Annotated in this window: 36 protein-coding genes and 9 pseudogenes (1 of these 45 running past the window's edge); 22 read left to right on the top strand and 23 right to left on the bottom strand. The window is 46.5% G+C overall.

Annotated features, from left to right (window positions below; genetic code table 11):
• Positions 1–42: 42 nt before the first annotated feature.
• Complete coding sequence (locus tag UA76_RS01970) at positions 43–870, bottom strand: SPASM domain-containing protein (RefSeq protein ID WP_238322137.1); 828 nt, start codon at positions 868–870, stop codon at positions 43–45.
• Positions 855–1,238, bottom strand: coding sequence for a radical SAM protein (locus UA76_RS24280; RefSeq protein ID WP_238322136.1), 384 nt, complete (start codon positions 1,236–1,238; stop codon positions 855–857). The genes UA76_RS01970 and UA76_RS24280 overlap by 16 nt, the downstream gene beginning before the upstream one ends.
• Before the next feature lie 167 nt (positions 1,239–1,405).
• On the opposite strand from UA76_RS24280, the gene UA76_RS01965 reads away from it, so the two are divergent.
• The 3 genes and pseudogenes from UA76_RS01965 to UA76_RS25105 all read left to right on the top strand — a co-directional run bounded on the left by UA76_RS01965 (position 1,406) and on the right by UA76_RS25105 (position 4,346).
• Positions 1,406–2,869, top strand: coding sequence for a sulfatase family protein (locus UA76_RS01965; RefSeq protein WP_047042497.1), 1,464 nt, complete (start codon positions 1,406–1,408; stop codon positions 2,867–2,869).
• A 12-nt stretch (positions 2,870–2,881) separates the two neighbouring features.
• Positions 2,882–3,690 (top strand): annotated as a pseudogene (locus UA76_RS24270) (sulfatase-like hydrolase/transferase).
• Between the two features lie 8 nt (positions 3,691–3,698).
• Positions 3,699–4,346 (top strand): sulfatase-like hydrolase/transferase, encoded by a 648-nt coding sequence (locus tag UA76_RS25105; RefSeq protein WP_272945994.1) that lies wholly within the window; start codon positions 3,699–3,701, stop codon positions 4,344–4,346.
• An 87-nt stretch (positions 4,347–4,433) separates the two neighbouring features.
• On the opposite strand, the gene UA76_RS24260 is transcribed toward UA76_RS25105, so the two are convergent.
• The 17 genes and pseudogenes from UA76_RS24260 to UA76_RS01890 form a co-directional block, all read right to left on the bottom strand.
• Positions 4,434–4,910 carry a CBM96 family carbohydrate-binding protein gene (locus UA76_RS24260; RefSeq protein WP_238322134.1) on the bottom strand — a complete coding sequence of 159 codons (477 nt, stop codon included), beginning with the start codon at positions 4,908–4,910 and terminating at the stop codon, positions 4,434–4,436.
• Positions 4,793–5,347, bottom strand: a complete 555-nt coding sequence (locus tag UA76_RS24255; protein WP_238322138.1) for a polysaccharide lyase beta-sandwich domain-containing protein — start codon at positions 5,345–5,347, stop codon at positions 4,793–4,795. Before UA76_RS24255 ends, UA76_RS24260 begins: the two co-directional genes overlap by 118 nt.
• A gap of 3 nt (positions 5,348–5,350) precedes the next feature.
• Positions 5,351–7,008 (bottom strand): annotated as a pseudogene (locus tag UA76_RS24250) (polysaccharide lyase family 8 super-sandwich domain-containing protein); the annotation flags it as partial.
• Positions 7,009–7,113: 105 nt separating this feature from the next.
• Positions 7,114–7,377 carry a hypothetical protein gene (locus tag UA76_RS23275; protein ID WP_238322133.1) on the bottom strand — a complete coding sequence of 88 codons (264 nt, stop codon included), beginning with the start codon at positions 7,375–7,377 and terminating at the stop codon, positions 7,114–7,116.
• Positions 7,378–7,427: 50 nt separating this feature from the next.
• Positions 7,428–9,107 carry a polysaccharide lyase family 8 super-sandwich domain-containing protein gene (locus tag UA76_RS01950; protein ID WP_052771904.1) on the bottom strand — a complete coding sequence of 560 codons (1,680 nt, stop codon included), beginning with the start codon at positions 9,105–9,107 and terminating at the stop codon, positions 7,428–7,430.
• Positions 9,108–9,210: 103 nt separating this feature from the next.
• Positions 9,211–11,399: pseudogene (gene gnpA, locus UA76_RS01945) on the bottom strand (1,3-beta-galactosyl-N-acetylhexosamine phosphorylase).
• A gap of 70 nt (positions 11,400–11,469) precedes the next feature.
• Positions 11,470–12,639 carry a glycoside hydrolase family 88 protein gene (locus tag UA76_RS01940; RefSeq protein WP_047042495.1) on the bottom strand — a complete coding sequence of 390 codons (1,170 nt, stop codon included), beginning with the start codon at positions 12,637–12,639 and terminating at the stop codon, positions 11,470–11,472.
• Positions 12,640–12,875: 236 nt separating this feature from the next.
• Positions 12,876–13,636, bottom strand: a pseudogene (kduD, locus tag UA76_RS01935) (2-dehydro-3-deoxy-D-gluconate 5-dehydrogenase KduD).
• Positions 13,637–13,699: 63 nt separating this feature from the next.
• Positions 13,700–14,740 carry a UDP-glucose--hexose-1-phosphate uridylyltransferase gene (locus UA76_RS01930; RefSeq protein WP_047042493.1) on the bottom strand — a complete coding sequence of 347 codons (1,041 nt, stop codon included), beginning with the start codon at positions 14,738–14,740 and terminating at the stop codon, positions 13,700–13,702.
• A complete protein-coding gene (galE, locus tag UA76_RS01925; RefSeq protein ID WP_047042491.1) occupies positions 14,733–15,773 on the bottom strand; it encodes a UDP-glucose 4-epimerase GalE in 1,041 nt (346 codons plus the stop codon). Before galE ends, UA76_RS01930 begins: the two co-directional genes overlap by 8 nt.
• 4 nt (positions 15,774–15,777) lie before the next feature.
• The gene (locus tag UA76_RS01920; RefSeq protein ID WP_052771903.1) at positions 15,778–17,406 is read right to left on the bottom strand and encodes a SulP family inorganic anion transporter; all 1,629 of its coding nucleotides are present in this window, start codon (positions 17,404–17,406) and stop codon (positions 15,778–15,780) included.
• A gap of 583 nt (positions 17,407–17,989) precedes the next feature.
• Entirely contained in the window at positions 17,990–18,610 is a 621-nt protein-coding gene (locus UA76_RS01915) for a bifunctional 4-hydroxy-2-oxoglutarate aldolase/2-dehydro-3-deoxy-phosphogluconate aldolase (RefSeq protein ID WP_047042489.1), read from the bottom strand.
• Between the two features lie 13 nt (positions 18,611–18,623).
• Positions 18,624–19,577 carry a 2-dehydro-3-deoxygluconokinase gene (gene kdgK / locus UA76_RS01910; protein ID WP_047042488.1) on the bottom strand — a complete coding sequence of 318 codons (954 nt, stop codon included), beginning with the start codon at positions 19,575–19,577 and terminating at the stop codon, positions 18,624–18,626.
• Positions 19,578–19,644: 67 nt separating this feature from the next.
• The gene (locus UA76_RS01905; RefSeq protein ID WP_047042487.1) at positions 19,645–20,280 is read right to left on the bottom strand and encodes an RpiB/LacA/LacB family sugar-phosphate isomerase; all 636 of its coding nucleotides are present in this window, start codon (positions 20,278–20,280) and stop codon (positions 19,645–19,647) included.
• A 136-nt stretch (positions 20,281–20,416) separates the two neighbouring features.
• Positions 20,417–20,928 (bottom strand): annotated as a pseudogene (locus UA76_RS01900) (YgjV family protein).
• Between the two features lie 44 nt (positions 20,929–20,972).
• Positions 20,973–21,733: pseudogene (gene kduD, locus UA76_RS01895) on the bottom strand (2-dehydro-3-deoxy-D-gluconate 5-dehydrogenase KduD).
• 308 nt (positions 21,734–22,041) lie between these two features.
• The gene (locus UA76_RS01890; RefSeq protein WP_238322132.1) at positions 22,042–23,460 is read right to left on the bottom strand and encodes an OprD family outer membrane porin; all 1,419 of its coding nucleotides are present in this window, start codon (positions 23,458–23,460) and stop codon (positions 22,042–22,044) included.
• 627 nt (positions 23,461–24,087) lie between these two features.
• On the opposite strand from UA76_RS01890, the gene UA76_RS01885 reads away from it, so the two are divergent.
• From UA76_RS01885 to UA76_RS01875, 4 genes are all read left to right on the top strand, one after another.
• Positions 24,088–25,179 (top strand): PTS transporter subunit EIIC, encoded by a 1,092-nt coding sequence (locus UA76_RS01885; protein ID WP_272945993.1) that lies wholly within the window; start codon positions 24,088–24,090, stop codon positions 25,177–25,179.
• The gene (locus tag UA76_RS25100; RefSeq protein ID WP_272945992.1) at positions 25,161–25,613 is read left to right on the top strand and encodes a PTS transporter subunit EIIC; all 453 of its coding nucleotides are present in this window, start codon (positions 25,161–25,163) and stop codon (positions 25,611–25,613) included. The genes UA76_RS01885 and UA76_RS25100 overlap by 19 nt, the downstream gene beginning before the upstream one ends.
• A 66-nt stretch (positions 25,614–25,679) precedes the next feature.
• Positions 25,680–27,110, top strand: a complete 1,431-nt coding sequence (gene ascB / locus UA76_RS01880; RefSeq protein WP_047042485.1) for a 6-phospho-beta-glucosidase — start codon at positions 25,680–25,682, stop codon at positions 27,108–27,110.
• A gap of 225 nt (positions 27,111–27,335) precedes the next feature.
• Entirely contained in the window at positions 27,336–28,016 is a 681-nt protein-coding gene (locus UA76_RS01875; protein ID WP_047042483.1) for a hypothetical protein, read from the top strand.
• 317 nt (positions 28,017–28,333) lie between these two features.
• Here UA76_RS01875 and UA76_RS01870 read toward each other — a convergent pair whose 3' ends face one another.
• The 3 genes from UA76_RS01870 to UA76_RS01860 form a co-directional block, all read right to left on the bottom strand.
• On the bottom strand, positions 28,334–29,050 hold the full coding sequence (locus UA76_RS01870; protein ID WP_047042481.1) for a YebC/PmpR family DNA-binding transcriptional regulator: 717 nt from the start codon (positions 29,048–29,050) through the stop codon (positions 28,334–28,336).
• Positions 29,051–29,141: 91 nt separating this feature from the next.
• Positions 29,142–29,351 carry a DUF3283 family protein gene (locus tag UA76_RS01865; protein WP_047042480.1) on the bottom strand — a complete coding sequence of 70 codons (210 nt, stop codon included), beginning with the start codon at positions 29,349–29,351 and terminating at the stop codon, positions 29,142–29,144.
• A 150-nt stretch (positions 29,352–29,501) separates the two neighbouring features.
• On the bottom strand, positions 29,502–29,702 hold the full coding sequence (locus tag UA76_RS01860) for a PA3496 family putative envelope integrity protein (protein WP_047042477.1): 201 nt from the start codon (positions 29,700–29,702) through the stop codon (positions 29,502–29,504).
• A 700-nt stretch (positions 29,703–30,402) separates the two neighbouring features.
• On the opposite strand from UA76_RS01860, the gene UA76_RS01855 reads away from it, so the two are divergent.
• The 3 genes from UA76_RS01855 to UA76_RS01845 are packed head-to-tail and all read left to right on the top strand — an operon-like array spanning position 30,403 to position 32,656.
• Complete coding sequence (locus tag UA76_RS01855; protein WP_047042475.1) at positions 30,403–31,251, top strand: ABC transporter ATP-binding protein; 849 nt, start codon at positions 30,403–30,405, stop codon at positions 31,249–31,251.
• A complete protein-coding gene (locus tag UA76_RS01850) occupies positions 31,248–32,180 on the top strand; it encodes an ABC transporter ATP-binding protein (RefSeq protein WP_047042474.1) in 933 nt (310 codons plus the stop codon). Before UA76_RS01855 ends, UA76_RS01850 begins: the two co-directional genes overlap by 4 nt.
• Positions 32,177–32,656: a hypothetical protein gene (locus tag UA76_RS01845; RefSeq protein ID WP_047042471.1), complete on the top strand. Its 480-nt coding sequence runs from the start codon at positions 32,177–32,179 to the stop codon at positions 32,654–32,656. The genes UA76_RS01850 and UA76_RS01845 overlap by 4 nt, the downstream gene beginning before the upstream one ends.
• A gap of 319 nt (positions 32,657–32,975) precedes the next feature.
• Here the strand turns inward: UA76_RS01845 and UA76_RS01840 are convergent.
• A pseudogene (locus UA76_RS01840) lies at positions 32,976–34,945 on the bottom strand (replication initiator protein RctB domain-containing protein).
• A gap of 1,264 nt (positions 34,946–36,209) precedes the next feature.
• Here UA76_RS01840 and UA76_RS01835 point away from each other — a divergent pair.
• From UA76_RS01835 to UA76_RS01785, 12 genes and pseudogenes are all read left to right on the top strand, one after another.
• Entirely contained in the window at positions 36,210–37,427 is a 1,218-nt protein-coding gene (locus tag UA76_RS01835) for a ParA family protein (protein ID WP_047042469.1), read from the top strand.
• A gap of 7 nt (positions 37,428–37,434) precedes the next feature.
• Entirely contained in the window at positions 37,435–38,406 is a 972-nt protein-coding gene (locus UA76_RS01830; RefSeq protein ID WP_047042467.1) for a ParB/RepB/Spo0J family partition protein, read from the top strand.
• 156 nt (positions 38,407–38,562) lie between these two features.
• Entirely contained in the window at positions 38,563–40,602 is a 2,040-nt protein-coding gene (locus tag UA76_RS01825; protein WP_047042464.1) for a tRNA(Met) cytidine acetyltransferase TmcA, read from the top strand.
• 327 nt (positions 40,603–40,929) lie between these two features.
• Complete coding sequence (locus UA76_RS01820) at positions 40,930–41,193, top strand: STAS domain-containing protein (RefSeq protein WP_047042462.1); 264 nt, start codon at positions 40,930–40,932, stop codon at positions 41,191–41,193.
• A 27-nt stretch (positions 41,194–41,220) separates the two neighbouring features.
• On the top strand, positions 41,221–41,580 hold the full coding sequence (locus UA76_RS01815; RefSeq protein ID WP_047042509.1) for a response regulator: 360 nt from the start codon (positions 41,221–41,223) through the stop codon (positions 41,578–41,580).
• Between the two features lie 55 nt (positions 41,581–41,635).
• Entirely contained in the window at positions 41,636–43,249 is a 1,614-nt protein-coding gene (locus tag UA76_RS01810; protein ID WP_420340882.1) for a chemotaxis protein CheA, read from the top strand.
• Positions 43,237–43,791, top strand: coding sequence for a chemotaxis protein CheW (locus UA76_RS25520; RefSeq protein ID WP_420340881.1), 555 nt, complete (start codon positions 43,237–43,239; stop codon positions 43,789–43,791). The genes UA76_RS01810 and UA76_RS25520 overlap by 13 nt, the downstream gene beginning before the upstream one ends.
• 15 nt (positions 43,792–43,806) lie before the next feature.
• Positions 43,807–44,324 (top strand): annotated as a pseudogene (locus UA76_RS01805) (chemotaxis protein CheW).
• Positions 44,325–44,327: 3 nt separating this feature from the next.
• Positions 44,328–44,792, top strand: a complete 465-nt coding sequence (locus tag UA76_RS01800; protein ID WP_047042461.1) for a chemotaxis protein CheW — start codon at positions 44,328–44,330, stop codon at positions 44,790–44,792.
• 9 nt (positions 44,793–44,801) lie between these two features.
• Positions 44,802–47,255, top strand: coding sequence for an aerotaxis transducer Aer2 (gene aer2 / locus UA76_RS01795; protein WP_047042459.1), 2,454 nt, complete (start codon positions 44,802–44,804; stop codon positions 47,253–47,255).
• Positions 47,240–48,100: a CheR family methyltransferase gene (locus tag UA76_RS01790; protein WP_047042457.1), complete on the top strand. Its 861-nt coding sequence runs from the start codon at positions 47,240–47,242 to the stop codon at positions 48,098–48,100. Before aer2 ends, UA76_RS01790 begins: the two co-directional genes overlap by 16 nt.
• 9 nt (positions 48,101–48,109) lie before the next feature.
• A pseudogene (locus UA76_RS01785) lies at positions 48,110–48,694 on the top strand (chemotaxis protein CheD) (it continues 59 nt past the right edge of the window).

Genomic DNA, 48,694 nt, shown 5'->3' with positions numbered 1-48,694 from the left:
GGTATTAGCTGGCTTTTGTTGTAACAATCAGAGTAACCACGATCACAGGAACTTCTGATAATAGGTCGCAGGAATATTTCGCCTCACGCATTCCCCCATGGCACGAAGGTATGGTCGCAGATGGGAAAAGAAGGCGTAGTAGCCGGCACAAAGTACGTGTTTGGCATCAATGGCAAGCTCTCCCTCATCATTGATTCGTTGAGCGGGACAAGCACCATTGCACAGATCTCTTTGGTCACATCGCATGCAGTGAAGCTGGCTGCCAATCGGTTTGCGGGTGGAAAACTGCTGCTGGATCGGCGTCTCTATTAAGTCGGGATAATCTTTCTGCTTCAAGTTACCCAGTTTGAACTCAGGATAGACAAAATGATCGCAACTGTAGACGTCGCCATTATGTTCCATCACGATATTGTCACCACATTGAGGCGAGTGGACACAGATGTTCGACGGCATACCTAAGCTCATGCCTAACGCATTATCAAAATGGCTAATGAAGATTTTGCCAATATCCGCTTCACGCCACGCCTCGAATACGTCAATCATAAACTGACCAAACTGAATGTCCGACACGCTGCGACTCGAAACGCCTTTACCCTTTTCAGGCTCAACAATGGGAATAAACTGGATAAACTGAACGCCTAAGCTTTTGAGATGTTGGTAGACACGTCGCCCATGTCCACCATTGTGGTTCTGAATCACCGTCAACACATTAGTTTCCACTTGATGACGTTGCAGTACTCTCAAACCCTCAATCACTTGACGATAGCTGCCTCTGCCCGCTTTGGTTTTTCGGTAGTAGTCGTGCAGCTCTTCATCACCATCAATACTGATCCCAACTAAGAAGTGGTTTTGCTTTAAAAAAGCCCCCACTCGTCATTAAGCAAAACACCGTTGGTTTGCAGGGTATTGAGGATGCGCATTCCAGGCCGTGCATGTTTACGTTGCAGCTTGACCACCAGTTTAAAGAAGTCGATACCACGTAATGTTGGCTCGCCACCTTGCCAACCGAACGTCACTTCTTGGCAACCTCTCGGTTGGCTTTCAATGTAGTTCTTGATGTGTGCTTCTAACGCTTCATCGGGCATGTCGAAGCGACGCGTTTCTGGATAATACTCGGTTTTATCCAAATAAAAGCAGTAGTCGCAGTCCAAATTGCAGATCGGGCCAATAGGTTTGCTCAACACATGGAATGGTCGTTTCGCCCTCACTTTACTTGTGGCAATGAGTGTCGATTGCATCTGTTACTTCCTAACTGCTGTTTTTAAGTATCATACAACTGTTTTTGAATATCTCATCATAATATTTAAAACACCTTTTCATATTTGTATTAATTGTGATCTGTTTTGCAAATTAAAACATCGTTTCAATATATCATCTAGCCATCAAAATTCCCGAGAAAGCTGAGATGAAACGCCCAAACCTCTTGTATGTGTTTCCCGACCAGTTTCGTCTGATGTCATTAGGTATTTGGCAAAATCCTACTTACTCAGCGCACTTGTCGGGCAGGCCAGATCCTGTCACCACGCCAAATTTAGATACCTTTGCCCTCACCGCCACTAGCTACACCAATGCAGTGAGTAATTGCCCTGTGTGCAGCCCGCACCGAGGCAGCCTGATGACGGGCCTATACCCCAACAAAAGCGGTGTGCCTTTAAACTGCAACTCCGATCGTCTCTGCTCAGACTTACCGCAAAGCCAAACATGCTTTACCGATATTTTGTCCCAAGCTGGCTATCACATAGGCTATATCGGCAAATGGCATCTCGATTTACCAACGGCTAATGACCCAGAAAGTCCGGGGCGTTTTGTTGATGCTTATTTTGTCGAAGGGGAGCAACCCGCTTGGGATTCGTACACCGAGCCGAAACGTCGTCACGGCATTGATTACTGGTATGGCTACGGCACTTTCGATCAGCACACCAATCCACACTATTACGACTCGCATGGTAAACGGTATGAGCCGAAGGTTTGGTCGGCCGAACATGAAGCGGACAAAGCGATTGAATACATCACCAACCAATCTGGTGTCAGAGACGATAGCCACCCTTTTGCGCTGTTTGTCTCTATGAACCCACCCCATAGCCCTTACAACAGCTTGAAAGACTGCCGAGAAGCAGACCTTGCCCTATACCAAGATAAAGGTACGAATTCGCTGCTGGTGAGAGAAAACGCTGATTTGGAGTTGGAAAAAGCCAAGTCGGCACCCTATTACTTTGCCAACGTGTCCGGTGTGGATAAAGAGTTCGGCCGCATTGTTGATGCGTTAAAGCAGACTGGTGAATGGGAAAACACTTTGGTGGTGTTCACCAGTGATCATGGTGAAACCCTGTGCAGCCATGGGTTAGAAGACGCGAAAAACTGCATCTACAACGAGTCGTTCCAAGTGCCCTTCCTCGTAAAATCGCCGCAGCAAAATGAAGCCGATATCGCTACGCAGTTCATCTCTAGCCCCGATATTATGCCAAGCATTCTTTCAAAATTGGGACTCTCTGACCAAGTGCCAAATACGGTGCAAGGCGAGGCGCGCTTTGAAGCGAGTAAAAATGGCTATGCACTCTATTTCCGCAATCTGGACGGAGAAAAAGATCATCTTGGTAAAGTCATTGATTACTTCCCGCAAAGCCGCGGTATTAAGACCGAGCGTTACACCTTGGCATTGGAAGTCAGCCCAGAGTATCAACTAACCAAAACACGACTGTTTGATGATCAATCCGACCCTTATCAGCGCCACCCGCTAGAGCTAGATGTTCAAAACCCCGCGTTTCAGTCACTACTGCGTCAATTGGCACAAGGGCTGACTCGAATAGAAGACCCTTGGTATCAACACCAAGTGCTGTCACACCTTATTCCTTACAATGAAGTTAAATAGACAGGTATTGTTATGAACGACACTCAACAACCGAATGTCATTATTATCTACGCCGATGACCTAGGTTTTGGCGACGTCTCTTGCTACGGCGCCAACGATATTCCCACTCCCAATCTCGATAAATTGGCCGATCAAGGCATTAAGTTTCACCAAGCTATGCCACCGCAGCCACCTGTACCCCATCGCGCTACAGCCTACTAACGGGTAGCTACCCTTGGAGAAATCCCGATGCAGCCGTTCTGCCCGGCGACGCACCTCAAATCATCGGCATTCACGACCACACACTGCCAAAAATGCTGCAAAAGGTCGGCTACACCACAGCGATTGTGGGTAAATGGCATTTAGGGCTTGGCGATGGCAACCTCGACTTCAACGAGGAAATCCAAGGTACACCCAATGATGTGGGTTTTGATCAGTCCTACATTATGGCTGCTACCAATGACCGTGTGCCATGTGTCTACATCGACAATCGACAGGTAGATAACCTCGACCCGAATGATCCTATCGAGGTGACTTACGATTGGAATCAAGCCTACCCAGATGTGCCGAATGGCCGCTTCCACCCAGAACTCCTCGATGTCATGTACGACCATGGCCATGACGGTACTATCATCAATGGCGTCAGTCGCATTGGCCACATGCGCGGAGGCAAGCAAGCGATTTGGAACGATGAAACCATGGGCGAAGTGTTCGCCGAAAAAGCCATCGAGTTTATTGAAGAGAACCATAACCAGCCTTTCTTCCTTTACTACGCAATGCATCAGCCGCACGTACCAAGGATCCCGAACCCGAAGTTTAGAGGAGCAACCCCCACGGCGTGAGAGGCGATGTGATTGTTGAGATGGATTGGTGCATTGGACAGGTATTAGACAAGCTGGAAAGCTTAGGTATTGCCGATAACACCATTGTGATCTTCTCAAGTGATAACGGGCCAGTACTTAACGATGGGTATAAAGATGACGCCATCGAACTCAACGGCACACACAAAATGGCAGGGCCACTGAGAGGCGGTAAATACAGCTTATTTGAAGGCGGCACTCGCGTCCCATTTATCGTCCGCTGGCCTGCGCAAATCCAACCCGGTGAATCCGAAGCCCTAGTGAGCCAAGTGGATTTCTACCACACGTTCGCCAAGCTGACAGGTTATCAGCTGAGTGAAGAAGAAGCGCCTGATAGCCAAGATATGCTAGATGCCCTAACGGGCCAAGATCCTCTTGGACGCGAATCGATGGTGTTGGAAGGTATGCAGTACAAGAAGGTGTTTCGCAATCGCGATTTCGCCTACATTCCACCCCATGACGATGATTTTATCTGCCAATATACCGGCAATGAAAAAGGCTGCATGAGCGCACCGCAACTGTTTGACCTTCACGATGACGAGGGCCAGCTCAATAACATCGCCGAGGACAAGCCCGAGCTAGTTCGGTCTTTGTCGGCGGAAATGATGAATGAGATAGAGAAAGACAAAACGCGCTAAACTCCCAGAAAATAAATATAAAAAACGCCCATAACGGGCGTTTTTATCGGAGTGAACACTCGCTTTGTTACAAGAGAGGCACTCTAGCTAAGGAGTAATGACTAGCTCAGGCGCTAATCCAGACTCTCGACTGGAGAAACTGACATCGCCTTTGCCATCGGCCACGCCCGGATTTTCGATCAAGAAGCTGTTCACACCTTCAGTCACAAGATCCGTCACATCTACTTCAATCCAACTGCCCTTATCTTGAGGGGTTATCGTCAATTGGCTACCCACCGTTTGAACCACAGGCAGAGAGTTCCAGCTGATGTTACTTTCCGTCCAATTTGCCTGTGCTAGACGAGAAAATTGTACTTGTCGCTGCACCGCTGTGTTGACGTTCTTAACATGTAATCTCAGAACTGCTTTAGTCGTTGCAGTCAAGGTTTGCCCACTCAGTTCGAAACTCAATACCACTTTACGGTTGTAACCTGTGCCATCTTTCTTGACCACCAAGAAGCTGTTTTTGCCAAAGCTCTGGTTTGCATAACTGCCGTCACGAACAAATGCATCAGCGCCGACCATAATCGTAGCTGCTGCGGTTCGATCACCGGATTGGAAAAGTCCACACTGTGGCTTTTACCTAACTCTGCTTTCAATGCTGAAGTCACCACGCTGGTTACAAGGTCCAAACCTCCGCCACTGTAGCTCACCTTCACTTGCGTGCCATAGCCCGGTGTTGAGAGCGTGATTTGAGGTTGAACCTGTGAGCTATCGACCACCAGCACGCTTGGTTTGTCGACCGTCACAACCGCACCGTTAGCCAGTGTAAGACTGCCAGCTTGGTAGAAAACAATGCCTGTTGTGTTCAGCCCAGTATGATAGACAGCCTGCACTTTATCGGTATTGGTTAAGATTTGAACTGGATTACTTTGCGCGTAACTTGCTGTCTCAGTTGCTGTTTTCTCAGGCACAATCTGATACGCATAAGACGCCGATGTTGGCTGCCAGCTGTGTCCCATTCTTAACATGAATACACCGTCTGTGATTTGCGCGTCCGACCCACCATTGTTGATCGCTTTCCAACTGCCAGTGTTCTGGCGATTGTCCATATGCCCATACCAGTAGTTCGGGAAAACATAACCCACGCCGTCATGGTGTACCCAATTGGCATTAACGATTGCTCGGCTGCTTGAGTGAACACTTGATCATCCACAGTCACATCACCGTTCAATCGAGTTTGGTTGACTGTGGTGCTAACATATTCTGAGCGTGTCGAGCGTATCCCTGCCCCTAACGCGACCAGCTCATCATCAAAGCTAAACCATGCTTTTTTCGCTTGAGTCGACCATACATCCATATCCATGACCGCTACACCATGACGCCCATTTGAGGCACTCCCCACAAACGTAGTTTGCATTTCGATTTGCCCCCAGTCCTTCGGTTTTTGAGCAAAGTGTGGCGCGGTCACACCTGGGATTAGCTTCCAGTCCCAAACCGGGAATAGGTTATGGTACTCATCGCCCCTTTGCATGATGAAAGTGCTACCAAAGCCTAACCAGTTACCAAGTAGGTTTTCACCGTTACCCGCCTCGGTCGGCTTGATGCGCGCCGAGTTCATTTTGATACCGACAAAATGGCCACTGCCAACTTTGCTCGCGTAGTCGCTGCGCCAGAAAGATTTGAAACCTTGCAAGCCAGATGGGCCACCATGCAGGTGCATATTAAGCGCTTGCGTCTCTTGCGCTCTTTGCGGTGCCAGTGCCTCAATGTACTGAGTTTGCTTAATAAGAGGCGCGTTGTCTAAAGTGGCTTCACGGCTGATCCCTCGCCCCATAACGTTGTAATCCAATGTTCCGTGAGATTGCATCCAACGAACGCCATCGAGTAGGTAACTCCCCAGTAACGCTTCTCGTTCAGGTGCAAAGCGCCACGGCGTGTCTTTCACGTGGTAAGCCCAAAAGGATGCGGTATCGAAAAACACTTCTCCATAGCCGCCCGTATAGAGTTGCGGACCATGTTGCTGGAAGGAAAAGTCGGCTTGAATGCCTTCGTCTTCCGTCACGACAATAGTCTCTTCAATCCCAGTCAGACCGCTTTGCAGCCTCACTTCATCATTACCAAGCAAGCCACCAAAAATGACCCCTTTTGAAATATCGGTGCGATTGGCGCCGGTTTTATAAGGCGCACTTGGCATGTCACTCACGATGTTTTGCTTAAGATCCGCATCCAGAGTGGCGCCAAGCATAATCGCCGACGGGCCAAGGAAAAGCTGTTTACCAATTTCGTTCCACCACCAATTACTGTTGGAACGTGCAGAGCTATACCAAAAGCGAATTGCCTTGTTGGCCGCGGTTGCCGCAGCTGCATTGCTGTTTAGATGGTAGTCGGCAGCAAGAATACGAATTCGCGCAATATGCTTGCGAAACTCACTGCCGGTAGTGGAAATGATCGAGTAATCAATGTCTGCCCAACTGCCGTCTAGGCCTTGATCATTGATGTATGTCGTTGATAGTTGGATTAAGTCTTGCCCTTTCGATGCCACAGCAGTTTGCTCACTTTGAGCAAACTCTGGAGCGACTTGATTGGAAAGTTGCGAAATTGAGCCAGCATTTACAGATGCGCAAACACTACTTAAAACGGCTATCGCTAAGGTTGATTTCACGTATTGAACTGTTTTCATAGTTTCTCATTATTGGTTATTTACTGGGTTAATCAGCGCTTCGGACAGTAACCAATATTTTTTTGAAAAGTAATTCCAATTTTATGAGAATGTTATTTTGATCGGCTATTTTTTCGCCTTTTTTGTGAAAGGTGCGAGGGTAAGCACAACGGATTCACCTAAATGATGAATACCAGATGGCGTGATAATTTTTGCTGAATACTCAATTAATTGCTCACTAAATGTCAATTTTACCGGCACACCCGCTCCCGGAGTTGAAAGTACCACCTTGACTAAATCATTTGAGTACTTCCATTGCATGACACAAGGCTTATCCACTTCAACCCAAGCATTATCATTCAAGTTGAAACGGCCTGCTTGATAGAACACTGCACAGTAGGTTTTTCCATACTTAACGAGCTGCAAAGTGGCACTATTGGCTAGGATCTCGACATTTGGGTTGCTCGCATAACGCTTTGTTCTGTTAGCAGTGGTTGCCGGTAAGATGGCATAGGCGTATCCATCATTATTAGGCAAAGGCCATGATCAATGGTTAATCTCAGCACCTCTTTGAGATTATCTCTATTTTCCAAGTGCCGATTGATGCTATGCCATTTTTCGCTTCGTAATGAACGCTCAACGTTGATTGGGCGATGATCAAGGCTAATGTAGCCACACTGATTGTGATAAACCCATTCCGCTGAGTTGGGTAATTGGCCGCCCACTTCCACTTCTCCTTCTAGCCAACACTGATTGAGCGTTGTGGCTAATGGGAGTTCAGAGTTAGCGCTTATTCCTGCACCCAACGCAACCACTAAGCCATCAAAGAAGAACCATGACTTCAAACCGTGGCAACCATCCTTTTCCAATTCAAAGGTCATCACGCCAGATCGCCCATCACTGACACCACCCGCCCAATGCGTCACCTGTTCAACTGATCCCCACACTTTGGGAGCTCGTTCAACCGCAGGGGTGGTGACGCCTGGAATAAAACGCCAATCCCAACAGGGAAAAATATCGTGGTACTCCTTACCAGTCACAGTGATATTCATGCTGCCAAAGCCGAGCCAGCCGCCTTTGAGGTTTTCTTGGTTGCCTTGCTCAATAGGTTCTGTGCGACATGAGTTTGCCTTTACCGTTACGCTATAGTGAGCGCTCACTTGAGAGCAATAATCGGATCGCCAAAACACTTTAAAACCTTGGTACGGATAGGCCTCAAACCCTTCATAGAAGCGTCGAATGGACTCTAGCTGATTTCGGGTATGCGGAGCCAATGATTGAAGTCGCTGAGCTTGAAATGCCAAGTTACGATGATAATCGCGTTTTTCCAGATAGGGCTTCGCCACAGAGCGACCACACACGTTGAAATCAAACTGCCTACTGTAGGTCATCCACAACGTCCCTTGCTCAAAATAGTTGAGCAGTTGCTGCTTATCGGCATCGATAAACTGGAATGAACTCCCTTCACAAGCATACGCCCAAACCAGCGCCACATTAAAAAACGACTCACCATAACCACCATTGTAGATTTGCGCGCCATGCTGCTGATAAGAGTAATCACGCTGAATCCCTTCATCAGAGGTCGTCTGCAACGTAGTTGCCAGTTGACGCATCGCCTTCGCAAGCCGAGCCTGATTTCCTTCAAGCAGAGCGCCTATCGCCACACCATGACAAAGGTCGGCCAAATTAGCACCTGTCATGGTTGCCTTTTTGGGCATGTCTAGGGCAATTCTCTTTAACCAATTCGCATCCAGATCATCATCAAGCAGCAGCGCAATATTTCCTAGAAGCCTTTGCTTTCCAATTTGATTCCACCACCAGTTCCAGTTGTTCGGATTCACTTGATACCAATGGTAGAGAGCACAACTTAGAACGCTTTTGACATAAGGCTCGCGCGCGTGATTTACCCGATAGGCAATCGCCAGAACCCGCTCTAGATACGTCCGTATTACCTCACCAGACTCTCGACCTTTTTTCAGATCAACATCAGGCCAGCCCTGGCCTCCAATGAAAGTCTCAACCCAATGCTGGCAAGACTGTGGACAATAATTCAAACGGTATTGGTCGATAAAGGTGCGAGTCAGTCGCTCGCGGATGGTAAGCAAGTGTTGAGATGTCATAACGTTATCTAGCTGAACAGGTTTACTGGGTATGGGGCTGTAAATGCGCGGTATTGGTTTTTGCTTTGGAGAAAAGAAAAGGTGCCGAAGCACCTTCCTTTTATTACTCAGCGGACAACCAACGCCACTCATAAGGCTCAAGTGACAAACTCACTTCATGCCCTTTGTGATCAATCACCGTCACTTTCTGCGGCTCTGACGAGAAGTTCACAGCGGTCGCCATCAATGTGTCTGGATAGAAAGCGACGTCCACTTCAGGGTTTGATGATAGCCAGCTCTGAGATTGGCCGTCATTGGCTCCCAGCCAAATCAGAATGTTCTGCAACAAACGAGCATTCTCTGTGGTGAAGGGTAAGTTACCTAAATATACAGAGCGGCCTTCGCCATACTCTTTCGCCGTTAACGCCAAGTGTTGCCCCTGAGCAACAATCACATTGAGGTCATCAGCTTGCGGATAGACGTAGCTTAAGTTTCCAAAGTCCTCTTTGCCGGATAGACATTGGCTGAGGTAGTGCTCTTCATTCACCGAAACCGGCATAGCCACACGGCCCATGGTCAGCGATGTTTCTTTCTCTAAACCGAACACATCACCAAGTTGGAAGTAACGGCCATTCTTTTGCAGCGCAGAGGGATCAGACACACCTAGAAGGCCACCGCCTTGCGCGACAAACTGACGAATGGCGACTAACACATCTGGATTGTCCCAACATTCGCCACCACTCCACGCAGAGTTTGCATCGCCGGTGTTAATGATGATTTTGATGTCTTCATCAATGCCGTTTTCAACGATGTCATCGAAACTGATGAACTCAACATCGAACGGCAAGCCCGACAAACACTCAAGCAAATTGTTGCCCACGAGTTCCATGACATCTGGGCGCGGTGGCACGTAGAATCTTTGGTCGCGAGCTTGATTTTGTAGCCAGCTTCGCGCCTTACCCCAAGCGCTTAGTACCGCAACTTTACCCGCCACTTTCTGCGACTGCGTTCGTTGAGTGTGCTGCAGGTAATCACCAAACTGCTGCGAAACTTCAGTCACATGATCAATGAAGTGTGGGAATTTGTTGGCTAGTGACAAGTAACCACCGTAACCGATGCGATCAAGAGGTTTTTGCAACATAGCGCGGCGAATCTTAGTCCAGTTAGACATAGACTCGACCACAGGATCGTTGCCTTCACGGAATACATCTGGGAAGAAATAAGGATAGAATCGCGCTTCGCGGATTTGGTCACCGCCAGAGTCTGTCAGTCGACGCAAGGCCACACCATCTTCAACTGCGCCAATATTGATGTCCAAACCAATCTGCTGATAGCTCTCTAGGAAAGGTTCGGTGCCAATCCAGTGATCGCCTTGGAACATCGCAGTGCGCTTACCCGCCTTGTGCGCCATAGAAACCAGCTCGGCTGCAAAGCTCACCACAAACTCTTGAACGAATGTCATCCAGTCTTTGTAGCGCTGAGAAGGGACTTTATAAGTGCCGTTGTAATAACCCGCGTCAACAAAATCTTCTGGCGTTAAACGGTAACCAAAGCGCTTTTCAAAGTCGTCTAGGGCGCGAGGCTTACCGTTTCGCCATATCCCGTCCAATCTCGATAAATGTCTTGGTTCTTCTCTCCAGTGTCGATCACGAACAGGAAAGCAAAGGTGGTAAATCGCACCACGGTCGTGTTCGGGTGCTCATCCAGCCACGTCTGAAAGTGGTTCAGAAGATGCGAGCGACACTCTGGATGATAAGGATCTAAACTGCGAATGCGCGGCCCTTCCCAGTCGTTGGTTAGGGCGTTATACATGGAAACGCTATCCCATACCTGCCTTGCAAGGAAGGTCACCGTGTACTCATGGTAAGGGACAGCTTGATAAACTTGCACCGTGTTGGTGTCTGCGCACACATCCCAGTGCTGAACATCTATCACTTGGTTAGTGGTGCGATTACGTACTTCCCACCACTGTTTCGGATCGCTGTCATCATCCAGCTCGTATTTGTCTTTGCTGTAGCCATCAAGCGGTGAGATAGACACCGTTTCACTCATCGCCGTGACAGGAAAAGACATCAGATACTTACGATGCAGATATTGTGGATTGTCGTAGGCATATTTCTGATCGGCACGCACCAAACACATCACCGAATAGATATCGCTGTCTTGCTCTGCCAGTGAATCAGGCATGCTGGTTCCGTCACTATCACGCAGCGCATCCGCTTGCCATTTTTTGTAGAGATCCAGCACCACTTCTTCTTGTCCGACTTCAACGGGCAGAGTCATATGGCCTTTCGGTTGGTCTATTTTAGACATAAAAGCTCCCTAAGGCAGGGAGCCTATTAAACTCTCTGCCCTATTAAAATCAATAAATTGGATTAGTGAATTACCAGAAGAACTTCTGATAACCATTGGCACGCATCAGTGCCTCTAAATAGTAGTAGTCGCCGTATGGCAGCATGTTGTCGCAAAGGCCAACTTTGACAAAAGACGCGCCGTGCGCCAATAAGCCAAGTGCATTATCGTCTTGAGTAAGATCGCAGCTGTCCATCAAACCTTGCAGTAAGTACAAGCCCCATTTTCGGTACTGCTCGGCCTCTTGCTCATCGTCAATGCACTGAGCGATCAGTAACAGTCCCGCAGCGGTAATCGCGCCCGCCGAGCTGTCTTTGTACTGAATCTCGTTAGCAGGAAGTGAGTAATCCCAAACAGGCACACCGTCATCGGTGATCTGCTCAACGGCGTATCGAGCCAACTGCTTAGCCAGCGTTAAGAACTTCTCGTCCTTTGTGTAAAGATAGGTTTGGGCAAAGCCATGCACCGCCCAAGACTGGCCGCGCGCCCAACAAGAGTCGTCGGCATAACCTTGGAAGGTTTCGCCCTTGATTGGCTGCTGAGTCACCGGATGGAAGTTAAACGAGTGATAGGTTGAGAAATCATCGCGAACAATGTGCTTAGCCAGTGTTTCACTGTGGCGCGTCGCCGCCTCTGCGTAGACCTTTGAACCTGTCACTTCTGATGCCCAAAACAGCAATGCGGTGTTTTGCAATGAATCGATGATCGATTTACCTTGGGTGATTTCAGGCCCAAGTGGATGTGTGTCGTTCCAAGCAACAATGTATCCGCCAATTTTTCTGAAACGATGGATCAGATGATCCGCAGCGCGAATCGCCATCATTTTTGACTCTTCATCGCCTGTCAGCTTGTAATCTGCTACGCAGCTTAAGCTGTATTGGAAACCAAGATCGTGATCTAACCAAAACGGATCCAACAGCATATCGGCAAAGTACTGTTTGCGAAGCTTCGCGCTGTTTTTGAAGGTCTGCTCTGCGGTCATTTGGTAGCAAAGCCACAGCTCACCGGTCCAGAATGACGAAACCCAATCAAACTGACCACAGTACTGCCATTGATGCGTGTCTGTGCCGATTTTAGGGTTGCGTTCACCAATTTTGGCAATGTTCTTTTTGATGGCTGCCACCACAGTAGGGAGGTGGTCGATCACTCTTTGCTCGTTCAGCTCAGCGGGGATCGGGCGCAGCGTAATGGAATCCGTCATGTAACAATACTCTCTTTACAACATTTATGGATATAACCAAGCAAGCGAGCCAATAAAGGGGCGATATTTCTTACGATTTAACGCAAGCTTGGATATCAAAAATAAGTTCTATCAATACTATGACGCCATCATATCGGACGCTCGAATCTTAAACGCAAAGGTTGCTCACATTTTTTGAAACGACTTTTCATTTTATTGATTGGGTACAAAAAAAAAGGCTGTCGAGCAGCCCACCATTAACGTGCTAACCAGCCACCATCAACAGCCACGGTATATCCGTTCACATAGTCTGACGCTTTTGAAGCCAAGAACACGGTTGGGCCCGCAAGATCGTTCGGCTCTCCCCAGCGCTGGGCAGGAATACGCTCAAGAATGGCTTGGTTACGTGCTTCGTCTTCTCGTAGCGCAGCCGTGTTATTGGTGGCCATGTATCCCGGAGCAATCGCATTCACGTTGATGCCTTTTGCTGCCCATTCGTTTGCTAGCAAACGAGTAATACCCATTACGCCACTTTTTGATGCGGTGTAAGAAGGCACGCGAATCCCCCTTGGAAAGAGAGCATAGAGGCGATATTAATGATCTTGCCGCCGGTCTGCTGCTTTTCGAACTCACGCGCAACGAGCTGCGACAGGAAGAACACACTCTTGAGGTTGATGTCCATGACGTCGTCCCAATCTTGCTCACTGAACTCAATCGCATCAGCGCGGCGAATAATGCCGGCATTGTTGACCAGTACATCGATTTTACCCGCGAGCGTCACCGCCTGTTCAACCACGCTGCTTAATGCATCGTGCTGACTCAGATCAGCAGTGATGGCGTAAAACTTTCGACCCGCTTGGGCAATCATTTCCGGTGTTTCGCCAGCATCGTTGTGATTCACGCCGACGATATCGCACCCCGCTTCTGCGAGTGCAATGGCCATGGCCTGACCCAGGCCTGTATTACAGCCCGTCACCATTGCCACTTTATCGTCTAAACTAAATAACTCTTTATTCATCGTTGATTCCTTGATTACTGCTTTTACCCCTTGCATAGAGCAAGGGGCCTCATTCGCTGAGGTTTATTGTTGTTTGTAGTGGGTGGTGCTCACGTTTCTTAGACGCTCCGCCGCCTGTTCTGGGGTTAAATCACGCTGACTTTCGGCCAACATTTCATACCCGACCATAAACTTGCGCACAGACGCACTGCGCAATAGTGGTGGATAAAAACAGGCGTGGACTGTCCAATGTTCGTTGGCACTGTCGTTGAACGGCGCGCCATGCCAGCCCATCGAATAAGGGAAGGAGCACTGGAACAGGTTGTCGTAGCGGGTGGTGAGCTCTTTGATCGCAACGGCCAAGTCTTGTTTTTGCGCTGAGCTTAAAGATGTCAATCGATTAGCCGACTGCTTAGGTAGCAATAGCGTCTCAAAAGGCCAAGCCGCCCAATAGGGCAAAACCGCAAGCCAATGCTCGGTTTCAACCACAATACGCTCTTGCTCGCTGAGTTCACGAGCAACGTAATCGTCCAGTAACGCAGAGCCATTCTGTTGGTAGTAGGCTGAGAGGTTATGGTCTTTGCGCGCGATTTCGCTTGGGACAAAACTGTTGGCCCAGATCTGGCCGTGAGGGTGCGGCTGAGAACAGCCCATGGTTTCACCTTTGTTCTCAAATACTTGAATCCACGGGTAATCCTGTCCTAGTTCTCCAGTCTGCTCGACCCAAGTGTCCACCACCTTCTCGATCGCTTGCACAGGAAGTTCAGGCAGTGTTTTGCTGTGATCAGGAGAGAAACAGATCACACGGCTTTCGCCACGTGCACTTTCCATTTTCAACAAAGGATCCGCCAAGCTATCTGCAAGCGGCGTATCTTGCTTGAGCGCTGCAAAATCGTTTTTAAAAACGTAAGTTCCTTGATAATCCGGATTCACATCGCCGCTGATGCGCTCATTGGTCGGACACAGGAAACAATGTTTGTCGTAACTCGGCAGCGTATCATTCGAAACACTCTCTTGCTGGCCTTGCCAAGGTCGTTTCGCTCTGTGTGGCGACACCAATACCCACTCTCCGGTTAACGGGTTAAAGCGGCGATGTGGGTGATCCGTCATTTCAAAATCAGACATGTTTTTCCTTCCTACAACTACTGTCCATACCCATTCGGTTCTTCACTTGCCAATTCCAACTGTGTGCGGTCATGTCATCCAGACCGTATCGAGCTCGCCAACCCAAATCGCTAGCCGCTTTTCTTGCGTCGGCATAACATTCAGCAATGTCGCCTGCTCGCCTTGGCATTAATTGAGTGGGGATGCTGTTCCCTACGGCCTTTTCCATCGCAGCCACCATTTGCAGCACGCTCGTCCCTTGGCCTGTTCCCAAGTTGTAGACATGCAGTCCGCTTCGACCAGAGAGTTTTTCAAGTGCCGCCACGTGGCCGTCGACTAAATCTTCAACGTGGATATAATCGCGAACCCCGGTACCATCGGAGGTTGGGTAATCATTGCCAAAAATAGAAAGCTGCTCACGACGGCCGATCGCCACTTGAGTAATAAATGGCATGAGGTTATTGGGAATACCGCTTGGGTCTTCGCCAATCAGGCCAGAAGGGTGGGCACCGACTGGATTGAAGTAACGCAGTAGGCAGATGCTCATATCGTCGCGCGCATTAGCGATATCAGCTAAACACCGCTCGACCATATGTTTGCTGGTGCCATAAGGGTTGGTGGTTGCCCCCGTTGGCATAGACTCATCGATCGGCACGCTAGTAGGATCGCCATACACCGTCGCGGATGAACTAAAAATCAGTTGGCGAACGTTAGCTCGGCGCATCGCAGCCACCAGAATCAAAGTGCCATTGACGTTATTGTCATAGTACTCCAGAGGCTTAACCGTTGATTCACCTACTGCTTTTAATCCCGCAAAGTGCATCACGGCTTGAATATCATGTTCGGTAAAGATGCTGTCTAGTATCTGTGGGTCTCGAACATCCCCGATATAACATTTCGGCGCTTGTCCGCACAGTTGCGACAACGGCGTTAATATCGCTTCATTCGCGTTGCTCAAATTATCGAGAATAATTGGGGTATATCCGGCTTGGCTTAGAGCGACACAAGCGTGACTTCCTATATAGCCGCACCCACCAGTAACTAGAACTTTCATGCACTTACCTTTTAACTATGGAATCAAGCAGAGGAGTCAAACGATCTGAGAAGTGCTCAGGTCGAATGTGATGGCTTGATTTAAGAAGCGCCGATTTAGGACCATGTTTAAATCGGCAAAAATGGATCTCTTTATTGCTGCTGGCAATAAAGTCATCGAGCATTTGCACGCCAAGATGATCGATGAAGTTGATGCCACGCCCCAGAATAATCAGGCGCTTGGCATCCAAGCTTTCTAGCTCTTGATGAAGGTGTTGAACGCAGCCATAGAAAATAGAGCCGTTCACACGCACCACTTGTGTCTCGATCTCGCCTGACTCTTCCAGCATTGAATGCTCAATATGTTCAACGCCAGGCTTCGAGGTTTTGCGTAGATAAAAGAAAAGGGACAGTAAAATACCGACGTAAATCGAGAGCTCTAAGTGCAACATCAAGGCAGAGATAAATGTCGCCGATAGAACCAACGCTTCTTTACTGTCTTGCCTAAACAGCTCAGCAATATGATGAAAATCGATGAGGTTCCATGCCACGATTAGCAGTAGGCCCGCCATCCCTGCTACCGGAATGTAAGCGGCATACTCGCCCCAGAATGTCATGATCAGAAACAGTAATACGGCTGCGAATACCGCCGCTAGTGGGCTTCGAGCGCCACTGGTGTAATTGACGCCGCTGCGCGTGAACGACCCAGAAGACATGTAACAGTTAAAAAAGGCACCTGCGACATTGGACAGGCCCTGGCCAATAAACTCTTGATTACTGTCGAGTCGTTGTCTCGATTTAAGCGCAACAGAGCGGCTAATTGAGATCGCCTCAACCAATCCCAGCATCGCCACAGCAATAATACCGGGCAGCATGGCTTCAATATGATGTAAACCCAAGTTAGGAGACGAAAGAGATAAGGCGACAGAACCAACCTCGCCGACCAAAGCGACCTCTTGTTGCCAGAACACTCCACCCAAATAGGCGCACAACATGGCAAACAGCATCGCAATCAGCATATTCGGCGCTTTAGGCGAAGCCATTTTTACAACCACACAGGTAGTGACCGTAATCGCACCAATAATAAGCTCGTGAGGTTGCCAACCTTCAATGTAAACAAGCAGCTGCTTTAGGCTCTCCCAAGCTGTATCTGCAGATTCATATTGCAGCCCAAGAACATGCTTGAGTTGACTAATCGCAATCACGAGCGCCGCTCCAGCCGTGAAACCCAGCACAACAGAATGCGAAACAAAGTTAACGAGAGCGCCAAACCTGAGTAAGCCAAACAGCAATTGCACAAGGCCGGCGCAAAACGTCAGCGTTAGACAAAGCTGGATGTACAGAGGCGATCCCGGCAGAGCAAACTGGCTGATAGTGGTAAATACAATGACCGACAACGCGGCGGTTGGGCCGGAGATTAAATGGTGGGATGAGCCAAACAGTGCGGCCACGATGGCCGGAATGATTGCAGTGTAGAGACCATATTGTGGCGGTAAACCCGCGATCATCGCGTACGCAATGCCTTGGGGAAGAACAATAATCGCCCCTGTTAGGCCCGCCCAAAAATCCGCAGTGATGGATTCACGATTGCTTTGAGGCAGCCACGCAAGAAAGGGCAAATAAGATCGAAGACTGGCTTTCCCTTTCATTGACATGTGACGACTCCAAAACAATCAAAATACGTAATGATTAGCCACCAACAAACAAAGCCAACCATATTGATAGCCGTACTATATTAAATTTATTTAATTTTTAAAACGCCATTTCATGTTTACAGGTTAAATATTTCAATTTGTGTGACAGAGATTATAAAACACCATTTCAAAAATAGATTCTTTGTTGAAATAAGCGGAAACAAGAGACAGAATTGATGACAGATAAGTCAATATGACGGTCCAAACGATTGGCACCTTGACTCATCTCATTTCATCCAACCATGGAAAAACCTTACAACGCATTAGATTTGGCCACTGCATTCTGCAGTTATCTATGTGCAGAGTAAGACACTGAATAATAAGAAATAGCTGTTGCTAAGAGTATTTAACTCAACGAGATGTGAATCTCTCCCTACTCGGGTCTTGCCATCGCGCTAGACCCTTTTTTTTGCCCAATTTTCATGTTGACGGTTAAGAGCGCCCTCAGACATAGAGAGTTCAGATGCTCCAACAGGCAAAAAAAAGCGCTGCCATATTGGCAGCGCTCCCAAATGGGGATTTACAACAAGGTAGGAAACTATTTTTAAATGCTGCTAGCCGCCGTTTTCACTAACGCAGCGAGCTCATCCCAACGATCTTCATCAATTAGATTATTTGGCACCATCCAAGTGCCACCGCATGCAACAACCGCTGGAATATCTAAATAGTCTTTTACGTTGTCAGGGCTAACGCCCCCAGTCGGCATGAATTTCACAGGGTATACTGCGGTCAAAGCCTTAAGCATGGCAACGCCACCCGATGGATCTGCTGGGAAGAATTTCAGCGTTCTTAACCCCATCTCCATCGCTTGCTCAACCAAACTTGGATTGTTCACACCGGGTACAATCGCCACGTTACGTTGCTGACAATAGCGTACTGTGGTCGGGTTGAAGCCAGGGCTCACAATGAAGTCCACCCCTGCGTCTATCGCTTGATCAACTTGCTCTGTTGTTAGAACCGTACCGGCACCAATCAACATGTCAGGGTAAGCTTGCCTCATCTGTTTAATCGCTTGCGCCGCCTGCTTGGTGCGAAATGTCACCTCTGCACAAGGTAAACCGTTTTCTATCAGAATCTGCGCAAGCTTGGCCGCTTTATCTGCATCTTTAATCGCAATGACAGGGACAACCTTAATCTCTGCCAACTGTTGGTCTAAACTTTTCATTCAATCTCCTTTCTCAAGGCATAGCTGTTTTTGGAATGATCGCGCCACGATGTTGAATCACCGTTGCCGCCAACTGATGACCACTATGCCCCGCTTCGGTTGGACTTTCCCCCAGTACACGCTTAGCTAGATAGCCAGCACTGAATGAGTCTCCCGCCGCGGTCGTATCGACCACGTTGGCAACCTTTTGTGCTGCGACTTCGATCTGCTGGCCGTCATAAACAATCCAACACGCTTGTGCGCCGCGCTTAATAACAATTTCACCCACACCAGATTCCAGCGTACGCTGAATCGCTTGCTGTTCAGTTTCGTCTTCCCAAAGCAACTGCTCGTCTTCAAATGTCAGAAAAGCAATGTCGGTGAGCGCTAACATGTTCTGATACCAATGCTGCGCCACTTCAGGAGCCTCCCACAGCCGTGGGCGATAGTTATTGTCAAAGGCGATGACTGCGCCTTGATCTCGACACTCCGCAAGGAAGGTCATCAGGCGAGCGCGAGAATCCTCAGGCAAAATCGCCAAACTAATACCGCTCAAGTAAATCAGCTGGCAAGAAGACAAGGTGTTCATTACCGTTTCAGTGTCGATCGCCTCTAGCCAGAAGCGCGCCGCTGATTCGTTTCTCCAGTAATAAAACTGCCTCTCACCTGACTCGTCAGTTTCAATGGCATACATCCCCGGAACGCGGTCTGCCAATTGATATACCCCTTGTGTATCAATCCCCTCTTCACGCCAAGCTTCAAGCATTTGGCGGCTGAAAGGATCGACACCTAAACCGGTGATATAGCAGGTTTCCAATCCAGCACTTTGGGTCATACGCGACAAGTAGATCGCGGTGTTGAGCGTATCGCCACCAAAGCCTTGAGACAGGCTGCAATTTGGGGTCGCAGTCTCGCCTTCAGGCTGAGGTGGCTTCGACAGCTCAACCATACATTCGCCGATGATGGCGACTCGTTGAATGGTTTTCATCACGTTTGTCTGCTTACTCGCGATTTAATCGTTCAGTCATGCAACTGTGTACTCAATCTGCTCATCATTAAGCAATTAAAGAACGCACGTAGTCGGCCATGTCGTTATCTTGGCAATGCTCGAAGAAGCATGCTTGGAACTGCTTGCTGCCCACGGCCGTTTTTACTAACTCTTGATCAATCGCTTTTAGCGAAGCAATCACATCTTTCGCAACCGCAGATTTCACATCATTTAGGATAGAGGCGTTCTTTTGCTGAGGCTCAGCGCGCTCAATTGGGTAACCTTCGCCACGTGCACCGGTAAAGGCTTTTTCGAAGATGTAACGAACGTTAAGCTCACCTGCCCAACCAAAGCCTTTGGCAAACGCCAATGCAATCGCGTTGCCGTTATTGATTTGATTAAATAGGAAAGCGTCCGAAGGCTCTAAACAGTAACCACATACTACGCCCGGGTGTAGGTTAGACGACATCAATGCACCCTGACCGGTGCCACAGCCCGTTACAACGAAATCGACCGCTTTCGAGTTCAGTAGAATACTTGCCATGATTCCAAGATGAATGTACGTAAGATGATGGTCATTCTCGTCCGTCATCCCTACGTTAAACACATCATGACCCAAGACACCTGCGACTGTGTTAAGTTCATTTGCCACCATCGCGTTTTTACCCGCTTGGCTGTTTTCCATCATTAATGCAATTTTCATGTTTTCTCCTGCGGTACTGCCGCAATTTTGATTTCTACACGACCACGTATTTCGTGTAGAGAGTTAAATTTTGCAGAGCAATGCAGACATACCGCGACGCTGCACTACCCTTTCCTTGTCATTTTCGCCACGCCGATTAAGAGTGCGCGGCAACCGAATCTGAACACCGATTTAATCGATAAATCGTGGCGCTATTGGTTGCTATGATTGTGGCTTCGAGTAAGGTTCCGCCAATTGAACCGACGATCAGGTTGTTTGCTAGCCAACATATTGCACCGAGTAAAAAGCCCACTCTCATCTTGATGCCGGATAAACAGAAAATGGAATAAGTGCCAATAATGGTTCCGATAAGAGGGAGCATATCCACCCAGGCATCGACCACAAACCAACCCGCTACCAGAGTGAGGGCGATGAAGAACACGGCCACCCACCTGGTGTTGGTAACGATCGCCGTTCCTGTTCTAAGCGTTGACAGTAAAGCGCCCAAAGCTGCTGGAACCGCCCCCAATAACACGTAGTGGAGCAAATGATTGAGGTTAAAAACCAACATAAGGCTTTTAGCCGCGCATCATCTTTTTGATAAAAAACCGCGATACCGAGAGCGAAACTCACCAAACCAACAGCTTGGGCTAAAACAGACTCAGTCATCATGGTGAAACCCCATTTGTCTTGCTGACTATCTCGCTAACCTACTATCTAGCTAACCAACCGCCGTCAACGGCAATGGTGTACCCGTTGACATAGTCTGAAGCGCAAGAGGCCAAAAACACGCAAGGCCCCGCGAGATCCTGCGGCTCACCCCAGCGACCTGCAGGTATGCGATCAAGAATGTCTTGGTTTCTTTGAGCATCGGCGCGCAGCGCCTGAGTATTGTTGGTGGCCATATATCCCGGAGCAATAGCATTAACATTAATGCCCTTGGAAGCCCACTCATTGGCCATTAAACGCGTCACGCCCATCACTGCACTTTTCGATGCTGTATAAGAAGGTACGCGAATCCCCCTTGGAAAGAGAGCATTGAAGCGACATTAATGATCTTCCCTTTGGTTTTCTGGGCAATAAACTGTTTGGCTACGGATTGAGACAAAAAGAACAGCGACTTAATGTTGATGTTCATAACGTCATCCCAATCTTTCTCGCTGAAGTTAATCGCATCGTCGCGGCGAATAATGCCTGCGTTATTAACCAGTACGTCTATCTTTCCAAACGCTTCAAGCGCTTGTTCAATAATTGATGGAATGGCTTGCGTCGACTGTAAATCAGCACGAATGTCTAAGAAACGTCTTCCCGTTTCACGAATACGCTGCGCTGTCTCCGTTGGTTCGACAATATTGACTCCAACAATGTCGCAGCCAGCTTGCGCCAATCCCAGAGCCATACCCTGCCCAAGACCAACGTCACAACCCGTTACCAGTGCAACCTTCCCTTCAAGACTGAATGAATTCAGTGCCATTCTTTGTTCCCTTAAAATACACACATATACATAGTCGTTATGTATAGAGGCATGTGGTTAGCAGCTTGTTTATGCTTCAATCACTTTTCGCTAAAGTATCAATACAAACTCAAATTAACAATTAAAAATAAAAAGGCGTTTCATATTTATTGATAGAGATCGTCTTTTTATATAGTGAGGATAAAAATCATAAGAGCTTGGCGACAACTGCTTGGTGATTACTTCAACCAACGTAGTGAAAAAGTGACGACAAAAATGCCCAGCAGTCTCCCGCCGGGCAACGTTTTTTATGCAATCCGTACTTTCGATTACTTCAACTTAAGGCTGTAAGAAATCAGGATCTTAGTGTCGTTACGATCTTTCTTGTGAACGATATCTTCGCCACGGAAAGTACCGCGGAATACGCGAGCATTCAGACCTTCAAGAGAGCCATCTAGGAACTTGTAGCCTACATTCCAATCAAAAGAGTGCATTGAACCATCGTAAACTTCATCAATTGCGCTAGAACGTACGTTCTCGCCAATAGCGCCACCTACACCAGCCGTTAGCTCAGGTAGACCCCAACTTTCGAAGTTGTAGTTCACCGCTAGTTTCGCTGCACGCGTACCATCGATGTTGTAGTCTTCTAGCTGAGTCGCTGTTTGTTGGAAGTGACGGTTGTCTGAGTTAGCCCAAGGCGTTAGACGGAAGTTGTAACCCACCGCTTGGCCTTGTGTATCTGTCGAACTAAGGCCTGCAATCCAAGTGAAGCCACCATGCTTAAGACGAGCACCCAATGCCAGGTAACTTTCGTTTTTCGCATCCGTTGCGTTTGTCAGCTCAGACTCTTCTGCACGTGAACCGTGGTAGAAAGCAGTAAGGTCTAGCTTCGCACCATCTAAGTCAAAGCCGTACTTACCCAGTGCTTGCCAGTTTGTACGGTAGTCTTTGCCTTCACCGTAACCCAAATCAATTTGACCGTCGCCAAACTTGTAGATTGCGCCTACAGTGTGAATGTAATCAATCTCTGTATTGGTCGTATCAACACCTGGCTTTTGGTTTTGGTGCCACTTAGTGGTCATTGGTAAGAATTCTTTGCGCCAGTCGTTTTTGAACTTGTCTGCAATCGCGTAACCAAAGATGAAGTTACCTACATGCGCTTTCGCTTCAATACCTTGGTATGCATGCGGGTTTAGACCCCAGCTAGAACGGATGGTACCGATGTTGATTCGAGTACGACCGCCGCGAACCGCAAGGCCTGCGTCGTCATCACCAAACTTAGCTTTCAGCGCCATGATTGGCACTGCTGCGTACGATTTTTCACACGCTTTACCATCGTAAGATGGGTTACCTTCACAAGAGTGGTCGTAATAAAGGATCTCCGACATACCCGTTGTAGAACCAATCTGCAGGTTAGTGTTAGCCCAGATATCTAAGCCAACTACATCTCTAAAATAGCCAGACTTGTAGTCCATCGCCAATTGAAGAGTTTGGTTCTCGATATTTGGTGTCCAGTTACCTTCATCGTCTTTCTGCTCGCGGTCACGAAGGTATAGGAAAGAGTGAAGATTCACTGAAGAACTTTCATAAAACGCTTGCTTAGCTTCTGTTGCCAGATCGACCGCCGCCGCACTTTGGTTAAGTACATCGTTTGGATCGAGGTCATCAGCCACTGCTTGACCCGCTACAAGGGCAGTAAGAACAGATGCCGCCAGCAAAGACCTTTTGTTTCTATGTTTCATATCCATATATTCCATTTATTGATTTTATATCACCATTTGATTTGCGCTTTTAATATTATTTGATTTTTTTATAAAATAAATAGAAACGTTGTTTTAAAAATAGAAAACTAGATCTTCATCATAAATAAAATGTGGATTTTATTTGGCGATATGCAACTAATAACGCTTACATAAAGAGAGTTTTATTCGATTAAAGATAATTTTTTCAGTGAGTTATGACTAAATCGTCTTAGCATGTCTGGGAAGGTCGAATAATTAAGCGAGTGAATCAATGACTGGCTAACGGTGGAATGATCACTCAAAAGCGTTCAGGTTGACTGCATAATCTGACGTTTCCCTCCGTCAAGAAGGCGTCAAACGCATTCTGATAGCCGATAAAAACAACACAGGCTTTCTCTCAGCTCAGCATGACACCAACTGATCCTCCAGCCAGAACGCGCACCATGATTTACCCACTGATGAAATTGGATCCTGTTGAGATTCATGATTGATATGGTTAATTTGCGCGCGATCCCACTTTGGAAATAGCAATGATGACGAGGGTTTATCTCATCACTGTTATCGGTAACATTATGATAACTAAGGCATGCTTTCAGGATCGTTTGCCGAGGTTCATTTTCTCAGGAGAACAGCATGGCCACAGACCACCACACTCTTGCTAGCTCGGTGCTTAAACATTTAGGCGGCAAAAACAACATTGCCGACTTAACTCACTGCATGACTCGGCTTCGCATCACGTTGCACGATCAGCAGGCGATAAATGAGCGAGAGCTAAAGCGTGTGAATGGTGTCATTGGCGTGGTGGTGAAGGGGGACAAGGTTCAAGTCATTGTCGGTAATGACGTTTCCCAAGTGTATCGAGCAATGCAAAACTTGATAAACAACTCTAACTCTTCTGAAGATCAAACCTCGCCTGACCCTCAGTCACTTCAGCAATCTGCTGAGCAATCAAAGCCGAAGTCATCAGAGCCCCTATCTGTTCTCAAGAACGTCTGTTCTGCAAGTCTCGATCTGCTTATTGCTACCATGTCGCCACTGATACCGGCCATCATTGGCGGCTCTATGATCAAGATTCTTGCCATGCTGCTTCAAGCCACGGGCATACTGTCGGCCGACGATCCAACTCTGGCAGTCTTGACTATCTTGGGCGACGCGGTTTTCTTCTTCTTGCCAATTATGGTGGCAGCATCTGCATCGATAAAACTCAAAACCAATATGTCGTTAGCTATTGCGCTGGCGGGTGTCATGGTTCACCCATCTTTCATTTCGCTGATCGACCAAGCCGCCAATGGTGAGCTTGTCTCCTTGATCGGAATTCCTCTTTCTTCCACCAGCTATGCCTACTCTATTTTTCCAGCCCTGATGATGACTTGGGTACTCTCTCACATCGAAAAGTGGGCCGACAGAATCACCCCAAGCGTCACCAAAAGCTTTTTAAAACCCATGATCATTATGTTGCTTGCAACGCCGATCGCGTTACTTGTCATCGGGCCGCTCGGGCATGGAGTCAGTGAGTCACTTATTGGATTATTTACCGCGATTTATGAGCAGTTGGGCTGGTTCTCTTTAGCCATTGTGGGCGCTGTGTGGCCACTCATCATACTGACTGGGATGCACCGAATATTCACCCCTACAATCATTGAAACGATTGGCAAAAACGGCTACGAGCTCTATTTCTCCCAGCACAAATTGGCGCCAATATTGGGATGGGAGGCGCCTGTTTAGCCGTCGCTTACAAAACCAAGAATCTCTCTCTTAAGCAAAGTGCTAAAGCGGCTGCGGCCTCCGCCATTTTTGCTGGCGTCACCGAGCCTGCTTTATATGGCGTTTTGGTGCGATTGAAACGTCCATTGTTCGCAACCATGATCACGGGTTTTATCATCGGTGGGCTGGCCGGAATGCTGGGAGTTGTCAGCTACTCATTAGCCGCTCCAAGCCTACTCACCAGTGTGCAATTTTTTAATGTTGAACACACAATGACCGTAGTTTGGGTTCTTGGGCTAATTGCACTCACTATTCCACTGTCGTTCGTCATCACCCTAGTAATGGGGTTCGAAGACATTTCAGAGAATGCCAATGAAAACGACCAGCCTAGACCTGCATCTCTATCCAATGGCGATGCCGCTTCTCAATCACCAAAGCCTGCAAAGGTGAAGTGATGTTTTATAAGGTTCCTTACACTCGACTCTCTTTCCGTTTACTCAACCATCCACATGAGGTTCACCATGTCCGATACTGAATTTCCTAATGACTTCCTCTGGGGCGGCGCAATTGCGGCCAACCAGTCAGAAGGTGCACACCTCGCAGGCGGAAAGGGCCTCACCACCGTTGATATGATTCCGTATGGGGCTAATCGAATGCCGATCAAGCTCGGGCAGGTGCCTCATGTTGAGCTTGACCCAGATGAGTTCTACCCGAGCCATAACGCCATCGACTTCTACCATCGCTACAAAGAAGACATCGCCTTATTGGCAGAAATGGGCTTTAAAGTGTTTCGCCTCTCGATAGCTTGGAGCCGAATCTTTCCTAAGGGCGATGAGTTAGAGCCCAATCAACAGGGGCTGGATTTCTATCGAAGTGTATTTGAAGAGTGCAAAAAGTACGGCATTGAGCCTTTAGTCACGCTGTGCCACTTCGATGTGCCAATGCACTTAGTCAACGAGTACGGCTCTTGGCGTAATCGAAAGATGATTACCTTTTTTAGCCGCTATGCTCGAACCTGTTTTGAACACTACAAAGGATTGGTGAAAAACTGGCTGACTTTTAATGAAATCAACATCCTACTTGCGAGCCCTTTTTCTGGGGCCGGTTTGCTGTTTCAAGAAGGTGAGAACCACGATCAGGTGAAATACCAAGCCGCGCATCATGAACTGGTGGCCAGCGCCCTTGCGACCCAAATTGCTCACGAAGTGGATGAAAACAATCAAGTCGGCTGTATGTTGGCTGGAGGCAACTTCTACCCTTATTCGTGCAAACCAGAAGATGTATTTACTGCAATGGAGAAGGATCGGGAGAACTTGTTCTTCATTGATGTGCAAGCTCGGGGTTACTACCCGTCTTACGCGCAAAAAGTCTTTGCCGATAAAGGCGTTGAGCTCGTTACAGAGCCGCAAGACTTTGAAATTCTCAAGCACACGGTCGATTTCATCTCATTTAGCTATTACGCTTCTCGCTGTGCATCTGCCGGCATGAACGAGGGCAACACCAGCGCCGCTAATGTCGTCAAGTCCATCAAAAATCCGCATTTGCCAGCTAGCGACTGGGGCTGGGTTATCGACCCACTCGGGCTTCGTATCACAATGAATACGCTCTACGACCGCTATCAAAAACCGCTATTTTTGGTCGAGAATGGATTAGGAGCCAAAGATACACCAGATGAGAACGGCCACATTAACGACCAATACCGGATTGACTACTTACGTGAACACATTATTGCCATGCATCAAGCAATGGAAGATGGTGTCCCGTTGATGGGTTACACTCCGTGGGGCTGCATTGACTTGGTTGCTGCGTCTACAGGAGAAATGTCAAAGCGATATGGCTTTGTTTATGTTGACCGAGATGACAAAGGAAAAGGTTCACTTGCACGCACACCTAAGCAATCTTTCTATTGGTATAAGAAAGTCATTGCCAGTAATGGTAAGGATCTGAGTTAATCACCTAAACACATAATTAAACGGGTAACGGTTCAGTGCTTATCGCTGAACCGTTTTCAATTTACAGTGTGAATTACCCTAATCCTTTGACTTTCACTAACTCTCGTTGCACTTCCTACCTATTAACAATCTCGATAGCTCCTATTTTCGCCACCGAAGATCGCCTTGATATATTGCCTCCACTTCCGGGAGTACTCAAAAAATCAATCAAAAAGGTAGATCTGAATGAACAAAAAAATCTTATTAGTCGCTTTGCCAGCTGCACTCATGGCTTCTGCTAGCTACGCATCAGACTTCACTGGTGGCCTTGAAATCGACAATAAGTTTTCCGCAGATAAAGTTGAAGACCTAGGAACGGGCGCAAAATTATTCATGGGGTATAAAGGATTAACCCTATCTGCAAAACGCAACGACGTAAAAGCCAAAGAGTACAACTTCAACTACAAGCACGACTTCGACAGTTTCTTCCTAAAGGGTGAATACGAGTTTGTCGACAACCGCTCTCGTGTTACCCGAACTGGTGAAAACAGTACAGGTGCCGATGTCAACAAGTTCGGTATTACCGTGGGTACGAATGTCATGGACATGTTTGATACCTCTTTCCGCCTACGTAAAGACTTAGATGCAAAAGAGATGAACGGCACCAAAAGCGATATCACCCGCTTCGATCTGGCGGTTGGTAAGCAGTTTGAGAACGTTTACTTCAATACCAAGCTAGTTGGGCAACATCAGGCCGATGCTCGAATCGCTACAGTCAATGACACCATTTACAACGTGGAAGCTCGCTTAACCTTCAACAACATTTCCGACAACTTCACTCCTTACTTTGAAGCGGGTAACGAAGCGAAATTTGGCAGTAATGATAGAGATACCTACGGCAAAGTCGGCGTTATCTTTAACTTCTAACGCTAGTAGCCTCTATCGTAATCAACTGCCATAAAAAATAGTGTCTGCAAGTTATTGACTGTTGTTGAAAAGATCGGACTCCTCGCCACCCCGCGATAGTAGATATTCGTAGATTTACGGAACAATGATCAAGGATGCAGACACATTCATGTTGAATCAAGAGCAATGCACATTCGTTGTCATCCAGCCGCCGACTATGGTGGACTCGTGACAATGTCTCTTACGGAACAATGATCAAGGCAATTTCAACGCATAAAAAAAACCGAGCAGTAGCTCGGCTTTTTGTCACTCTTACCGCAGTGGGTAAGTGAGAAGAATTACAGCTCAGCGTTATGGTAAACCTGCTGAACGTCGTCACAGTCGTCTAGCATGTCTAGGAACTTCTGGAACTTCTCTGCATCTTCACCCGCAACTGGCGTGTGCGTTTGAGGTACAAACGTGATTTCTTCAACATCCAGAGTTAAGTCTGGGAACGCTGCAGTTAGCGCTGTCTTTGTTTTGAAGAACTCTGTCGTTGGCGCGAATACAGTGATAACACCGTCTTCTAGTTCAACGTCTGTTACGTCTACGTCTTCCATCATCAGCGTTTCTAGGATGATCTCATCATCGTCGCCTTTGAACTGGAATACCGCTTGGTGAGCGAACATGTGTGAAACGGAACCTTCAACACCGATTTTCGCACCGGTTTTAACAAAACACTGGCGAACGTCTTGGAAAGTACGGTTGCCGTTATCTGTTAGACAGTCAACGATAACGCTCGTGCCACCAGGGCCGAAACCTTCATAGCGTGCTGGTTGGTAATCTTCACCACCGCCACCATTCGCTTTATCTAGAGCTTTGTCGATAACGTGTGCTGGAACTTGGTCTTTCTTCGCTTTAGCGATCAGGTGCTTAAGTGACAAGTTCATGTCTGGGTCTGAACCGCCGTTCTTAGCACACATGTAAATTTCTTTACCGTATTTGGAATAAACTTTAATTTTTGCGCCTGCTGTTTTCGCCATTGAGGCTTTGCGCACTTCAAAACTTCTTCCCATCGGGATGTTCTCTCTAATTCAATTTATTGCGAAGGATTTTAGCAAAATGCGGCGGGTTTTCAATTTCTCGCCTTGCTGAGGAGTGAGCGACCTAAAAGACGCCCATTACTCGTTTGTATTTCTCGATGCACTGCGCAAACCAAATGCGTTCTTGCTCATCGGTAATTTTATTGAGTTGCTCGGTAATTTCTTCCGGGCCACCTTTCGCTTCCCGTAACTTCCAAACTAAGAACGAAGCCTGCTTATCAAGCTCTATTTTGTTCTTTTCATCAGCGGGTAACAGCGACAAGTTGATCGACATATCGGAACTCAAACAAATAATACATGGGCACGGAATATAGCATAGCACGGCTGAAATTTAAGTGATTTTGTCTCGGGTGAGATCAAGAAAAGGCAGAAAATAATAAGGGTGGCTCCTTGGCCACCCTAACAATCTAGTGTTGCTAATAATTTAGTGTATTAAACCTAACTCCCTTGCTTCTTCCATTGTTAAACCGCTTTCTCTGATTTCTCTCAACGCTTCAATACGGCGACGAGCTTCTGCGGACTTAACCTGGGTTTTAACTGGTTTTTGTGATTCAACTTCTTCCGTGAAGTCCCACTTATTAGCAATATTTGTCATTTCGTCATGGTCAATAGAATTAATGGACATAGTACCTCCGCACAAACCATGTAGGGACACCTAATCTGTAGCAAATGACTTTTTTGTTGTTAAGATTTTTCGCCTCAGAATGTGATAGGGCTAAACCTTCCGAAACACGGCTGACAAATTCGTTAATAATTCTTTGCGCACGGCAAAAAGTCGAAGTACATTTAGAGGATTCCCCCGCACAAAAGTACCGAGATCCAGATCCCACTATTTGGGCCTACTTTTACCGTGCTCAATTTCCTTCCAGCCCTTTACTCTTCTGACTTTAAGACGTTAATCACACAATTGTTCAATCGAGCTATTCACACTGTAAATTACTGATATTTAGACTCATTAGACGACAAATAAACGAACCAAAAATCTAACGTATTCTAGACGTTTAAAATCCTGATTTTACTAGGGCGTTGAAGTGTTATTTTGAAGTTGTTTGGGTTCGGCAGCGACACTAAGAGTGAGTCACAATATTCAAAGCTGGCTTCTAACAAAAAGCCATCAATTAAAGCTCGAAATTGTTTCGTTTTAGTTCCTTGACGACAAAGACTTATCCGATTGCAAACTCATCTGGCGTCTCTAATGCGAGAACGGAGCGTCTTTTCCATGTCCATTTTTCGACACACTTCACCTTTTGCTATTACTTCACTTTTAAAATGCCGATAAATGTAAATGATAACAATTATCTTTTGTATTTAATTGGAGCAACTCTATGGATGAGTTCTATCTTGAGCATGCGGAGCACCCTGATCCGATCATTCAAGTACGAGACTTGAAGGTGGATTATATCACCGACAACGGTGATTTCACGGCTGTAAAATCCGTTAGCTTTGATATTGGCAAGGGAGAAGTTTTCGGCCTTGCAGGTGAATCAGGCTGTGGTAAAAGCACTATTGCTTTTGCACTTAACCGTCTTCATAAGCCGCCTGCGTTCATTTCTGGAGGCGAGATTTGGTTTGAAGGCCAAAACCTACTTTCGTTGTCTGACAAAGAAATCACCGCGCTTCGCTGGAGCGAGATTGCGATGGTTTTCCAAAGTGCTATGAACTCCCTTAACCCCGTGATTTCGGTGGAAGAGCAATTTGCTGACGTGTTGCGTCATCACAGAGGTTATACCAACGCACAAGCCCGTGATCGCGCAGAAAAGTTGCTTGATTTGGTCAATATCCCTCGCGACCGTTTAGGTGAGTATCCGCACCAATTCAGTGGCGGTATGCGCCAACGCTTAGTGATTGCTATTGCCCTATCTTTGAACCCTAAGATGATCATCATGGATGAGCCGACAACCGCACTCGACGTGGTGGTTCAACGCGAAATTCTGCAGCAAATCTACGAGCTAAGAGAAGAGTTCGGGTTCTCGATTCTGTTCATCACCCATGACTTGGCGTTAATGAGCCAGTTGTGTGACCGCATTGCGATTATGAAAGATGGCCAGATTGTCGAAGTGAACCACGCAAGGCAGATCCGACAAAACCCGCAGCATCCATATACTCAAAAGCTTTGGGCTTCGTTCCCGAATATCCATGAAGCGAAACGTACCGTAGAAGGAGCTCTGGCATGAGCGAACCAATCATCCGCTTAAACAACGTTGTTAAAGAGTTCACTGTTGGTGGTGGCTTTGCCAAAGAAGAGCGATTCCGCGCGCTACAAGGCATTAGCTTTGATATCTACGCAGGTAAAACGCTGGCGCTGGTGGGCGAATCAGGCTGCGGTAAAAGTACTTGTGCTCGCTTGATGACCAAAGTGTACCCGTGTACCGAAGGAGAAATCCTGTTCAAGGGTAAAAACATCGATGACATCAAGAAGCGTAAAGAACTCCAAGAGTATCGAAGCCAAGTTCAGATGGTGTTTCAAGACCCGTTTGGCTCGCTAAACCCAACTCATACCATTGAACACCATCTGACGCGTCCTCTACTGATTCACAAGCAGGTAAAACACAAGTCTGAGATCCCAGCGAGGCTTGAAGAGCTGTTAGCGCTTGTTGAGCTTCCTAGCGACACATTAGCGAAGTTCCCACACCAGTTGAGTGGTGGTCAACGTCAGCGCGTCAACCTTGCTCGCGCCCTCGCTGTCGGTGCGGAAGTGATCTTAGCTGATGAGCCAACATCAATGCTCGACGTTTCAATTCGCTTAGGCGTACTGAACCTCATGCAGAAGATGAAAAACGAGTATGGCATCGGATTTTTGTACATTACCCATGATCTTGCCACGGCGCACTACATCGCCGAAGAGACAGCAGTAATGTACAAAGGCCAGATCGTTGAATGGGGTGATACCCACTCGATCTTAGCCAATCCGCAACACCCCTATACTAAGTTGTTGATCTCTGCGGTGCCGGATCCTGATCTTCCATTTGGCGAACTGGTCAAAACTCAGCCAAACTATTCTGTAGAAGCCGATGAAATTCGAAACCGAAGCATGGCGGTACAAACCGAGTTTGATCAAGTGGGTTCTAATCACTTCGTGAAAAGGTGGACAGACGCAGCATGAGTGAACTAAACCGTTGGGTAGACGCGATCAGTCAGTGGTATGAAGAACGAAAGCATGATCAAGTAGAAAAGCTTGAACCATTGATCCTAACGCCGCCAGATTCAATCTGGGGGCCAACCATTACTGATACACAAAGCAAAGCCATCGCTTGTTGGTTAGATGGGTGTTTACGACTCTATAAAGCCAATCAGTTTTGCGCTCAGCAGAAAGCGTTTCAGTTTCTACAACTGGCGCAAGCGCGCTTGCAAAGCGTTGTATCCGATCCAATGTCCGAGTTGGACTTGAAAGACTGGTGCATGAAGCGCTTGCAGCACTTAACGGTTTTATCTCTCGAGTTTTGCAATCAGCAAGATGGCAAACAGTGGCAATCAGAATCGAATCAACTGATCGAGGCACACGTGCATTTCATGGAATCGCATCAATGGAATGAAAATAAATGGAACGAAGAGAAGCCACATAGTCGCGTAATGCACTAACTCCAATCAACTCAAACAAGCGCGGAAACATGATCAAGTTAAACCTTGATCATGTTTCCGCTTTTTTGATCATATCGCTGAACTGAAGGCAAAAAAAAGCGAGTCCTAAAAGAACTCGCGAACATATTCAGAATGAATGTAACAATATGAGCCAATCTATTAATTCATCAGAAAGGACAAAAGGTTGTCTATTCGAGATAAATACTAGCCCTGATATTGACCACTTATGTCAGTTCAATGTCAGGGGATTGTCTTAGTACTGTGTAAATTCTATACAAAGATAAGTAACTGTTAGTACTGGTAACAAAATACTAATAGCTTAAACAGCAACCTCATCAAGAGCGCGGAAAACCGTTTCATCTAAGTGTCCGTCGAATACCTGTTTGCACACTTTTCGTCTTACAGCCAGCCCAGAAATTAGCCTCTCAATGGACAGATGTTTGTTTTCGCTCTGACTATTGTACAACTCAATCACCTTGCTCAGCGTTTCATACGGCAGTGCAGCCTCCCCTACTCTCAAGTAATCCAGCTTGTCGATGAGCTCTACACACTCTTCATTGATTGAGCTATACGAATGCCCTGTCATTGCCGCTAATGCGGTTATAGAGCGTTCTAGGGCCTCTGGTGAGGTGTATTTCGACAGAGTAATGGTAATTTCGTCGGCGTTGATCTCGACAAGGTGTTTACGCAGCTTCACGCGGCGACCTAATTTTCCTCTCGGAGAAGGCGATTTACGCTGAATTGGTTCAAATTCACCATCAATGATCTCCGACAGCTCTTCCAGTTTTTGCTTAGACACCATTTCGTTACGGAGTGGGTTTGGCAAGGTTGGAGCCATATTACGCTTGCCGGCATTGGTCGTACGGGCACGCGAATAACGCAGAACCTCTTCAACATCACATTTGATGTCCACTTCATAATCTTTCACCTTGCCTTTCTCGACAATGGTTTTGATCATCAAGTGATAACCCCAAAGATTCACCGCGAAAAGATCATCGGTCCCCTTCCCTTCCGAGAGTTTTTTCAGTTCGCGGATCAGATCCATCGAGAAGCGTCGCCACTCAATATTTCTTGCAAGCTTTTGATTAAGCTCACTGAGTAACATGGTATCCGTGTGTCTACGCGCCATACGGCTACGGAAGTATGAGTACAACTGGAATACCAGGGTGTGCTGCTTCAAGATCTCTGGTGGGAAAAGGAAAAAGTAGTCACGAGTCAGCAGTTCTTCGTAGAACGATGGCTCCCAAACTAGAATGTAAAGATTCGGCTTAATGCGAATTTCGCCGTCAGCGCCCTCTGTAGGGGCTTCTTCCGATGCGGTAATAGTACGGGCCAAAAATCTAAAACGATCGCTCTTGAAGCCTTCTGGCATGTTCTCAGACAGCCATCTACCAGTTAGCTCATGTAATTGGAAATCGGTAAACTCAATTCGGTCAATACTGTCGCGAATAGAATCGCGCGCGGGCCCACTATCCTTTTTGCCGCGCAGTGACAAAATATCAGTGATGTACAGCGGCGTTTTGTTTGGCGCTTGTTTGGCGTCAAGTTGATAATCTTCTTGATGATGATCGTGATACTGTACGGTAAGCGTAAACAGAGCAAACAGTGTCATCAGATCATCAACAGTCATGATGTTTTTCGAAGATCGTGTCTCGATCACAGCGCGTGTACCAGAGATCGAAACCATTGATTTCTGGTAATTCTTACGTGTTCTAGGGGGGCCAATGCTTGATCAATGATGCCAGCCCAGTTAGTTGGAGACACGACAAATTGATCCGCCTCATCTTTCATGGCTGGTGGCGTATTTAACCCATGTTCATTCAACAAGCGTTTATTTACTTGGGTTTGCGCTAAAGCTTTTGAGCGCTTTTTCTTTTCAGTCTGCTTCACAGACTCAGTCACTAAACTCGTAGAACCCAACACCGAAATCAGTTGGTTAGGGTTAACGAACTTATGCAGCATAGTTTTGCCGGCAAGACCTTCTTCGAAGCGGACGGGAATTTGAGAAAACAGGCCGATATTGACAGCCGCTCTGAGTCTTTGCTGAATAGCAGCTCGAGTAAGTTGGCCATCAGTGGCTTCGATTAATTCCGTTGTAGAGACGTATCCATCTTGACTGCGAAAGCCTCTTAGGGAAATTAAGTTCAGAAGTTCTACAATACTCTTAGTCACACCTTTAAAGTGCTGATATTGTTCTATCCAGTCTACTGCGGTTTCTGAGACTGCAAACAAATGTCCATCTTTGTGGCTTCTCGGTGCTTTGATTAGCACTTTTTCTTCTGAACTCATTATTAGATCCGTATCACACTTGCCGTAATATCGTTATAGTTCCAAGAGAATAAAGAAAAAAAGATCATAAATAAAGAAAAAATTGTTGGTTTTAAAAAACTGATCTTTTTGATTAATATGATCTAAATTGATTATATGATCTAATGATCTGGGCGAGAGATTGATTGTAAGCTTATGTTTTTAAACAAGTAAAAAAAATAGCCGTCAGAAGCATGATCATGAAGTTATCGAAAACATGATCATTGATAGTTAGAAAGCATGATCAATGTTATCAAGAACAATGATCATGAATTCATAGAACGCATGATCATCAATGATTAGAAAGCATGATCATGACTCATATACACGTTATCCACAGGCCACTTGGGTTATCAGCGATACTTCCGTTGCTTAAACGTGTTTACAGAGCTTATTTTCTACGTAAGCATGATCAAGGATGGACTGAATTTTAGGCATTATTGACATTTTGAGTACTTATTTCAATTGAAATAGCAAAGAAGTCCCCTCTTTCCTGCAAGTCTCCATTCTATTCAATATGACGAAAGCATGATCATGATATGACATTGTCATTGGAATGCTATTCCTCATGCCACCTTATTATCAATTAAACTACACTGATTGGCGCTAAGCTAAGCTATGATTGACATCGACCGTAACTAAGGCATTTTTTTTCATGCTTCCGGTGCTTTGATTCCACTTGATCATCGATCCGTCAAATGATCATTTTGATTGATATTCACGCGAGCCCTTTATACGCATAAATTACCTTGATCATTGTTCCTATTTGCTACTTATCCCATGAAAGCATGATCAAGAAGCCTCCCTTGATCATCGTTCCTAAACTGGGTGACAGCGAAGTAACTTTACATTGAGCTGAACTAGCGATGACAAAATTTTCATTTTGGATGATAGTTTTGATGAGGTAGGTTAGTTGTTATTGAAAAGTGATGGACTAGCCTGTTTTCCTTTATCAGAAATGCACTGGCCGTAATTTATCGGCTTTTGACAATCGTTCCGGAAGTTTTTCAATTTCCTTTCATATTTACAATGTAAATAAGTGATGCTGTAACACTTTAAATCTGAAGAATTATTTGGACTGAAACTAACGAGTTAAAACGGTTAATTGTTGACTATTTCATCAAATGGCATGTCATTTTTCTATTTATTGTGATTGGAATCAAAAAGTGTATGTTCACCTTTTTATTGTCTTGGTTGTTATTTGCTGTACAATGAGTTCAGTCATTAAATTGAATGGAATTTGGCAATGAAAAGAGAACAGACGATAGAGAACCTCTACCAGCTCGCCGAACAAACGCAACAAGTTCAAGCCGATCGTATTGAGATCGTATTAGAAGAAAGAAGTGATGAACATTTCCCGCCAATGTCTAAAGCATTGATGGAAACTCGCTCTGGTTTAACTCGCAGAAAGCTTGATGATGCCATTAGTAAGTTGGAAGAAGCAGGGCACCAGTTTACAAAAAACAATGCGAATCACTATTCTATTTCATTAACAGAAGCACACATGTTGATGGATGCAGCTGGCGTTCCCAAGTTCCACCAGCGTAAGAAAAATGGTGATAACAAGCCGTGGATTATCAATGTACAAAACCAAAAGGGTGGTACAGGTAAGTCGATGTCTGCGGTTCACCTTGCTGCCTGTTTAGCGCTTAACCTAGACAAGCGCTACCGCATTTGTCTTATCGATTTAGATCCTCAAGGTTCTTTACGCCTGTTTTTGAACCCGCAAATCAGTGTTTCTGAGCATGACAGCATATATTCTGCGGTTGATATTATGCTGGATAACGTTCCTGAAGGGACGGAGGTTGATAAAGAGTTCCTGCATAAGAACGTTATGCTTCCAACTCAATACCCGAACTTAAAAACAGTATCTGCATTCCCAGAAGATGCGATGTTTAACGCGGAAGCTTGGCAGCATTTATCTCAGAATCAATCTCTGGATATTGTAAAACTTCTGAAAGAGAAGTTGATTGATAAGATTGCTGATGACTTTGATGTCATCATGATTGATACTGGCCCACACGTCGATCCACTAGTATGGAATGCAATGTACGCATCAAACGCGTTACTGATTCCGTGTGCGGCTAAGCGCTTAGACTGGGCATCAACGGTTAACTTCTTCCAGCACTTGCCAACAGTGTATGAGATGTTCCCTGAAGACTGGAAGGGACTAGAGTTTGTTCGATTAATGCCAACCATGTTTGAAGATGACAACAAAAAGCAGGTATCGGTACTGACTGAAATGAACTACTTGCTAGGTGACCAAGTGATGATGGCCACGATTCCTCGTAGCCGAGCGTTTGAAACGTGCGCAGACACCTACAGTACTGTGTTTGATTTAACCACTGGCGACTTTGAAGGTGGCAAGAAAACGTTGGCAACCGCTCAAGATGCGGTTCAGAAAAGTGCGCTAGAGTTAGAACGTGTGCTGCACAGTAATTGGTCTTCACTTAATCAGGGGTAATCGATAAATGGCAATTAAAACATCTGATCTAAATGCCAAGCTATTTGGTAAAGCAAACAAGCGCCGTGCAACGACACCTCAAGAAGCGCAAACTGCGGCAAAAGAGCAAGCGCAGGTGATTGAACTGGCAGTGGCTGGTGAAGATTTGGTTTCGTTTGAGCTAGTGCGAATTCCGGCGGATAAAGTGGAGTCGGAGACGGTTGTATTTGCAGAAAATGCCCGTGAACAGTCATTTTTGAATGAGCATGCGCTTTCTGACGTTCTGACAACGTTGAAAGAGAGCGGTCAGCAGTACCCAGCGGTAGGTCGTCGTAATGCCAACGGTACGATTGAAGTACTTGATGGTAGCCGTCGTCGCATGTCTTGTATTCTGGCTGGCAAAGAGTTCCTAATCTATGTTGCCGAAGACATTAACGGTGAGCATGCTAAGTTCCTTTCTGATGTTGCGAACGCGCATAAGCCGCTTTCTCTGTACGAGAAGGGTAAAGAGATGCAAGCGAAGCTAGACAGCGGTGAAGCGGAAGATCAAAAGGCATTGGCGAAGATTTTCCAATGTAGCGAAGCGCTAGTTAGTGGTGCGCTAAAGGCGGCGTCGCTGCCTTTAGAACTGCTTCAAGCGTATCCAAATGTCGCGGATTTAGGGCGTCCAACCATCGTAAAACTGCACAAGCAGTTCAACGAGTTGAGCGATGAGAACAAGGCTAAGCTGCTAGAGAAGTGCCAATCTGACGAAGGCTTTGTTTGGCAGCGCAGTTCTGCACAAGGTGTAGCTCGCTTAACGAAGGAAGTTTCTGAGAGCATCGAAGAGTGGATTGCTCAGCTTGCTCCGCGTAAAACAGCGGCGGCTAGCAAGGTTGACCTCGTTAAAGGGCGCGCAACCTACACACGTAAGGGTGCTAACTTGGCGCTTAACCTTAAGAAGGTAGACGACACTACGATGGACGAAATACTGAAGTTTATCGAAGGCAAACTAAAGTAAACTTGGCATACCCAAGTAACTCCAATTTGAACAAAAGCCGCGTTATCGTGGCTTTTTTTGTTTCACTCTTACGCTAATATCTTGGTTAAGTTAGAATCCAGATTAAATGAGAATTTTGCGCAGTGAACTGCTTCATCGTACAACCAAGAGCCCAACATGACCAATATAGAATCCTACCTCCATGAACTGCGTTTATGCGCGCAAGCGGCTCATCAGCGTGTGGGTGTTGTGGTCAGTGGTGATGAATCTTGGATAGAAGCGGTAATTGATGCCAGCCTCGCCACGCTTTCACCTGATCTGAAGAAGTGTTCTGCGCTGCTAGGAAATGTTTCTTACGCGCAGCTTGATAGCGTTGACTATCGAAAAGGCGATCAATTGCTTGGACAAGAGCTGCTCACTTTAGTTTATGACTGTCGTGCGGGGTTTGATGCCAACAGTTTTAGCGCCGCATTGGGAGCGCTAAAAGGAGGAGGGCTGTTAGTGGTCATTGCCGAGCCTTCATCCATGCAAGACAACTACGCTCAGAAATGGCTTTGTCAGTCGCTAGGCTCACTCATTTCACTTAAGCAGCACGCTGAGCTGCCACCTTTGCCTAAGCTCGCTCCATATTCGTTAAGCGAGTTAACAATTCACTCTCAGCAAACACAAGCGATAGAGGGGATTTGTCGAGTGGTCGAAGGGCACCGAAAGCGTCCATTTGTTCTAACCGCCGATCGCGGGAGAGGGAAGAGCAGTGCACTCGGTATGGCCGTGGCTAAATTGATGTCTAAGCGAGAACTGGATGTCATAGTTACTGCGCCGCTACTTCGTTCGGTAGCTCCTGTGTTTGAGTGGGTCACGAAAGGCTTTCCTGAACTCGAAGGTGGTAAAGGTGACTTCCAGGCTCAAGGTCGACGTATTCGTTTTATGGCGCCAGATGAGCTTATTAGAGAGCAACCTAATTGTGACTTGTTATTGGTTGATGAAGCGGCGGCGATTCCTATTCCAATGCTTAAGCGACTCGTTGAGCAATATCATCGTTTGGTGTTCTCAACCACAGTTCACGGTTACGAAGGCTCTGGTCGTGGTTTTACGCTTAAGTTCTTAAGTTGGCTTAATCACGCACGACCTAGTGGCAAATCTCTACATATCGATGAACCGATTCGCTGGGCGAAAGGGGATAAACTAGAGCGGTGGATGTATCAAACCTTCTTGCTGGGTGTTGATATTCCTGAATCGCTGTCCGTTGAAAATATAGAAGGTCTTCAGCTTGAGCACTTGAGCAAATCACGTTTGTTTCAATCTCCAAGCATACTGGCGCAATGTTTTGCTTTGTTGGTTAATGCCCATTATCAAACCGCGCCTAGTGACCTAATGCTGATGCTTGAATCGGAGCCAGTGCAAGCCTATGCCATGATGGACAACCAACAGTGTATTGGGTGTATTTTGGCTATCGAAGAGGGCGGTTTAGATACCGAACTGGTAGACAGCATTCAGCTAGGTAAACGTCGTCCCAAAGGCCATTTGGTCGCGGCATCCATTACCAGCCACTATATGGAGCACGCGGCAGCAACTGAGAAAAGTTTACGTGTAATGCGTATTGCTGTACATCCAAGTTTGCAAGGGCAAGGTATTGGCTCACTCATGCTTAGCCAATTAAAAGAGATTGACGGCTATGCATATTTGTCGACCAGTTTTGGTGCGACTAATGAACTAGTGGATTTCTGGCTCAAGAGTGAGTTTGTTCCGGTAAAGCTGGGAACGCAAAGAGATAAATCTAGCGGGACTTATTCTGTGGTGATGGTCAACAGCAAAGCTAGCCCTTGGGTTGAATCAGTTAATCAACTCTTCTATCAAGGTTGGCTTTCTACCTTGCGGGATCTGCACAACGACACTGAACCTAACTTAGTTCGTTCATTATGGCCTGAAGTTTCTATCACTCAGCTCCCTACGAGCATGCTCAGGGCGTTGGAAAATTATGCCCAGGGTGGAAGCAACTACGAAGCGATCCTACCTTGGTTGAGAATGTATCTACACAGTTTAAGGAAAGTAGAGTTTTGTTTTTTATCTGATTTGATGGTTCGCAGGGTTGTCCAAGGTGCTGCTTGGGCTCAGTGTGCCAGTGAGCTTGGTCTTCCTGGTCGTAAAGCCATGGAAAAACAGCTGAGAGAGGAACTATTAAATTTAGCGAATTTACAGTGTAAAGGCAGCGAGTAATTTACACTGTAAACCTCGCTTGTGAGATACTGAGCCAGAAAGGTTGATTTCTTCAGTGATATAGCATAACAACAATCCAGTCCATATATTCCTCACCCATAAGTGCTAGAAAGTGGAAACGGCACAAAAAAAATGGAAATAATTTCCAAACCAATACCCATACATTAAATGTATGAATTGCCTAAACTAACTGACTAAATGCTCAGTGATATTTATGCCCCATATCTACTCCTAACGTTCTGAACTCATTTGCTTATTGACTATTTGTTCCTACACTCAATTTATGCGTCAGGCTTAGTGCTAATTTGAGAATAAAGAATATCTAACATGAGCTGCTTACTGAATGAAAACCTAGACATATCGACAGTGCTTGAAGCGACGAACCAATACAAAAATTGGGTTTCAGAAGCTTCTGAGACATTGCTCGTAGACGGTTCTCAAGTAAGTAAAATAGATGCTGCAGGTATTCAGGCTTTAGCGTCGTTGTTTAACAGTGCACAAAACAGCAACGTCAATATTGAGTTGGCAAATGCCACACCAACTTTAGAAGAAGCAATTCGAGTACTAGGCCTCCAACGTCTTATCAAATAAAACACTGGATGTTTGAAGAGGTTCATGATGACAAAGATTCTCGCGGTCGATGATTCGATTTCTATTCGCCAAATGGTGAGCCATACCTTGAAGGATGCAGGTTATCAAGTTGAAACTGCCAACGATGGTAGGGACGCGCTTAATAAAGCACAAGCGACTCAGTTTGATGTTGTAATCTCCGATGTGAACATGCCCGTTATGGGCGGCTTTGATTTTGTTAAGGCAATACGCGGAACTCCTCAGTACAAATTCATCCCAATCTTAATGTTAACCACCGAAACTAGCACGGAGAAGAAACAGCAAGGGAAGCAGGCTGGCGCTACGGGTTGGTTAGTCAAACCCTTCAATCCCGAGACTCTACTGAAAACGCTGAAGCGCGTTATCTAACTTGGTGCGATAACAATTGTCGGTGACACCTGGGTCGCCAAAAGGGGAGGGGAGCATGGCGTTAGACATGGAGCAACTTCGTAAGATGTTTTACGAAGAGTGTCGTGAGAATTTAGAGGAGTTTGAGTCAGTTCTGCTAGAGCTGGACCCAAATGATGTCGACACAGAAACCATTAATACTATTTTCAGAGCGGCGCACTCCATAAAAGGAGGGGCGGCGACATTCAATCTGTTCGATATTTCTGAATTCACTCATTCGGTAGAAGCTTATCTAGACTTGGTGCGCAATGGGGAACTGTCTCTCACTCAACAAAGTATTGATGTCATGCTCCAAAGTGGCGATTGCATTTCTAATCTTTTAGAAGGGCATGAATCTGGAAAAGAGGTGGATGCCAGCTTACAAGAATCTGTGGGCTATAAGCTCAAAGCTTTATTGAATGAACTGACTGAGGTCAACAGTGAGGTTGTCAGCGAGCCGCCAGAAGGCGAAGCTGCTGAAAATGAACTCTCTTCCTCTTTCCACTGGCTGGTTAACTTCAAACCGCATGCCGAAATGTTTTTCAGCGGTAATGACCCGTTAAGAATTCTTCGTGAACTGGTTGAGCTTGATGACAACCACAGAATTGAGGCGAACGTTGATAACCTTCCTGACATCCAAGAAATTGAATCTGAATTGTCCTATTTATCATGGGCAGTGGAGGTTTCGGGAGAAATACCAGAAGACGAAATTCGCGAAATTTTTGAGTGGGTTGAAGATGAATGTGACTTAACGTTAGAAAAAATGTCGCAGTTAGCGAGTACCGAAAGTGAAACCGCAACAAACGATATTCAAGCCGAATCTAGCGTCGAATCTGCAGAACATGAATTCGTTGATACTGACTCCACTTCTAATACACCCGATGCGGTACCTGAAGCCGCTGACAGTCAGGTAATTAATGCCAGTAAAGATGCCACTAAAAAGCCCCCAGCTACACCGGCTAAGGCTAATAAAACGGAATCGAGTGTCAGCTCTATACGGGTAGATATCGATAAAGTAGATAGCCTGATTAATCTTGTTGGTGAGCTAGTGATCACCCAGTCCATGCTGACGGAAATTGGTAATGACTTTACGATTGATAAGCTTGAGAAACTTAAATCGGGTTTAGATCAGTTACTGCAAAACAGCAAAGATTTACAAGAGAATGTATTGAACATTCGTATGTTGCCGATGAGTTTTGCATTCAGTCGCTTCCCGCGTTTGGTTCGAGATTTGTGTGGCCGTCTCGATAAGAAGGTTGAGCTGCTTATCAAGGGGGAACAAACCGAGCTCGATAAAACCGTTTTGGAGCGCATTGTCGATCCACTTGTCCACTTAGTCCGAAATGGTATCGACCACGGGATTGAAGTTCCACAAGTTCGGTTAGAAAGCGGTAAGCCTGAGCAAGGTACCATTGAGTTAAACGCTTACCATCAAGGTGGCGCCATCGTGATTGAAATTATCGATGATGGTGCGGGCATCGATTGCGATAAGTTGTGGGCGAAAGCGCAAGAGAAAGGCGTAGTGGATAGCAACACTCATCGCGAAGAGATGTCTGACAAACAAGTCCTCAACCTGATATTTGCCCCTGGTTTTTCCACTGCCGAACAAGTGTCTGATATTTCGGGCGCGGCGTTGGTATGGATGTGGTGAAACGAAATATTGAAGAGCTTGGTGGGCATATCGAAGTGGAATCCGAGCTAGGCAAAGGCAGTCGATTCACTATCAATCTTCCTCTCACCCTTGCGATTCTCGACGGTCAACTCGTCCGCGTGGGTGGAGAAGTCTATATCATTCCTCTACTCACTATTGTTGAGTCAATTCAGATCGATCCTAAAAGTATTAAGTTGGCTTCCGGTGGGGTTGAACTCTATCGTCTGCGTGAAGAGAACATCCCTATTCTTCGTCTGCAAGATGAATTGGAAATGGGCGAGAGTGGTTCGCTTAGTAAACGAATTCTCTGTTTTGTTGAAGCAGCCGGAAATCGCGTTGGTTTGCTTATCGATGAATTGCTCGACCAGCAGCAAGTCGTTATCAAAAGTTTGGAGTCAAACTACAGCAAAGTTGCAGGCATATCCGGAGCGACCATTTTAGGGGATGGTTCGGTATCACTAATTCTCGATATTCAGGGTTTGATTACCTCTTTTACTGCGCGCGGGCAGGGGGACAATCGCAACAAAGGCATTGCCGCATAGGAGACGGTCGTGAGTATGGATATAGCAATCGCAAATACAGAAAATCAACACTCTGAGCAGAAGGTACTAAGCGAGTTAGATATTAATGAAAGTGCTGACTTCTTGAGTTTTTACCTTGCTGAAGAGCTTTACGGCGTCCCAATCAATGATGTTGAAGAGATTCGAGTTTGGGAAACACCAACCCCTATCCCCGTTCACCTTCGTACGTCAAAGGCGTTATCAACTTAAGAGGCATGGTCGTCCCCGTTATTGATCTGCGCCTGCGATTTTCGGTGGGTGAGGCCCAGTACTTACCAACCACTGTTGTCTTAGTTCTACACGATTACAGCAACGATACAGAGCGTTTGATGGGTTTGGTGGTCGACGCCATGAGCGATGTGATCGCACAAGGTGATAGTGAGTTATTTCCTGCAGTAGGGGAGTCATTGGTCACCTCTTACTTGCAAGGTGTCATGAATGTCGGCAGTGAAGTGATGTCACTGATTGACACCGAAGAGCTACTCAACATCGAACGCATACTGAGGGGAGATTAGAGAATGGCTGCCCAAGAGTTTTTGAGTTTCATTTTGAATGACGAAGAGTATGGCGTACCTATTCTAGATGTCCGTGAAGTGCGTGGCTGGAGCGAGATACGAGTCATCCCCAATTCACCTGATTACTTGAAAGGTGTGCTAGAGATCCGCGGGGAGTACGTGCCGATTGTTGATTTACGTATGCGTTTTAACCTAACGCCGGCGGAAATCAGCTCCACTACCGTTGTGATAGTGCTCAATAGTGAAGAGAAACACCCACTGGGAATCATTGTTGATGGTGTATCGGAAGTGTACGCCTTAATGGAAAACGAAATAAAGTCTGCACCACATATGTCAGTAACCGTCGATGACAGTTATATCAAAGGCATAGCCTCTGTAGAGAGCGGACATCTAATACTAATAAACCTAGAAGCTCTTTTTGATGTAGCAGAGCTAAATCGAACAACTACAGAAGAAACGCTGGTCTAGAGGTGAACTATGGCATTTTGGAATCGAAACAAGGAAGAGACACGCCACCACGCATATGAGCAAAAGGCGCCTGAGCTTAAGGACTCATTGATGCAAGTAAGCGATGTCGAAGAATCATCAACAAGTCATGTATCCAGCGATCGGCTTGTCGCGGCATTAGATGGCGCTCAAACAGCGTTAATGATGATCGACCGAGACTTCAAGATCACCTATTTTAACCGAAAATCATTGGAGCTTCTGAAGCACCATGAGCGTCTGTTTCAGTCTGTTTGGCCGGGATTTGAAGCGACCGAATCTTTTCTGGATGGCTACTGCATAGATGGTTTTCATGCCAATCCGCAACATCAAAGACAGCTGTTGTCTAATCCTGGGAATATGCCATACAACACGGTTATTACTATAAAAGATGTCAAGATCTCCCTTAACGTTGGCGCCATAGTCGATGCTCAAGGAAACTATGTTGGCAACACATTAGAATGGGAGGATGTCACCGAGGCGCTCCGAAAAGAAGATGCGATTGCTCGCTTACAGGCGGCGGTAGATCAAGCTCAAACAGCCATGGTGATGATCGACAGAGATTTCGAGATTACTTATATCAACGAAGAAACACTCAAACTCTTTAGAAAACATGAAGCGGTGTTTAGAACCGTTTGGAGTGGTTTTACCGCCTCAACAGAATGGCTGATGGGACGTTGTATTGATGAGTTTCACCGCAACCCCGCGCATCAGCGACAATTGTTAGCTGACCCAACCAACCTACCTTACAAAACCGATATCTCAGTTGGCGACTTAAAAATTGAGCTCAATGTTGCCGCGATTCACAACAAAGAGGGTGAATACATTGGTAACACGCTTGAGTGGCGAGATGTAACCGAAGAACGAGCACAAGAGAAAGAGATTGGCCGCTTGGCTTCCGCGGTGAAAGGTATGACGACCAACTTGATGATGGCGGATGAAGAAGGGGTGATTCAGTATGTGAACCCGTCTCTTGCGACACTACTGAAAAGCCGCGAGCCCCAACTTCAAGCGGTGTTACCTGGATTCGATGCCAGTAACCTTGTGGGTAAGAATATTGATATTTTCCACAAGAACCCTGCTCACCAGCGCGCCATTATTAATAATCCTGACCGACTGCCGTTTAGCTCAGACATTAAAGTGGCGGGTCTTGAGTTCAATCTAACCTGTATTGCGATGCGCGACGGTTCGGGTAACTACATTGGACCAGCACTTCAATGGGTAGATATTACCGAGCAGCGCGATGGTCAAAGACAAGTCGAGGACTTGATTCAAAAAGCGATTGCAGGTGAGTTAAATGAACGCATTGATACTACCGTCTACAACGGCTTTATGAAAGAGCTAGGCGACGGCATTAATAACTTGCTCGATACCTTAGTAGCGCCACTGGGGCAGTGTATTGAGGTGATGAGCCATGTGGCAGAAGGTGATCTGAACTCAAGTATGGATGAAGGCAATCAAGGAGAGTTTGGTCGTTTAGAAAATGCGGTGAACACTTCGATTCTTAACCTAAGAAATATGGTAGAGAAAATCACCACGTCATCAGCGCGCGTGGCAACCGCATCAACAGAGATCGCAGAAGGCAATGATGACTTGAGCCAGCGTGTGGAAGCTCAGGCTTCAAACCTTGAAGAAACAGCTGCAAGCATGGAAGAGATGACGGCCACCGTTAAGCAGAATGCTGATAACGCAAAAGGCGCCAATGAGCTTGCCGATGATGCGGCGAAAAAAGCGGGCCGAGGTGGCGAAGTCGTTGGGCAAGCGGTGTCTGCCATGTCAGAGATCAACAGTGCCAGTAAGAAGATTTCAGACATCATTGGTGTCATTGATGAGATTGCATTTCAAACCAACCTGTTGGCACTTAATGCTGCAGTAGAGGCCGCAAGAGCCGGTGAGCAAGGTCGTGGTTTTGCGGTTGTCGCTGGTGAAGTCCGTAACCTCGCTCAGCGAAGTGCGGCAGCGGCAAAAGAGATCAAAGGTTTAATCAAGGACAGTGTTGAGAAGGTCGATGAAGGTTCTCGGTTGGTGGACAAATCCGGTGAGACCTTGAATGAAATTGTTGATGCAGTAGAGAAAGTGACAGAGCTGATTGCGCAGATTGCGGATTCAAGCGCGGAGCAATCAACGGGGATCGATGAGATCAACCGCGCTATTACCATGATGGATGAGATGACCCAGCAAAACGCATCACTGGTGGAAGAAACGTCGGCAGCGAGTCAATCACTCAAAGATGAAGGTAAACAATTGCTGAACTTGATGAACTACTTCAACAGTGATGCAAAGGTCACCACCTTTGAGTCGACATCGTCTTCCGCGAGGCAGGAGGTAAGCACCCCTCGCCCTACCAACATCAGTAATATTCGCTCGAGTAACCCTGTATCGAAAAGTAATGTGGTCAATTCGGGCATGAAATTTAGTGAGGATAGTGACGAATGGGAAGAGTTCTAACTCGTTCTGAACCAGTATCAACGACCATGGAAAGGGAATTTGAACTCACTGATAAGGACTTTAAGTTTATTCAGTGGTTCATTCATAAAACGGTCGGTATCTATCTGTCCGATAGAAAGAAGACCATGGTCTACGGCCGTGTTAGTCGCTTGCTGCGTAAGCGTGGGCTAAAACGTTTTAGTGATTTCAAGAGCATTATAGAAAGTGATGAACAAGAACGTGTTCACTTCATTAACAGTTTGACGACCAATAAAACCGAGTTTTTTAGAGAGTATCACCACTTTGAGTTTATCGAGAAAGTGATGGCCAAAGAGTGGCAAGAGCGTCACTGCGAAGAGATACGGATATGGTCTGCAGGATGTTCAACAGGCCAAGAGCCGTATAGTCTGGTTTCTTCTCTGTATCGTTCAGGTGTTTTGGATTGGTGTCCATCGGTCAGAATTGTCGCGACGGATCTGGATACCAATGTGCTGTCTGTTGCTCAGCAGGGGATCTATCCTGGTGGCGTGCTAGAAAGCATTCCCAAACCGTATCTCAAACCCTGTTTTGTGAAGGGGAGAGGTGCCCAACAAGGCAATATAAAAATCGCCAAAGGATTGCAGCAGCTTATCCAGTTTCGTCAGCTAAATTTGCTGGAACAGTGGAACTTTAATGAAAAGTTTGATCTGATTTCATGCCGCAATGTCATGATTTACTTCGATAAAGAGACGCAACAACACTTGCTCAAACGTTTTCATCAGCAGTTGAATCCCAATGGCATATTGCTAATCGGCCATTCGGAAAGTGTGGGGGCGAGTAGTGAGATTTTTCATCACTTGGGTCACACCATATATGTAAAACGGTAGCAATGAACTATGACTTCAATCAGTGAACGACTTCATCCCAACGGCAGTAACCTCTATAGCCGGTTTTATCACCCGCAAAGAGAGGCGCATATCGTGAAGGTGCAACCTGGTGGAGTTTATTGCACCAATAAAGAAGAGATCATCTGTACCGGTTTGGGTTCTTGTGTTGCGGCATGCATGTGGGAGCCTACTCTAAAAATCGGCGGAATGAATCACTTCTTGTTGCCCTTTGATAGTCATGCAGAGCTGAGACACTGGCACGCTGATGAGTTTTTATCAACGGCCGCGCGATACGGTAGCCATGCCATGGAAATGTTGATTAATGAACTCGTTCACCTTGGTGCCGACAGGCGTAATTTGCAGATAAAGTTGTTTGGTGGCGCCCAAATGCTGGGTAAGCACTCCATGATTGGCAAGAAAAACATTGAGTTCATTCTTCACTATGTTGAACAAGAATCCTTTTCTGTACAGGCGCAAGATTTGGGTGGCTAGAGCCAAGAAAAGTGATGTTTGATCCATTGTCTGGCCGTGCTTGGATTAAGCGAATTCCGTTTGGAGAAGCGAACAATCTTCAGCATCTTGAAGATAAATATG

The organism is Vibrio mexicanus (assembly GCF_001012815.1).
GTDB lineage: Bacteria > Pseudomonadota > Gammaproteobacteria > Enterobacterales > Vibrionaceae > Vibrio > Vibrio mexicanus.
The sequence above is the reverse complement of the archived record's forward strand: the minus strand, read 5'-3'. Positions and strand labels throughout refer to the sequence as shown.

Excerpts from the sequence above, each read along its gene's own strand:
- UA76_RS24280 (WP_238322136.1), bottom strand. The coding sequence starts at position 1,238 with ATGCAATCGACACTCATTGCCACAAGTAAAGTGAGGGCGAAACGACCA.
- UA76_RS01965 (WP_047042497.1), top strand. The coding sequence starts at position 1,406 with ATGAAACGCCCAAACCTCTTGTATGTGTTTCCCGACCAGTTTCGTCTG.
- UA76_RS24260 (WP_238322134.1), bottom strand. The coding sequence starts at position 4,910 with ATGGTCGGCGCTGATGCATTTGTTCGTGACGGCAGTTATGCAAACCAG.
- UA76_RS24255 (WP_238322138.1), bottom strand. The coding sequence starts at position 5,347 with ATGGGACACAGCTGGCAGCCAACATCGGCGTCTTATGCGTATCAGATT.
- UA76_RS01950 (WP_052771904.1), bottom strand. The coding sequence starts at position 9,107 with ATGACATCTCAACACTTGCTTACCATCCGCGAGCGACTGACTCGCACC.
- UA76_RS01940 (WP_047042495.1), bottom strand. The coding sequence starts at position 12,639 with ATGACGGATTCCATTACGCTGCGCCCGATCCCCGCTGAGCTGAACGAG.
- UA76_RS01930 (WP_047042493.1), bottom strand. The coding sequence starts at position 14,740 with ATGTCTGATTTTGAAATGACGGATCACCCACATCGCCGCTTTAACCCG.
- galE (WP_047042491.1), bottom strand. The coding sequence starts at position 15,773 with ATGAAAGTTCTAGTTACTGGTGGGTGCGGCTATATAGGAAGTCACGCT.
- UA76_RS01920 (WP_052771903.1), bottom strand. The coding sequence starts at position 17,406 with ATGTCAATGAAAGGGAAAGCCAGTCTTCGATCTTATTTGCCCTTTCTT.
- UA76_RS01915 (WP_047042489.1), bottom strand. The coding sequence starts at position 18,610 with ATGAAAAGTTTAGACCAACAGTTGGCAGAGATTAAGGTTGTCCCTGTC.
- kdgK (WP_047042488.1), bottom strand. The coding sequence starts at position 19,577 with ATGAAAACCATTCAACGAGTCGCCATCATCGGCGAATGTATGGTTGAG.
- UA76_RS01905 (WP_047042487.1), bottom strand. The coding sequence starts at position 20,280 with ATGAAAATTGCATTAATGATGGAAAACAGCCAAGCGGGTAAAAACGCG.
- UA76_RS01890 (WP_238322132.1), bottom strand. The coding sequence starts at position 23,460 with ATGGATATGAAACATAGAAACAAAAGGTCTTTGCTGGCGGCATCTGTT.
- UA76_RS01885 (WP_272945993.1), top strand. The coding sequence starts at position 24,088 with ATGGCCACAGACCACCACACTCTTGCTAGCTCGGTGCTTAAACATTTA.
- UA76_RS25100 (WP_272945992.1), top strand. The coding sequence starts at position 25,161 with ATGGGAGGCGCCTGTTTAGCCGTCGCTTACAAAACCAAGAATCTCTCT.
- ascB (WP_047042485.1), top strand. The coding sequence starts at position 25,680 with ATGTCCGATACTGAATTTCCTAATGACTTCCTCTGGGGCGGCGCAATT.
- UA76_RS01875 (WP_047042483.1), top strand. The coding sequence starts at position 27,336 with ATGAACAAAAAAATCTTATTAGTCGCTTTGCCAGCTGCACTCATGGCT.
- UA76_RS01870 (WP_047042481.1), bottom strand. The coding sequence starts at position 29,050 with ATGGGAAGAAGTTTTGAAGTGCGCAAAGCCTCAATGGCGAAAACAGCA.
- UA76_RS01865 (WP_047042480.1), bottom strand. The coding sequence starts at position 29,351 with ATGTCGATCAACTTGTCGCTGTTACCCGCTGATGAAAAGAACAAAATA.
- UA76_RS01860 (WP_047042477.1), bottom strand. The coding sequence starts at position 29,702 with ATGTCCATTAATTCTATTGACCATGACGAAATGACAAATATTGCTAAT.
- UA76_RS01855 (WP_047042475.1), top strand. The coding sequence starts at position 30,403 with ATGGATGAGTTCTATCTTGAGCATGCGGAGCACCCTGATCCGATCATT.
- UA76_RS01850 (WP_047042474.1), top strand. The coding sequence starts at position 31,248 with ATGAGCGAACCAATCATCCGCTTAAACAACGTTGTTAAAGAGTTCACT.
- UA76_RS01845 (WP_047042471.1), top strand. The coding sequence starts at position 32,177 with ATGAGTGAACTAAACCGTTGGGTAGACGCGATCAGTCAGTGGTATGAA.
- UA76_RS01835 (WP_047042469.1), top strand. The coding sequence starts at position 36,210 with ATGAAAAGAGAACAGACGATAGAGAACCTCTACCAGCTCGCCGAACAA.
- UA76_RS01830 (WP_047042467.1), top strand. The coding sequence starts at position 37,435 with ATGGCAATTAAAACATCTGATCTAAATGCCAAGCTATTTGGTAAAGCA.
- UA76_RS01825 (WP_047042464.1), top strand. The coding sequence starts at position 38,563 with ATGACCAATATAGAATCCTACCTCCATGAACTGCGTTTATGCGCGCAA.
- UA76_RS01820 (WP_047042462.1), top strand. The coding sequence starts at position 40,930 with ATGAGCTGCTTACTGAATGAAAACCTAGACATATCGACAGTGCTTGAA.
- UA76_RS01815 (WP_047042509.1), top strand. The coding sequence starts at position 41,221 with ATGACAAAGATTCTCGCGGTCGATGATTCGATTTCTATTCGCCAAATG.
- UA76_RS01810 (WP_420340882.1), top strand. The coding sequence starts at position 41,636 with ATGGCGTTAGACATGGAGCAACTTCGTAAGATGTTTTACGAAGAGTGT.
- UA76_RS25520 (WP_420340881.1), top strand. The coding sequence starts at position 43,237 with ATGGATGTGGTGAAACGAAATATTGAAGAGCTTGGTGGGCATATCGAA.
- UA76_RS01800 (WP_047042461.1), top strand. The coding sequence starts at position 44,328 with ATGGCTGCCCAAGAGTTTTTGAGTTTCATTTTGAATGACGAAGAGTAT.
- aer2 (WP_047042459.1), top strand. The coding sequence starts at position 44,802 with ATGGCATTTTGGAATCGAAACAAGGAAGAGACACGCCACCACGCATAT.
- UA76_RS01790 (WP_047042457.1), top strand. The coding sequence starts at position 47,240 with ATGGGAAGAGTTCTAACTCGTTCTGAACCAGTATCAACGACCATGGAA.